Source organism: Micromonospora sp. ANENR4 (assembly GCF_015354395.1).
Lineage (GTDB): Bacteria > Actinomycetota > Actinomycetes > Mycobacteriales > Micromonosporaceae > Micromonospora > Micromonospora aurantiaca.
In genome coordinates this window covers 55,680-112,541 of the sequence record NZ_JADKYQ010000009.1, presented here as the reverse complement: position 1 = coordinate 112,541, position 56,862 = coordinate 55,680, and the positions used below count along the sequence as shown (strand labels likewise).

Genomic DNA, 56,862 nt, shown 5'->3' with positions numbered 1-56,862 from the left:
GCCGAGTTCGTGAAGATCGACGACAGCGGGCACGTGGTGATGCTGGAGCACGCCGACGAGGTGAACGCGGCGCTGGAGAGGTTCCTGGATTCGCTATGACGGTGATCGTGGAGCTGAAGACGGTCGACGACACCCACGAGTTCGGGCGGCGGCTTGCCGGTGTGCTGCGCGCCGGCGACCTGCTGCTGCTCAGCGGCCCGCTCGGGGCCGGCAAGACCGCGCTGACCCAGGGCATCGGCGCCGGCCTCGGCGTACGCGGGGACATCACCTCGCCCACCTTCGTCATCGCCCGGGTGCACCGGCCCGACCCGGCGCGGGGCGGCCGGGTGACGCTCGTGCACGCCGACGCGTACCGCCTGGGTGAGGCCGCCGACCCGCGCGCGGAGATCGACGACCTCGACCTGGACGCCTCGGTGGACGAGGCGGTCACCGTGGTGGAGTGGGGTGAGGGGATGGTCGAGCAGCTGGTCGACGCGCACCTGCGGGTACGCATCGACCGCCGCGACGACGACACCCGGGCGGTCACGCTGGAGCCGGTCGGCGGCGACTGGGCCGCCCGGGTCGCCGAACTGTCCTAGGGCTGGAGGGGCATCGTCCAGCAGTTGGAGTAGGCGGTGCGCCCGGCGAGCCGGTCGGTCAGCCAGGCCACCGCGTCGCCCTGATCGGTGATGAGTGGCGCCAGGTGGTTGGTGAGGAGCTTGTCACCGAGGTTGGGCAGGCTGACGGCCTGGTAGGTCACGTCGGCGCCCTTGCGGCACCAGTCGACCGCCAGTTGGCGGGCCTGCCGGTGCGGCACGATGTCGTCCTGGACGCCTGTTGCCACGCGTACCGGGCCGGCGGGCTTGAGCGTGCCGATGCGCTGCCGGTCGAGGACGGCGGCCGCCTCGGGCGAGGCGGCGATGACAGTGGTGAGGGACCGGCCGCCGGTGATCCACCTGCTGCTCTTGGTGAACGCGTACCGGAGGATCGCGTCACCGACGCACATGGTCGAGGTGTCGGCGAGCGCCGCCCGGCCGGCGTCGTTGATGTTCGCCTCGATGACGTCCCGCACCGCCGGGTCGGACTGGGCGAAGCCGTTGAGCGACCAGCCCAGCGCCCCGGCCAGCGCGCTGCCGTCGATGCCGCCGATGACGGCGGTCAGGTCGGCCGGCGGCGCGCCGACGTAGGTGCCGGCGAGCGGCACGTCCGGCGCGTAGGTGGGCTGGAGTTCGGCGGCCGCCGCGCTGGCGCCGCCGCCCTGGCTGTAGCCGTACAGGCCGACGCGGGACCGGTCGGTGACCGATGCTCCCGGCACCGCGCGGGCGGCGCGGGCCGCGTCGAGCAGGGCGCGGCCCTCGTCGAGGCGGTTGACGTACGTGTGCAGCCGGTCGGTCGCGCCCAGCCCGACGTAGTCGGTGACGACCACCGCGGCGCCGGTGGCGAGCAGGCGGTAGATCGCCAGGGCCTCGTAGCCGACGGACAGGGTGTCGCCGGTGAGGGTGAGCGGGTGTTGCAGGGCGAACGAGGGTGCGCACTGGTCGCCCTGCCCCATGGTGCCGGAGGCGACGGCGACCAGTGGGCGTGGCCCGGTGCCCCGCCACGCCGCCGACGGCTCGATGTAGGCGCCGGTCACACCGACGGGCCGGCCGTTGGAGTCGGTGGACCGGTACATCAGGCGGGTGGCGGTGCCGGGCATCGGGCGGCCGTCGAGCCCGGGGATGCTGAGCCCGAGCGGCAGCGGCTCGGTACGGATCAGCGTGCCGTTGGTGGCGGGCAGGTCGGCGGGCGGGTGGTAGAAGGCGGGGATCGTCACGCCGCGGGAGACCACCGGCGTGGTGCCGTCTGCGGCTGCGGCTGCGCCTGATCCGGCCAGGTAGGTGGCTGCCGCCGCGGCGACGGCCAGCATCCGGAGGCCGAGCGCGCGGCGGGGGGAGATAGCGGCGGCGGGCGTGCGGGGACGGGTGTTTCTCCTGCTCACGGGCACTCCTAGCGAGCATCGATGGTGGTGGATGCAAGCTAGCAGTGGCGGTGTGGCGTAAGTAACTTGCCGGTAGGTTACGCTCCGGTAACTTTTCTCGTCCAGTACCGGCCCCGGCGCCGACCGGGAGTGTCGGTCGTGGCTGGTAAGAAGGTGGCGACCGACGAGGAGAGGTTGCCGATGCCCGACGCCCCCACCCTGGACCTGCCGGCGCTGCTGCCGGAGGCCTGGCGTGCCGTGCTCACCCCCCACCTGGACCCGGCCCGCACCGCGGCGCTGGCCGAGTTCGTCACCCGGGAGTACGCGACCGCCACTGTCTTCCCGCCGCTGGAGGACCTCTTCTCCGCCTACCGGCTGTGCGGGCCGGCCGACACCCGGGTGCTGATCCTCGGGCAGGACCCGTACCACAAGGCGGGCCAGGCGCACGGGCTGAGCTTCAGCGTGCGCGAGGGGGTGGCGGTGCCGCCGTCGCTGCGCAACGTCTTCAAGGAGCTGGGCGAGGACCTGGGCGTGCCGAAGCCGCGCAGCGGCAACCTCGACGGCTGGGCCGCGCAGGGCGTCCTGCTGCTCAACTCGGTGCTGACGGTCCGGCAGGCCACGCCCGGTTCGCACGCCAACAAGGGCTGGGAGGAGTTCACCGACGCCACGATCCGGGCGCTCGACGCGCTCGACCAGCGCGTGGTGTTCCTGCTCTGGGGCGGCTACGCGCGCAAGAAGGCGGCGCTGGTGACCAACCCGCAGCACGTGGTGCTGGAGGCCGGGCACCCGAGCCCGATGAACCCGCGCGGTTTCCTCGGCAGCCGCCCGTTCAGCGCCGCGAACAAGGCGCTGGCCGACGCGGGGCTGCCCACCATCGATTGGGAGCGCTCAGCCGGCTGACCCGCCCGGCGCCTCGCCCGACGCTGCGGCGAGGCGCCGGCGGTACCGGGACAGCAGCTCGGCCGTGCGCCGGTCGGTCACCTCCACCTCGACCAGCGGCTCGACCGGGTACGTGCGGTCACCGAGGCGGACCTCGATGGGCTCGGGCAGGTCGTCGCACATCCGGGCCCGTAGTTCGCCGTAGCGGGTCAGCCAACGGTGCTCGCCCGGCTCCTCGGGCTCCGTGTGGATGCCGCCCCACTCCTGCCATCGGGCGTTCCAACGCTGCGCGTGGATCCGCTCGAGGAGCGCGCTGAACTGCGGCGAGTCCCGCCAGCGCACCGCGATCTCGACCGCGTCCACCGGCAGCGGCGCGCCCTGCAGCAGTGCCGCCATGCCGCCCGACAGCACGTACGGCAGGTCGCCCAAGGCGTCCATGAGCCGGTCCAGCCGGAGATCTTCGATCCGCTCGGCAAGCACCGTCCCGGCCATCTCGTCCAGCGCGGCGTCCAGGTGACTGTCCAGCGGCTCGACCGCGATCCGCAGTTGCCGGCCGAGCGCGGCGAGCAGGCGTTCCGCGGTGGTCAGGCTCGGCAGCCGGTCGCCGCGTTCGATCCGGGCGATGGCCGCCTGACTGAGCCCGGACCGAGCGGCCAGCGCCTGCTGGGTGAGGCCTGCTTGTTCGCGTTCACGTCGCAGGGTGCTGGCGATCTCTCGAACGAGGCGACTCTCCGTCATCTCCGGAGAATGGCAGTCCTCTTCTAAGTCTTATGCCTCTGAGTCATATTTATGACCCAGAGGCATAAGGCACTCACCTCTTCTCCTTAGTCCGGGCGCTACGCACCGTGAGTGGGCGAGCGGTGAGGGCGTGCCGGGCACGGGCGGGGCGGACGGCTAGGCTGGCTTACCGTGCTCGTACTCGTGGTGGACTCCTCGACGCCCGCGGTGACCGCGGCCCTTGCCGAGGTCTCGGCGGACGGCGTCGCGGTCCGCGCGTCCCGGCGCACAGTCGATGCCCGCGCCCACGGCGAGCTGCTCGCGCCGCAGGTCGACGCCGTGCTGGCGGATGTCGGCGCGCGTCCCGCCGACCTGGCCGCGATCGTCGCCGGCCTCGGCCCGGGCCCGTTCACCGGGCTGCGCGTCGGGCTGGTCACCGCCGCCACCGTGGGTCAGGTGCTCGGCGTACCCACGTACGGCGTCTGCTCGCTGGACGGGCTCGGCCACCCGGCGGCCGCCGGCGAGCCGGTGCTGGCGGCGAGCGACGCGCGGCGCCGGGAGATCTACTGGGCCGTCTACGACGGCGCCGGACAGCGCCTGGCCGGGCCGGAGGTGGCGGCCCCGGCGGTGGTCGCGGAGCGGGCGCGCGACCTCGCGGTCACCGTCGCGGTGGGCGACGGCGCGCACCGGTACGCGGACGTGCTGGGGCTGCCGGTACGCGACGAGCCGCGCTACCCGGACCCGCTGGCGCTGGCCCGTCTCGCCGCGCCGCGGATCCGCGCGGGCGCGCCCGGCGAGACGCTGACCCCGCTCTACCTGCGCCGGCCGGACGCGGTCGCGGCCACCGGCCACAAGCCGGTCCTGCCATGAGGCTGGGCCGGTTCCGCTGGTGGCACATCGACGAGGTGCTGCCCATCGAGGCGGACCTGTTCGGCGCCGAGCAGTGGTCGGCGGCGATGTTCTGGAACGAACTCGCCAACGGGCACTTCTACCTGGTCGCCACCGACGACGACGGCGCTGTGCTCGGCTACGCCGGGCTGGCCGTGTCCCCGCCCGACGAGGCGTGGGTGCAGAACGTCGCGGTCCGCCGGGACGCCCAGCGCCGGGGGATCGGCCGGCTGCTGCTGGAGGCGCTGCTCGCCGAGGCGGCCCGGCGCGGCGTCCGCAGCACGCTGCTGGAGGTCGCCGCGGACAACGCGCCCGCGCAACGGCTCTACGCCGGCTACGGGTTCGAGCCGATCGGCGTACGGCGCGGCTACTACCAACCGAGCAACACCGACGCGCTGGTCATGCAGCGCAACGAGGACTGACGCGCATGGCTGACGAACCCCTGATCCTCGGCATCGAGACCTCCTGCGACGAGACCGGCGTGGGCATCGTGCGCGGGCACACGCTGCTCGCCGACGCGCTCGCCTCCAGCGTCGAGGAGCACGCCCGGTTCGGCGGCGTGGTGCCCGAGGTGGCCAGCCGCGCCCACCTGGAGGCCATCGTGCCGACCATGGACCGGGCGCTGCGCGAAGCGGGCGTCACCATCGCCGACATCGACGCCATCGCCGTGACCTCCGGGCCGGGCCTGGCCGGCGCGCTGCTCGTCGGGGTCGCCGCCGCCAAGGGGTACGCGGTGGCGGCGGAGAAGCCGGTGTACGGCGTGAACCACCTCGCCGCGCACGTCGCTGTGGACACGCTCGAACACGGACCACTGCCCGAGCCCGCGATCGCGCTGCTGGTCTCCGGCGGGCACTCCTCGCTGCTGCGCGTCGACGACCTCGCACGCGACGTCGTACCGCTCGGCGCCACCATCGACGACGCGGCCGGCGAGGCGTTCGACAAGGTGGCCCGGCTGCTCGGGCTGCCGTTCCCCGGCGGGCCGTACATCGACCGCGAGGCGCGGGCCGGTGACCCGGCGGCGATCGCCTTCCCGCGCGGGCTGACCGCCGCGAAGGACCTGGTCGGGCACCGGTACGACTTCTCCTTCTCCGGCCTGAAGACGGCGGTGGCCCGCTGGGTGGAGGCGCGGCAGCGGGCCGGTGAGCCGGTGCCGGTCGCCGACGTGGCCGCGTCCTTCCAGGAGGCGGTCTGCGACGTGCTGGTCGGCAAGGCGATCGACGCCTGCCGCACCAGCGGCATCGACACGCTTGTCATCGGCGGCGGTGTGGCGGCCAACTCCCGGCTGCGGGTGATGGCCGAGCAGCGGGCCGGCAGGCACGGCATCCGGGTGCGTACGCCCCGGCCGAAGCTCTGCACGGACAACGGCGCGATGGTGGCCGCGCTCGGCTCCCACCTGGTGGCCGCAGGCGTCGCGCCGAGCCGGCTGGACCTGCCGGCCGACTCGGCGATGCCGCTGACAGTGGTCAGCGTGTGAGCGGGGAGGAGACCGACATGATCGTCCGGATGTGGGAGGCCAAGGCCGAGCCGTACGGCTTCGCCGACCTGATCACCTGGGTCTGCGAGACCGCGCTGCCCGAGTTCGAGCACGACCCGATGCACGTCTCCAGTGAGGTGTTCTCCTCCACCGACCACCGGCTCGTGGTCATCTCCAAGTGGCGCAACAACCCCCGGGAACTGCCCGAGCCGCCCGCACGCCTGATCGCCCGCCCGCCGCACAGCTGGGACTTCACCCAGGTCGACCGCTGACGCGAGGGCCGTCACGGCGGCCGGAATTGGTTGGCGCCCGGATCACCCCGGCACCTAGCGTCGGTGGGTCATGCGCTTCTCACCGGCCGGCGACCCCGGCACCCCTGACGCGCGGTCGGCCACCCGATACCTGGTGTGGCTCGCCGGGCGGCACCCCGTCATCTTCGGTGCCGGTCTCACGCTCGGCGTGATCTGGATGCTGGCCCAGGCACTGGTGCCGGCCGTGCTCGGCCGCGCCGTGGAAGCCGGCCTGGCCCAACGCGACCCGGACGCGCTGGTGCGCTGGAGTCTGGCCCTGCTCGGGCTGGGTCTGGTGCAGGCCGTCGCCGGGATCCTGCGCCACCGCTGCGCCGTACACAACTGGCTCGGCGCCGCCTACCGCACCGTGCAGGTCACCGTGGATGCCACCAACCGGCTCGGCGCCGCGCTGCCCCGGCGGGTCGCGGCGGGCGAGGTGGTGAGCATCGGCACCGCCGACATCGAGCACATCGGCAGTGCCGTCGACATCACCGCCCGCGGCGCCGGCTCGGTGGTCGGCATCGTCACCGTCGCGGTGATCCTGCTCAACGCCTCCCAGCCGCTCGGCCTCGTCGTGGTGCTCGGGGTGCCGCTGCTGATGGCGCTCGTGGCGCTGCTGATCCGCCCGCTGCACCGGCAGCAGGCCGCGTACCGGGACTCGACCGGCCGGCTCACCGCCCGGGCCGCAGACATCGTCTCCGGCCTGCGGGTGCTGCGCGGAGTCGGCGGCGAGCCGGTGCTGTCCGAGCGCTACCGGCAACGGTCGCAGGCGCTGCGCGCGGACGGGCTGCGGGTGGCCCGGGTCGAGTCGCTGTTGCAGGCCGCGCAGATCCTGCTGCCCGGCGTCTTCGTGGTGCTGGTGACCTGGCTCGGCGCCCGGTTCGCGCTGCGCGGCGAGATCAGCGCCGGCGAGCTGGTCTCGTTCTACGGCTACACCGCGTTCCTGGTCAGCCCGCTGCGCAACCTCACCGAGGCGGCCGACAAGCTGACCCGGGGACACGTCGCGGCCCGCCGGGTGGTCCGGTTGCTGCGGCTCGCGCCGGAGTTCACCGACCCGGCCACCCCGGTGCCGGTGCCGGCCGGGCCGGGCGAGCTGACGGACGCACGCTCCGGACTCGTCCTGCGACCGGGCCGGCTCACCGCGCTGGCCACCGCCACCCCGCAGGACGCCACCGAGATCGCCGACCGGCTCGGCCGGTACGCCGACGGGGACGTCACGCTGCACGGCGTACCGCTGCGGGACGTGGCGCTGGCGACGGTGCGGGAGCGGATCCTGGTGGCCGACAACGACGCGCAGCTGTTCAGCGGCGTGCTGCGCACGGAGCTGGACCCGCACGACCGGGCCGAGCCCGGCGCCGTCGAGGGGGCACTGGCCGCGGCGAGCGCCACCGACATCGTCGAGGCGCTGCCCGGCGGCCTGGACGGCGAGGTCGCCGAACGCGGCCGGGAGTTCTCCGGCGGGCAGCGGCAACGGCTGCGGCTGGCCCGCGCGCTCGTCGCCGACCCGGAGACGTTGATCCTGGTCGAGCCGACCAGCGCGGTGGACACGCACACCGAGGCGCGCATCGCCGAACGGCTCGGCCCGGCCCGCCACGGCCGGACCACGCTCGTCTGCACCACGAGCCCGCTGGTGCTCGGCCACGCCGACCACGTGGTCTTCGTCGAGGACGGCAAGGTCGTCGCCGAGGGCCGGCACGAGGAACTGCTCGCCGCCGAGCCGCGCTACGCCGCCACGGTGAGCCGGGAGGAGGACCGATGAGCAACGCGCTGCCCGTCGCCGACGCCGCCCAGGTCCGCCGGTACGTGCGCGAGCTGATCCGCCGTCACCCGCGTGGCCTGGCCGCCGCGCTCGGTCTGCACGCGCTCGCCGCCGGCGCCGGGCTCGTCGCCCCGCGCCTGCTCGGTGACCTGGTGGAGGGGATCTCCCAGGGCATCGCCGCGACGACCGTGGACCGGGTCGTCGCGGCCATCGCCGCGTTCGTGGTGGTGCAGGCGGTGCTGGTCCGTTTCGCGCACCTGGCCTCGGCCCGGCTCGGTGAGCGGGTGCTCGCCGAGCTGCGGGAGGAGTTCGTCGACCGAGTGCTCGCGCTGCCGCTCGCCACAGTGGAGCGGGCCGGCACCGGCGACCTGCTCACCCGTACCTCGCGGGACGTCGCCGCGCTGTCCCGTACGGTCCGGTTCGCCGGGCCGGAGACGCTCATCGCGGCGCTGACCGTGCTGCTGATCCTCGGCGCGCTGGTGCTGACCGGCCCGCTGCTGGCGCTGCCCAGCCTGCTGGCGGTGCCGGTGCTGTGGGCCGGCACCCGCTGGTACCTGCGCCGCGCGCCGCAGGGCTACCTGCGGGAGAACGCCGCCTACTCGGACATCACCGACGGGATCAGCGAGACGGTCGAGGGGGCGCGGACCACCGAGGCGCTGCGGCAGGCGGCTCGCCGCCGGGCGCGCGGCGACGCCGACATCCGCCGGTCGTACGCGGCCGAGCGCTACACGCTCCACCTGCGTACCGTGTTCTGGCCGGTGGCCGAGTTCGGCTACCTGGTGCCGATGGTGGCGACCCTGCTCATCGGCGGCTGGTTCCACCTGAAGGGCTGGGCCAGCCTCGGCCAGGTCACCGCCGCCACGCTCTACGCCCAGCAGCTCACCGACCCGATCGAGCGGCTGCTCGGCTGGCTGGACGAGTTCCAGGTCGGCGGCGCCTCGCTGGCCCGGCTGCTCGGGGTGGCCGCCGAACCGGATGAGCGCGCCAAGGCATCCGCCACGCCGGACGAGCGCGCTGCCGCCCCGGGCGGTGAGGGCCGGCTCGCCGCGCACGACGTCCGGTACGCGTACCGCCCGGGACACGACGTGCTGCACGGCGTGACGCTGGAACCCCGGCCGGGGGAGCGGCTCGCGATGGTCGGCCCGTCCGGGGCGGGCAAGTCGACGCTGGGCCGGCTGCTGGCCGGCGTGCACGCGCCGCGCGCCGGCACGGTGACGGTGGACGGCCGTCCACTCGCCGGAATGCCCCTGGCCGAGCTGCGTACCCACGTCGCGCTCGTCAGTCAGGAGCACCACGTGTTCATCGGCACGCTCGCCGACAACGTGGCGATGGTCCGGCCGGACGCCGACCCGGCGCGGGTACGCGCGGCGCTGGCCGCCGTCGACGCGCTGGACTGGGCGCTGGCCCTGCCGGACGGGCTCGACACGGCGGTCGGCGCGGGCGGCCACCCGCTCACCCCCGCGCAGGCGCAGCAGCTCGCGCTGGCCCGGCTGGTGCTCGCCGACCCGCACACGCTGGTGCTGGACGAGGCCACCTCGCTGATCGACCCGCGAGCGGCCCGGGCCCTGGAACGGTCGCTGGCGGCGGTGCTGCACGGCCGTACCGTCATCGCCATCGCGCACCGGCTCTTCTCCGCGCACGACGCGGACCGTGTGGCGGTGGTCGCCGACGGCCGGATCACCGAGCTGGGGTCGCACGACGAGCTGGTCGCGACCGGTGGCTCGTACGCCGCGCTGTGGCGTTCCTGGCACGGCTGAGAACGCGCGACGGGCCCCGGCAGACGTGCCGGGGCCCGCTCGACGGCCGGGGGTCACGAGCGGCGGGTCAGCCGCCAGGTCGCGTACCCGCCGGTGCCGAGCGCGATCAGGAACACCGCCCACACCACGCCGGTGCCCACCTGGAGTCCACCGCCGCTGCCCACGTTGGCCTGGGCGGCGGCGACGAGCGAGTCGCTCTGCGCGGGCGGCAGCGCGGCCGGCGGCAACTGCTGCCAGCGCACCAGCCCGGTGCTCTCCAGCATGGTCATGTGGTCGTTGACGAACGTGTTGGCATCCTCGGCCAGCTTGCGCACGATCGGGTCGCGGGTGCTGGCCCGGACCGCGCCGATCACCGGGAAGATCTTGCCGTGGGCGACCCGCAGCCGGGTGACGAAGATCTGGTCGAACCGGGCGCCGGTGGCGTTCTGCATCTCGGTCAGCCACCCCTTCTGCTCGGCCGTCGGATCCGTCGGCAGGGTGGCGCCCAGCTTGTTCGCCGCCTCGACCACCAACTGGTCCAGCTCCGCGTGCTGCTTGGCGATCTCCGCGCCGACCTCGCGTACCCGGGCGGACTGGCCCTTCTCGGCCGCCATCTGCCCGGCCGGCATCTCCCACAGCCCGGCCAGCCGTACACCGTTGAGCAGCGTCATGTCGGCGGCGTTCATCTGCACGCCGGGGTTGGGTGCGGCCTGCGCCGTCCCGGGAACGACGCCGATCCCCGCGCCCAGCGCGGCGAGCAGCAGTACCACCCGGTGCGCCAGCTTGCGGCGTGCGGATTCCAGCGATGCCATGGTTGCGGTGCCTCCTCGGTCCGGACCGGTACGCGGGGTCGTGGACGGCCGCGCAAGCCGGCCGCCCGTCCGCACACTGGTACGGATCGGCGGGCCGATCAGTTCAGCGGGTCGGCGAGGAGTCGTTCGAACGCCAGCTCGGCGGCGCCGATCAGCGCCGCGTCGTCACCGAGCTTCGGGGTACGCAGCCGCACGTGCTCCAGGCACGCGGGCAGCCCGTTGGAGTTGAGCCGGCTGCGCACCTGCGCCGCCGCGGCCAGATAGAGGTCGCGCATGGTGCCGCCGAAGATGACCATCTCCGGGTTGAAGATGTTCACCAGGTTCGCGACGCCGAAGCCGAGCCAGTCGCCGGCCTGCCGTACCGCGGTCTGGGCGCGGGCGTCACCACGGTCGGCGGCGTCGAAGACGGCGAGCAGCGCGTCCCGGCCGCGCGCCTCGGACCGGCCGGCGGCGCGCAGCAGCCCGTGCTCGCCGATCTCGGTCTCCCAGCAGCCGCGCCGGCCGCAGTCGCAGCGCACCCCGTCGCGGACCACCACCATGTGGCCGACCTCGCCGCCGTAGCCGCCGTGCCCTCTCAGCCGCCGCCCTCCGGCGATGATGCCCGCGCCCACGCCGACGTCGCCGTAGATGTAGATGACGTTGTCGCAGCCGACTGCCGCGCCCCGGGCGTGCTCGGCGTACGCGGCCACGTCGGCCACGTTGCCCACCGTGATCGGTACGTCTATCCCCAGCTCGACGGCGAGCGCCGCACCGATCGGCTCGTCCACCCAGCCGGTGGTGGGGCTGAGCCGGACCAGTCCGTCCTCCCGGCGGACCATGCCGCACACCGCCACCCCGGCGCCGACGCAGATCGCGTCCGGCGGCACCGACTGGTGCATCTCCTTGACCGCGCCGGCGAGCAGCGGGGCGGCCTCCCCGGCGACCAGGTTGCGCGGCCGGTCCATCTCCCGGCGGTCGAGCACCTCACCGCCGAGCCCGACCCGCGCGGCCCGCAGCCGGTCCACCTCGACGCTGTACGCGTACGCGTAGACCCGACCCGACTCGGGCCGGACGACGAGTGACGGTCGTCCGGCCCGGCCGGTCTCCTTCGGCGTCCCCTCGCTGACCAGACCGGCGCCGGCCAGGTCCGCGGTCAGCGCGCCGATGGTGCTGCGGTTGAGGCCGAGCGCGGTGGTCAGCTCGGCGCGGGTGGTGGCGCCGTGCACGTGTACGTAGCGGAGCAATGCGCCCAGGTTCTGCCGACGGATCTCGTCCTGACTGGGGCCCGCGCGCATTGCCACTGCCATCGTGTTTCCGTGCCCCTGCTCAGCGGTTGCCGGTGGCGGCGGCCCGCCGACGCGACAGCGCGTCGATGGTCGCCGCGGCGAGCAGCACCACGCCGGTGACCACGTACTTGACGCCCGAGCTGTATCCCATCAGTCCCATACCGTTGTCGATGACCGCGACCACCGCGCCACCGAGCACGGCGTCGAGGACCCGGCCCTTGCCGCCGAAGAGGCTGGTGCCGCCGATCACCGCCGCGCCGACGGCGTAGAGCAGTACGTTACTGCCACCGGTGTTGGGGTCGACGGAGTTGCCCCTGCTGGCGGCCACGATGCCGCCGATGGCGGCCATCGAGGAGCAGATGACGAAGACGGAGATGCGGATCCGGTCGACGTTGATGCCGGCCCGGCGGGCCGCCTCGGCGTTGCCGCCGACCGCGTAGATGTGCCGTCCGTAGCTGGTGCGCTGGAGCACGAACGTCCAGACGATCAGCAGCACCGCGATGATCGGCACCACGATCGGCACGCCCTTGAGCGAGGTGATCAGCACGTTGCGGCTGCGCTCCAGGTTGAGCACGTAGACCGCCACGCCGAGGATCACGGCCAGGCCGCCGATCCGCGCGCCGACCACCGTGAGCGGGTCGGTGAGCAGGCCACGGGCGGCCCGGTTGCGGTATCGCAGCAACTGCACTGCCGCGTACCCGGCGACGGCCACCGCGGCGAGCGCCCAGCCCAGCGCGGGGGTGAGGTTGCGGTTGGCGATCGCGACGAGCACGTCGTCGCGGATCGCGATGTTGGCGCCCTCGTCCATCAGCGTCAGCACGACGCCCTGGAAGGCGAGGAACCCGGCGAGCGTGACCACGAAGGACGGGATGCCGACCTTGGCGACCAGCAGACCCAGCACGGTGCCGATCACCACACCGGTGACGACGGCGGCGAGGACCGCCACGTACCAGGGGTAGCCGAGCACGGTGACGACGTTGGCCAGGATCGCGGCGCAGACGCCGCTGGCGAAGCCGGCGGAGAGGTCGATCTCGCCGAGCAGCAGGACGAAGACCAGGCCCATGGCGATGAGCGTGACCGCCGCGCCCTGGGTGAACAGGTTCGCCAGGTTGCCGGCGGTGAAGAACGACGGGCGGGCGATCGAGAAGCCCACCGCCAGCGCCACGAGCATGACCACAGCGGGGAGCGCGCCGATGTCGCCGCCGCGTACGCGGCGCCAGTAGTTGTTCACGTGGCTGTTCAGGGTCGGTGTCGGCGCGACGCCGGCCGGGCCTTCCTTCTTCACGACGATGGCGGTCATCGGACGGCTCCTGGGGTGGTGTCGGCGGGCGCGGCGCCGTTGCCGCCCGGCTCGCCGGTGAGGCCGAGGCTGCCGGATCGGCCGGCGGTGATCAGCTCGACCACCTGCGAGTGGGTGATGTCTGTGGTCTTCACCTGGGCGACCATCTGGCCGAGGTAGAGCGCGGCGATCCGGTCGGAGACGGCGAAGACGTCGTTCATGTTGTGCGAGATGAGCACCACGGCCAGGCCGTTGTCGGCCAGCCGGCGCACCAGCTCCAGCACCTGGGCGGTCTGCGCGACGCCGAGCGCTGCGGTCGGCTCGTCCAGGATGACCAGCCGGCTGTTCCAGAGCACGGCCTTGGCGATGGCGACTGTCTGCCGCTGGCCGCCGGAGAGGCTGGCGACGTGCTGGCGCAGCGACTTCACGGTGCGCACGCTCAGGCCGGCGAGCGTCTCGGCGGCCATCTGCTCCATTGTCGGCTCGTCGAGCACGATGCCGCTGCGCTTCTCCCGGCCGAGGAACATGTTCTGCACGATGTCGAGGTTGTCGCAGAGCGCGAGGTCCTGGTAGACGACCTCGATCCCGAGCGCGGCGGCGTCCCGGGGGCTGTTGATGGTCACCGGCCGCCCGTCGAAGAGGAACTCGCCGGCGTCGGTGGGGTGGATGCCGCTGATGCACTTGACCAGGGTCGACTTGCCGGCGCCGTTGTCGCCGACGAGCGCGGTCACCTCGCCGGGGTGCGCGGCGAAGGCGACGTCGCGCAGCACCTGGACGGGACCGAAGCTCTTGTCGATCCCGCGTAGCTCCAGCAGGGGGGTTGCGGACACGGGGTTCTCCTTTGGGCGGAGGGAGGTCTCGGATCCCGTCCGGCGCGGGCGCCGCCCGGCACGGGTCTCCCGTGCCGGGCGGCGCCGCCTGAGGCGGGTGGGTCAGCTCACGCCGGCGTCGGTGCAGAGCTTCGCGAAGGCACCGGTGCAGAGCTCTTCCTTGGTGACGTAGCCGTCGGCCACCACGTCCTTGACGTTGTCCTTGTAGATGGCCTTGGGCTCCAGCAGCACGGCCGGCACGTCCCGGTTGCCCTCCGGGTCCTTGACCGTCTGGCCGGTGTCCTTCCTCTCGCCCTTGGCGAGCGCGATGGCCAGCTCGGCGGCGGCGTCCGCCTCCTTCTTGACCGCCTTGTAGACGGTCATGCACTGGTCGCCGGCGAGGATGTTCTGCAGGCCCTCCTTGGTGGCGTCCTGACCGGTCACCGGGACCTTGCCGTTGAGCTTGTTCTTCTTCAGCACCGAGATGGCCGCGTTGCCGAGACCGTCGTTGGCGGCGAGCACGCCGTCGATCTTGCCGCCGGCCTTGGTCATCTGCTGCTCGAAGATGGTGGCGGCCTGCGCGTTGTCCCACGCGGGTACCGGGTCGTCGGCGACCTTGGTGTATTCCTTCGAGTCGAACTTCGGCTTGAGTACCGAGTCGTACCCGTTCTTGAACAGGGTGGCGTTGTTGTCGGTCGGCGAGCCGTTGAGGTACGCGATCGACGGGTTCTTGACGCCCTTGTCGGTCAGGCACTTGCTCAGGCCCTCGCCCTGGAGCTTGCCGACCGCCTCGTTGTCGAAGCTGACGTAGTACTGGGCGGAGCCGCCCAGGGTCAGCCGGTCGTAGTCGATGGTCGCGACGCCCTGCGACTTGGCCTTGTCGAGCACGGCCTTGCCGGTGCCGGAGTCCAGGTTGACGATCATCAGGACGTTGACGCCGCTGGTGATCATCTGGTCGGCGATGGTCTGGAACGCGGTCTTGTCGTTCTGCGCGTTCTGGATGTCGGACTCGACGCCGGCCGCGTCGAACGCCGCCTTCAGGTACTTGCGGTCCGCGCCCTCCCAGCGGGCGGAGGACTTGCTGTCCGGCAGGATCACGCCGATCTTCGGCTTCTTGGCGTTGGAGCCGCCGGCCTCGTCGGAAGAACCGCCGTTGTCACCGCAGGCGGCCATGCTGCCGGTCGCGAGGAGACCGACGGCCGCGAAGGTGAGGAAGCCCTTGCGCATGTGCAGGGTCCTTTCGGAGGTGGGGGAGTGGTGATGTTTTGTTGTGCCCGGCAACGTATTCCCCGCTTCCCATGCACCGCAAGACTGCCGAGGTCAGAAGTTTGTTGGCGGCGGTAACAATTCAGCAACGCGGTTGTCACCCGCGGGACACCGCCTGGAGAGCGCGCTCCGGGAACGCTCCCACACGTACCGTCACGAGCCCGCTCAGGCGGCGGCGATCGATGCCGTCGTCGCCCCGGTGAGCGCCACCAGATCGGTCGGCGCGAGCTGCACCTGCAACCCTCGGCGGCCCGCCGAGACGTACACGGTCGGGTGTGTCAGCGCGGAGGCGTCGATGACTGTCGGTAGCCGCTTGCGTTGCCCCAGCGGGCTGATGCCGCCGCGGACGTATCCGGTCGCCCGCTCGGCCGTCGTACGGTCCGCCATCGTCGCCCGCTTGCCGCCGGCCGCAGCGGCGAGCGCCTTCAGGTCCAGCTCGCCGGTCACCGGCACCACCGCCACCGTCAGCCCGCCGTCGACCTCGGTGACGAGCGACTTGAACACGCGCTCCGGTGCCACCCCGAGCGCGGTCGCGACGAGCGCGCCGTAGTTCGGCGCGTCCGGCGAGACGTCGTAGGTGTGGGTGCTGTGGGCGATCTTCCGCTTGCTCAGCAACGCGATCGCCGGAGTGCCAGGGCCCGCCACCGGATCAAGCTAGCCCGGTCGCCGGCCCGCCGCGAGCCGAAACCGCGCGCCGCGGGTCAGCCGCCCGCCGGAACCGGCCGGCAGACGAGCACCGTGGGGCCGCCGGCGACCCGGGTCAGCACCAGGTCGGCCGCCGCCTCGCCGGAGAGCCGCAGGTCACGGCGTAGCTTCTCCGGCTCCAGCGCCGACCCGCGCTTGCGGATCTCGACCCGGCCGACCCGCCGCTCCCGCAGCAGCGCGCGCAGCCGCTTCAGCGAGAACGGCAGCACGTCGGTGATCTCCAGGCAGCGGGCGAACGGGGTGGGCCGGGCCTCGTCGGCGTACAGGTAGGCGATCGACGGGTCGGCGAGCGTCGCGTCGAGGTCGGTGGCCAGCTCGGCGACCAGGTGCGCCCGGACCACCGCCGGATCCGGGTCGTAGAGGAACCGCCGGACCGGTCCCACCGGCGCCTCCTGCCCGCCCGTGCCGGTGAGGAGCGACACCGCGTCGTCGCGCTCGCGCAGCACTGTGGCGCGGCGCGGGACCTCGGCCAGGTCACCGCACCAGAGCGCCGCCTCGACCAGGTCGCCGTCCACGCTCACCCATTCCGCCTCGGCGCCCGCCGGGATCAGCGCGTGGTCGAGCCCCGGCGCCACCTTCACCACGGTCCGCGGCACCCGCGCGGCCAGGCCGGTGACGAAGTCCCACGGCGGGGAGTAGGCGTTCGGGTCGAAGACGCGCCGCCCGGTGCCGGCCCGCCGCCGCGCCGGATCGCAGAACACCGCGTCGACAGGGCGCACGTCGAACGCTGTGGCGTCACCGCAGGAGACGGTCACCAGGTCGGCGAGCCCGGCCGCCTCGGCGTTGGCGGCGGCCATCGCGGCGGTGAGCGGGTCGGCCTCCACCGCGTACACCCGGATGCCGGCGCGGCCCGCGGCGAGCGCGTCGGCGCCCAGCCCGCACCCCAGGTCGGCCAGCGTGGTCACGCCCGCGGCGCGCAGCCGCGCGGCGCGCCGGTCCGCGACCGCGCGCCGGGTGGCCTGCTCCAGCCCGGCCCGGGTGAGGAACATCCCGGCCGCGACCGGGCCGAACTTGCCGGCCGCCCGGCGGCGCAGCTCCGCCTGGGTCAGTGCCGCCGCCGCGAGCCCGCCGGGGATGCCGGCCGAGCGCAGCGCGGCCGCCGCCGCCAGCGGGTCGCCGCCGGCCACCCGCTCGGCCGCGGCGAGCGCCGACGACCCCTCGGGGGTACGCAGCGCGGCGAGCTGGTCGAGATCCACGCGCTCATTCTCCCGGCCCGGTTCCGGCGCGACACGGAGGGCGACGCGTTGGCACTCTCCTTGACGGAGTGCTAGCCGAGGAATAACCTGCGATTAGCACTCTCACCCTGAGGGTGCCAACGCCCGAGCCTCGTGCCCGGGGGTTGAGCGCCAGGCGGACCGGCACCCGCGACGACGGCCCCGCCCGGTGGCATGTGGCAGATTGACGCTGGTCGGCGTGCCGGCCGGCAACGACACCAAGTACCCGGGAGGGTATGCCCGTGACTACCGCGACCAAGGTTGCGATCAAGCCGCTCGAGGACCGCATCGTGGTCCAGGCGAACGAGGCCGAGACCACCACCGCCTCGGGCATCGTGATCCCCGACACCGCCAAGGAGAAGCCGCAGGAGGGCACCGTCCTCGCTGTCGGCCCGGGCCGGATCGACGACAAGGGCAACCGCGTGCCGATCGACGTGAAGGTCGGCGACACCGTCCTCTACTCGAAGTACGGCGGCACCGAGGTCAAGTACGCCGGCGAGGAGTACCTGGTGCTCTCCGCCCGCGACGTCCTCGCGGTCATCGAGAAGTAAGCAACCGATCAGTGTCGTTGCCCCGGTCCGGCTCGCCGGGCCGGGGCAACGTCGCTTCGAAGGGATACTGATGGCGAAGATCCTCAGCTTCTCGGACGACGCCCGGCACCTGCTGGAGCACGGTGTCAACGCCCTCGCGGACGCGGTGAAGGTCACCCTCGGCCCGCGCGGGCGCAACGTCGTCCTGGACAAGAAGTTCGGTGCGCCCACGATCACCAACGACGGCGTGACCATCGCCAAGGAGATCGAGCTCACCAACCCGTACGAGAACCTCGGCGCGCAGCTGGTCAAGGAGGTGGCGACCAAGACCAACGACGTCGCCGGCGACGGGACCACCACCGCCACCGTGCTGGCCCAGGCGATGGTCCGTGAGGGCCTGCGCAATGTGGCCGCCGGCACCAACCCGACCGGCCTGAAGCGGGGCATCGACGCGGCGGCCGCCAAGGTCTCCGAGGCGCTGCTCGGCAAGGCCGTCGAGGTCTCCAGCAAGGAGTCGATCGCGCACGTCGCGACCGTCTCCGCGCAGGACGCCGCGATCGGCGAGCTGATCGCCGAGGCGATGGAGAAGGTCGGCCGCGACGGCGTCATCACCGTCGAGGAGGGCTCCGCGCTCACCACCGAGCTGGAGGTGACCGAGGGTCTCCAGTTCGACAAGGGCTTCATCTCCCCGAACTTCGTCACCGACCTGGAGGCGCAGGAGGCGGTCCTGGAGGACCCGTACATCCTGATCACCACCCAGAAGATCTCGGCGATCGAGGAGCTGCTGCCGCTGCTGGAGAAGGTCCTCCAGAACAACAAGCCGCTGCTCATCGTCGCCGAGGACGTCGAGGGCCAGGCCCTGTCGACGCTCGTGGTGAACGCGCTGCGCAAGACCGTCAAGGTCTGCGCGGTCAAGGCCCCCGGCTTCGGCGACCGCCGCAAGGCGATGCTCCAGGACATGGCGATCCTCACCGGTGCCGAGCTGGTCGCCCCGGAGCTGGGCTACAAGCTCGACCAGGTCGGCCTGGAGGTGCTGGGCACCGCCCGCCGCGTCGTGGTCGACAAGGAGAACACCACTGTCGTCGACGGTGGCGGCCAGTCCGCCGAGGTCGCCGACCGGGTCGCGCAGATCCGCAAGGAGATCGAGGCCTCCGACTCCGAGTGGGACCGGGAGAAGCTGGCCGAGCGGCTGGCGAAGCTCTCCGGCGGCATCGCTGTGATCAAGGTCGGCGCGGCCACCGAGGTCGAGATGAAGGAGCGCAAGCACCGCATCGAGGACGCCATCGCCGCGACCAAGGCCGCGGTCGAGGAGGGTACGGTCCCGGGTGGCGGCGCCGCCCTGGCCCAGATCCTGCCGGCGCTCGACGACGACCTGGGCTTCACCGGTGACGAGAAGGTCGGCGTCTCGATCGTGCGCAAGTCGCTCGTCGAGCCGCTGCGCTGGATCGCCCAGAACGCCGGCCACGACGGCTACGTGGTGGTGCAGAAGGTCGTCGGCCAGGACTGGGGCCACGGCCTCGACGCCGCCACCGGCGAGTACGTCGACCTGGCCAAGTCCGGCATCATCGACCCGGTGAAGGTGACCCGCAACGCGGTCAGCAACGCCGCCTCGATCGCCGGCCTGCTGCTCACCACCGAGAGCCTCGTGGTGGAGAAGCCGGCCGAGCCGGAGCCGGCCGCCGGTGGGCACGGCCACTCGCACGGCCACGGCCACCAGCACGGCCCGGGTTTCTGACCCGAGCAGTACGGCCCGACGTCAGGGCACACCGCCGACCCGGTGGTGTGCCCTGACGCGTATGTCCTTACGGAACGCTGACGGGATTGGCAGCCGGACCGGCGGGTCGATCAGACTGGGTGCCGTGAGCACCCTCTCCCGCCGCCGCGCGGCGCTGGCCGGTGTCGTCGCCGCAGTGGTGGCACTCGGCACCGCCGAACCCGTGGCGGTCCTGACCGGTCCCCGGTCCGCGCCGCTCGTCGCCGTCGGCGGACTCGTCGTCGACCTGGTGCCCGAGCCGCTCAAGCAGTTCGCCATCGACGTCTTCGGCACGTACGACAAGATCGCCCTGCTGGCCGGGACGGCGCTGCTGCTGGCCGCCTTCGGGGCGCTGCTCGGCCTGGCGGCGGCCCGGCGGCTGGTGATCGGCCTGGCCGGCGTCGCCGCGTTCACGGTGCTCGGCGTCGCTGCCGCGCTGACCCGGGCCGGCGCGGACGCGTTCGACGCGCTGCCCTCGCTGGTCGGCGGCGGACTGGGCGCGCTGACGCTCTGGGCGTTCGTGGCCGGACCACTGGGGCCCGGCCGGGGCGCGGCCGCGCAGCCGGCACCGCCTCCGGCGGTCGCCGCGCTCGCGGGGGAGGAGAAGACCCCGGGTGGCTGGGAGCCGGTCCGGCACGACGACGACGCGGAGTCGCGGCGGCGTTTCCTGCGCGGCGCCGGGCTGCTCACCGGTGCGGCGGCGGTGGCCGGGCTGGGCGGGCACTGGCTGGCGGGCCGGCGCGGCGTGTCGGCGGCCCGGGAGGCGGTGACGTTGCCCGCCCCGGTGGCGCCCGCCCCGCAGGTGCCGGCCGGAGCGGACCTGTCACTGCCCCGGCTGGCGCCGTACGTCACGCCGAACCGGGAGTTCTACCGGATCGACACCGCGCTGGTGGTGCCGCAGGTGGACCCGGTCACCTGGCGGCTGCGGATCCACGGGCGGGTGCGCAACCCCATCGAGCTGAGCTTCGACGACCTGCTGGCCCGCCCGATGGTCGAGCGGTACGTGACGCTCGCCTGCGTCTCCAACGAGGTGGGCGGCGACCTGATCGGCAACGCGCGCTGGCTCGGCGTACCGATCAAGGAACTGCTCGACGAGGCCGGCCCGGCCGACGGCGCGGACCAGGTGGTCGGCCGCGCGGTCGACGGCTGGACCTGTGGCACGCCCACCTCGGTGCTGCGCGACGGCCGGGACGCGCTGCTCGCGGTCGGCATGAACGGCGAGCCGCTGCCGATCCAGCACGGCTTCCCGGTGCGGATGGTGGTGCCGGGGCTCTACGGGTACGTGTCGGCCTGCAAGTGGCTCACCGAGCTGGAGCTGACCAGCTTCGCCGACTTCGACGCGTACTGGGTGCCGCGTGGCTGGTCCGCGCAGGGACCGATCAAGACGCAGTCCCGGATCGACACGCCCCGGCCCCGCAGCCGCCCGGAGGCCGGCCCGGTGACGGTGGCCGGTGTGGCGTGGGCGCAGCACCTCGGCATCAGCCGCGTCGAGGTACGCGTGGACGCTGGCCCCTGGCAGGAGGCGACACTGGCGCCTGCCGTGTCGGCGGACACCTGGGTGCAGTGGTCTTGGCGGTGGGACGCGACGCCGGGCGAGCACTCGCTCCAGGTGCGGGCGACCGACACGACTGGCGAGACGCAGACGGAACAGCGTGCCCCGGTAGCCCCCGACGGCGCGACGGGATGGCACACAGTCAGGGTCACCGTCGCCTGACCCACCGACTCCGCGTCCCCGCTCCTCGGCGCCCCGCAATAGGGGCGCAAAGCTTCCAAGATCTACGCGTGGGGTGCCACGACACGACGCCGCGCCCCGTAACTCGGGGCGCGGCATCGGGGGTCGTGGAACCGGGTCAGGCGACCTTGCGCTGGTCCGGCACGGCGGTGTTGTGCGGCCGGCCGAGGCGCGCCTCCAGTCGGGCGATGTCCACCTTGGTCTGCCGGCGGTCGGCCAGGTCCTCCCAGCCGAGGGCGAGCAGCCGCAGCCGCTCCGACTCGCTGAACCCGCCCCAGACGCCGTACGGCTCGCGTACGGAGAGCGCGTGGGCGGCGCATTCGGCGCGCACCGGGCAGGCGCGGCAGACCGACTTGGCGCCGGTCTCGCGGCGCAGCCGGGAGGAGCCGCGCTCGCCGTCCGGGTGGAAGAACTGCGCGCTGTCGCGGCCACGGCAGGCTCCGAGCCGCTGCCAGTCCCAGAGCTCGTCGATCGGTCCAGGCAGCCTACGTACGTTCGACATCAGCACCCCTCCTCCCGCGCGGCACCGCGGAGAATGTTCGTTGCCAGCTACCGGGCGGCGGTCCGCGCGGGATGCCGGTTCCGGATGAACCCCTCGGTACCCGAGCGGTCCGCGCCTCACACATCTGTGATCGAAAACGTCGGACACTCGGCGGCATATGCCCCATCTGTCGGAAAAGTTCGGATGATTGCCCGGAACCCCCTCCCGACCCCACCTCCGCATGGTCTGCTCTGAGTCGGAGAGGAGACCACTGTGCGTAGTGTTCTTGTGTGCGTTCGGACACCATTGGCGGCCCAGCATCTGACCTCCGCGGCGGCGCGGCTCGGGCTGTCCGGCGTCGTCCGGACGGCCGTCTCCGATCCGGAGGTGATGTTGCGGCTCGCCGAGCGTCCGGTGGACGTGGTGCTCGCCGACACCGCGCTGACCCGGCCGGACAGCGCCGGCTTCGTCCGGCGGGTGCTGGCCCGCGCCCCGCAGGCGGCGGTGCTGCTGCTCGGCGCCGAGGAGTCGGAGTCGGCGGCGGCCACCATCAGCGCCGGAGCGCGGGGCCTGATCCAGAACGCCGACCACGACCTGACCAGCGCGGTGGCCAAGGCGCTACTGCTGCTGTCCGCCCCCGGGCGGAGCAACAGGAACCGGGTGGCGGACACCGCCCGGGACGCGGCGGCGGTGGGCGGGCCGACCCGGCCGGCGGCGCCGGGGCGTACCCAGGGCGGTCCCGGCTGGCCGGCGACGGCCCCGGTGGACGCCGCGGGCCTGCCCACCGTGGTGCCCGTGCAGCGGGGTGAGGACCCGGACGACCCGGCGGCGGCCGACGGCGCGGAGGCGCCCCGGGCGGGTGCGGTCCAGCGGCCCGCGCGGACGCCGCGCAGCGCGATCGGGCTGACCGAGCGGGAGCTTCAGGTGCTGCTCGGCATGGCCGAGGGCAAGAGCAACGCGGAGATCGGGCGGGAGCTGTTCGTCTCCGAGGACACGGTCAAGACACACGCCCGGCGGCTGTTCCGCAAACTCGGCGCGCGCGATCGGGCACACGCCGTGGCGGCCGGGTTCCGGGCGGGCCTGGTCGCCTGACCCGCGCGGGGATCACTCCTGCGCGGAGTCGTCGGTGCCCTCGGTGAGGGTGTCGTGCACGCCGTCGGCGTACCCGCGGGCGTAGTCCCAGCTCACGTAGTGGTCCGGGTCCGGGTCGTAGGCCGGCTCGTGCACCCGGGGACGCCCCGAGTTGAGCAGGTGGCGCAGGTTGCCGCGGAGCAGGTCCCAGTCGAAGTAGTGCGGCTCGCGGCAGTCCTCGCACTCGATCACCAGGCCGCGCACGCCGATCGGCTGGAGCAACGCCTGGTAGATCTCCAGATCGGCGAGATCCTCCAGGACGTCCTGGCGCTCGACCTCGGTCAGCGGGTCGAGCGCGTCGTCGTCGCCGGGATCGTGCAGGCCGGCAGCCGGATCGGCCGGGTCGCCGTTGAACGGGTCGATGGGCTCGTCGTGCACCCCCTCACCGTAGACCCCGAGCCGCCGGAAAGCCCGCCCCAGCCCGTGCTGTGGCCCTGCCTACCCTTGGCCCGCCGCTGCCCGGGCGCGGACGGGTAGGTGGGTACGATGAGGCGACGCGCCGTCACCCGGCGCCTGCCGGTGCCCCCGCGCGCCGCCTCGCTGCAGCCCGTTCGACCAGCTCAGGGGAGCAATCGTGGAGAATTCGCCCAGCACCGAGATCCCGGCCGGCGCCGACGGCGGGGAGCTGGGTGGCCATCTGCCCGAGCTGCCTGCGGGTTCGGCCCGCGTGGTGCCGCTCGGGCTGACCTTCGACGACGTCCTGCTGCAGCCGGGCGAGTCGGACGTCGTCCCCAGCCGTGTCAACACCCGCACCCGCCTCACCCGCAACATCGAACTGACCGTGCCGCTGCTGTCCAGCGCGATGGACACCGTCACCGAGGCGCGGATGGCGATCGCCATGGCCCGCCAGGGCGGCATCGGCGTGCTGCACCGCAACCTCTCCGTCGAGGACCAGGCGCTTCAGGTCGACCTGGTGAAGCGCTCCGAGTCCGGCATGATCACCAACCCGGTGACCGCCAGCCCGGACGACACGCTTCGCGAGGTGGACGCGCTCTGCGGGCGCTACCGCATCTCCGGCGTACCGGTGGTGGACGGGCAGGGCCAGTTGGTCGGCATCGTCACCAACCGCGACATGCGGTTCGTCTCCGACCCGGCCACGCCGGTGCGCGAGATCATGACCCGCACCCCGCTGATCACCGCGCCGGTCGGCGTGAGCAAGGACGACGCGCTCGGCCTGCTGCGCCAGCACAAGATCGAGAAGCTGCCGATCGTGGACGCGGGCGGCAAGCTGCGCGGCCTGATCACGGTGAAGGACTTCACCAAGAGCGAGCAGTACCCGAACGCCACCAAGGACGACGCGGGCCGGCTCCGGGTCGCCGCCGCGGTCGGCGTGGGCGAGGACGGCTACAAGCGGGCCCGCGCGCTCGTCGACGCCGGCGTGGACGTCGTCATCGTGGACACCGCGCACGGCCACCAGCGCGCCGTGCTGGAGATGGTCACCCGGCTCAAGCGGGACGTCACCATCGACATCGTGGGCGGCAACATCGCCACGTACGCGGGCGCGAAGGCGCTCGTCGAGGCCGGCGCGGACGGCGTCAAGGTGGGCGTCGGCCCGGGCGCCATCTGCACCACCCGGATCGTGGCCGGAGTCGGCGTACCGCAGATCACCGCGATCATGGAGGCGGCCCGTGCCGCCCGCCCGGCCGGCGTGCCGGTGATCGGTGACGGCGGCATCCAATACTCCGGCGACATCGCCAAGGCGCTCGTCGCCGGCGCCGACACGGTGATGCTCGGCAGCCTGCTGGCCGGATGCGAGGAGAGCCCCGGCGAGCTGATCTTCATCAACGGCAAGCAGTACAAGGCGTACCGGGGGATGGGCTCGCTCGGCGCGATGCAGTCGCGCGGCCAGGGCAAGTCCTACTCCAAGGACCGCTACTTCCAGCAGGACGTGCTCGCCGAGGACAAGCTGGTCCCGGAGGGCGTCGAGGGTCAGGTGCCCTACCGGGGGCCGCTGTCCGCTGTCGCCCACCAGCTCACCGGCGGGCTGCGCGCCGCCATGGGGTACGTGGGCGCGGAGAGCATCCCGGAGCTGCACCGGCGTGGCCAGCTCATCCGGATCACCGCGGCCGGGCTCAAGGAGAGCCACCCGCACGACATCCAGATGACAGTCGAGGCGCCCAACTACCACTCCCGCTGACCCACCACCCCCAACCACCTGGAGTCCCTCATGCGTGACGTGGTCGAGATCGGGCTGGGCAAGACCGCGCAGCGCGGCTACCACCTGGACGACATCGCCATCGTGCCGAGCCGCCGCACCCGGGACGTCGACGACGTCTCCACCGCGTGGCAGCTCGACGCGTACCAGTTCGGCATCCCGTGCGTCGCGCATCCCTCCGACGCGACCATGAGCCCGGCCTCGGCGGTCCGGCTCGGCCAGCTCGGCGGGCTTGGCGTGCTCAACGTCGAGGGCCTCTGGACCCGGTACGAGAACCCGGCCAAGATCCTGGAGGAGCTGGCCGGTCTCGGCGAGGACGCGCGGGCGACCAAGCGCCTCCAGGAGGTCTACGCCGAGCCGATCCGGCCCGACCTGATCGCCGAGCGGGTCCGCGAGCTGCGTGAGGGCGGCGGCACGGTGGCGGTGCGGGTCTCCCCGCAGCACACCCTGGCGTTGGCCCCGGTGATCCTCGACGCCGGCGTGGACATCCTGGTCATCCAGGGCACGCTCGTCTCGGCCGAGCACGTCTCGACCACCGACGAGCCGCTGAACCTCAAGGAGTTCATCGCCGACCTGGACCTGCCCGTCGTCGTCGGCGGCTGCACCGACTACAAGACCGCGCTGCACCTGATGCGTACCGGCGCGGCCGGCGTGATCGTGGGCATCGGCGGCGACGACTGGTCGACCACCGAGTCGGTGCTCGGCATCCGGGTGCCGATGGCCACCGCCATCGCCGACGCCGCCGCGGCCCGCCGCGACTACCTGGACGAGACCGGCGGCCGGTACGTGCACCTGATCGCCGACGGCGACATGCAGACCTCCGGCGACATCGCCAAGGCGCTCGGCTGCGGCGCGGACGCGGTGATGCTCGGCGAGCCGCTGTCGCTGTGCGAGGAGGCCCCGGCCGGCGGTGCCTGGTGGCACTCCGCGGCCAGCCACCCGTCGCTGCCCCGTGGCGCGTTCGAGGTGGCCGGCGAGCCGCTCGGCTCGATGGAGAAGCTGCTGTTCGGCCCGGCCGACGAGCCGGACGGCCAGCTCAACCTCTTCGGCGGCCTGCGCCGCGCGATGGCCAAGTGCGGCTACCGCGACCTGAAGGAGTTCCAGAAGGTCGGGCTCGTCCTCGACCGCTGAGCACCGCTGAGCACCGGCTGAGCACCGCGTGACGGCGCGGGCGGCGGCGCGGACGTGTTCCGGCCCCGCCCGCGCCGTCGCGCGTCTAGGCTCGCCGGGTGAGACGGGGGCGGGTCTGGGCGGCAGGGCTGGTGGCGGCGGCGCTCGCGCTGGGCGGCTGCACCGGCGGTGACGACAACGGGTTCCGGCCGGGTGCGGCGGACGCCGGTGACCCGTACGTGCCAGGCGCCGGCAACGGCGGCTACGACGTGGGCCACTACGCGCTGGACGCGCGCTACGACCCGGCGAGCGACCGGCTCACCGGCACCGCCACGCTGACCGTCACCGCCACCCGGGCGCTGTCCCGCTTCCAGCTCGACCTGGCCGGGCTGGACGTCGAGCAGGTGCGGGTGGACGCGGAGACGGCGAAGCACCGCCACGACGGCGCCGAGCTGATCGTCACCCCGCCGCGCGGGCTGCCGTCGGGAAAGCGGTTCACCGTCGAGGTGACGTACGGCGGGGTGCCGCAGCCGCTGCCCAACGCCGAGCTCGGCGACGGCGGATTCCACGCCACGCCGGACGGTGCGATAGCGCTCGGCCAGCCCGAGTCGGCGAGCACGTGGTACCCGGTGAACGACCACCCGTCGGACAAGGCGACATACGACCTCGCGGTCACCGTGCCGGACGGCCTCGCCGCGCTGTCCAACGGCGTGCCGGAGGGCCGGACGTCGAACGGCGGCTGGACCACCTGGCGCTGGTCCGAGCGCGCGCCGATGGCCAGCTACCTGAGCACGCTGGTGATCGGCGACTACCGGGTCAGCAGCGGCACCCACGCCGGCAAGCCCATCGTCACCGCCGTCGCCGCGGCGCTGCCGCCGGACGGTCCGGCCGCCGCGTCGGTGGCCCGCACCGGCGAGGTCGCGGACTTCCTGGCCGGGCACTTCGGGCCGTACCCGTTTGAGGCGTACGGGGGCGTGGTGGTCGCCGACGAGCGCATCCGGTACGCGCTGGAGACGCAGAGCCGCCCGGTCTACGGGCCGGCGTTCTTCCGCGACGGCCTGCCGAACACCGAGGTGGTCGCGCACGAGCTGGCCCACCAGTGGTTCGGCGACAGCGTCTCGGTGGCCCGGTGGAGCGACATCTGGCTCAACGAGGGCTTCGCCACGTACGCCGAATGGCTCTGGGCCGAGCACGACGGCGGGCGCACAGTGGCGCAGACAGTCGCGCAACGGTACGCGGACACCGACTGGTCGAAGCCCACAGTCGACCCGGGCCGGGCCGGGATGTTCGGCGACGCGGTCTACCAGCGGGGCGCGCTCGCGGTGCACGCGCTGCGCCGCGCGCTCGGCGACGAGACGTTCTACCGCGTGCTGCGCGGCTGGCTGGCGCAGCACCGCGACGGCAACGTCACCACCGCCGACTTCGTCGGGTACGCCGAACGCACGTCCGGACGTCCGCTGCGGGCGCTGCTGGACGCCTGGCTGGTAGGTGGCACGCCGCCGGGACTGCCGTGACGAACGCGTGACCGCCGCTGGGTAGGCTGCCGCGGTCGGAGCGGCCCGTGGGCGGGGCCGCCGAACGGGCCCGGGAGGATCGAGGCGATGACGCGGCGCGGCGCACGACGACGGATCGGCTTGCTGACCTGCGGCACGCTGCTGGTCGCGGGCTGCGGTTCGGCCGAGCTGGACCCCGGCCCGACGTCCCCGGCCACCCCCGCGCCGGCGGCCTCGCGCAGCTTCGCGCCGGGCGCGGACGGCGCCGGTGACGCGTACTTCCCGAGCTACGGCAACGGCGGGTACGACGTCGCGCACTACACCGTGAAGGTGCGCTACGACCCGGAGACGGACAAGCTCAGCGGCACCACCACACTGCGGGCCACCGCCACCGCCGACCTGTCCGCGTTCAACCTGGACCTGGCCGGGTTGACCGTCCGCTCGGTGACAGTGGACGGCACCGCCGCCCGGCACAGCCGGTCCGAGGACGAGCTGGTGATCACCCCGGCGATCGGGCTGACCTCCGGCAACGGGTTCACCGCCGAGATCCGGTACGACGGCCGGCCGGAGCCGCTGCGTACCGAGTCGCTGGGCGAGGGCGGCTGGCTGCACACCGTCGACGGGGCGATCGCGCTCGGTCAGCCGGAGTCGGCCAGCACCTGGTTCCCGGTCAACGACCACCCCTCGGACAAGGCCACCTACGACATGGAGATCACCGTTCCGAAGGGACTGACGGCGGTCTCCAACGGCGTGCCGAAGGGGAAGACGACAAGCGGCGCCTGGACCACCTGGAAGTGGTCGGAGACCGCGCCGGCGGCCAGCTACCTGACCACGGTGGCGATCGGGAAGTTCCGGGTCACCACCGGGGAGCACAAGGGACGGCCGGTCTACAACGCGGTCACCACGCAGGTGGCGGAGGGCGCGCCGGACCGGTCCCTCGCGCGCACTATCGAGGTCGCCGACTACCTGGAGAGCGTCTTCGGTCCGTACCCGTTCGACTCGTACGGCGGCGTGGTGATCGCCGACGATCGCATCCGGTACGCGCTGGAGACGCAGAGCCGGCCGGTCTACTCGGCGAGCTTCTTCCGGCAGGGCGACAACACCGGCGTGGTCGCGCACGAGCTGGCCCACCAGTGGTACGGCAACAGCGTGTCGATCCAGCGCTGGCAGGACATCTGGCTCAACGAGGGGCTGGCCACGTACGCCGAGTGGCTGTGGGCCGAGCACACCGGCTCGACCACGGTGCAGCGCACGTTCGAGCAGAAGTACGCGAACGCCGGCGGGCAGGTGTGGCGTACGCCGCCGGGCAAGCCGGGCGTCGCGAACCTGTTCAGCCGCTCGGTCTACGACCGGGGCGGGATGACCGTGCACGCGCTGCGGGTGGCGGTGGGGGACACCGCGTTCTTCGCGATCCTGCGCACCTGGGCCGCGGAGCGGAAGAACGGCAACGCCACCACCGCCGACTTCGTGGCGCTGGCCGAGCGGATCACCGGCAGGAAGCTGGCGAAGGTCTTCGACCCGTGGCTGTACGGCACCGAGCGCCCGCCGGCCCCGAAACCGCTGTAGGCGTCAGTTCTTGACGCGCAGCGACGGGTGGGCGGCCAGGAACGCGTCGGCCCGCCCACCGCGCAGTGCGCTGAGGAAGTCACGGCCGAGCGGCTTGAGCTGCTCACCCCGGTACGCGCCGCCGCTGCTCACCCCGGCGCCGGGCAGCACGACGAGCGTGAGCCGGTCGGCCGGCAGGCCACCCAGGACGTACGCGTAGTCGATCAGCTTCCGGCCGCCCCCGGCGTACACCAGGGTCCTGCCCAGCGCGGCCACCACCTGCTCGACCCGCTGCGGGTCGCGGGCCGTGCCCTGGTCGAGGATCTTGCGGGCCAGCGCCCGGAGCAGTTGCTGCTGGTGCCGCTGCCGGGTGTAGTCGCCGCCCGCGGTGTAGCGCTGCCGCGCGTAGTCCAGCGCCTGCCAGCCGGTCAGGTGCCGGGTGCCCTTCTGGTAGACCATCTGCGGCCCGGTGTAGCCGCCGCCGGTCAGCGTCCGCATGGTGCCGTCCGGGCGGCGGTGCCGGGACTCGACCCGCTGGTCGACGTAGAGGTCCACCCCGCCGAGCGTGTCCACCAGCTTGTCGAAGCCGCCGAACGTGATCACCGCGCCGGCGTCGATGCGCAGACCGGTGTAGCGGGAGACGGTGGTGCGCAGCAGCTCGTACCCCTGGGCGGTGCTGGGGTTGCGCTTGTCGCCCGGCACCCGGCTGCCGTAGCTCATCGCGTGGGTGAGCTTGGTGCGGCCGCCCGGGTAGCGGGCCTTCGGGTAGGCGGGGATGTCCACGACCAGGTCGCGGGGGAGCGAGAACAGGTACGCCCGGTCCAGCCCGGCCGGTACGTGCAGCAGCAGCACCGCGTCGGCGTGCGGCTCCCAGCCGGGGATGCTGACCCGGGTGTCCACGCCGACGAGCAGCAGGTTGAGCGGGCCCTTCAGGTCGGCGCCGGGCGGGGGTGTCGGGCTGGCGGTGGTCGGGGCGGGCGTCGGTGAGGGCGGCGGCGCGGTGCTCGGGCCGGCGACCGGGGCGGCCGGGCGGTTCGCCACCAGCCGGGTGGTCACCACCGCTCCGGTGGCCACCAGCAGCGCCGCGACCAGTGCGGCCAGGCCCAGCAGGCGTCGTCTCGTCACGTTCGTTCCTCCCCGTGGTGTTCGACGCGCCGGGAGCCGCCGGAGGTTGCAGCGGCGGGAATCCCGGCGAATCGAGCGCTCTGCATGATCTGCGAAAAACACTCGCTGGCGCCATAGCTACCGGTCGGTAATGATGCGTTCATGCGTTACGACGTGCTCGTCATCGGTTCGGGCTTCGGCGGCAGCGTCACCGCGCTCCGGCTGGCCGAGAAGGGCTACACGGTGGGCGTCCTGGAGGCGGGGCGGCGCTTCGCCGACGACGAGTTCCCGCGTACGTCCTGGCGGGCGCGACGGTTCCTCTGGGCGCCCCGGCTCGGCTGCTTCGGGCTCCAGCGGATTACGCTGCTGCGCTCGGCCGACCGCAAGGCCGGCGGCGGCGTGCTGGTGCTCTCCGGCGCCGGTGTGGGCGGCGGCTCGCTCGTCTACGCGAACACGCTCTACGAGCCGCTCGACGCGTTCTACGCCGACCCGCAGTGGCGGGACATCACCGACTGGCGCGACGAGCTGGCCCGCCACTACGACCAGGCGAAGCGGATGCTCGGCGTCACCACGTACCCGATCGACACCCGCGCGGACCAGGCCGTCCGCGCGGTGGCCGAGCGGATGGGGGTGGCGCACACCTACCACCCGACGCCGGTCGGGGTGCACATCGGGCGGCCCGGCGAGCGGGTGGCCGACCCGTACTTCGGCGGGGCCGGACCGGACCGCACCGGGTGCAGCCACTGCGGATCGTGCATGACCGGCTGCCGGCACGGCGCCAAGAACACGCTGGTGAAGAACTACCTCTGGCTGGCCGAGCGGCTCGGCGTGCAGGTGCACCCGCTGACCACCGTGACCGCCGTCCGCCCGGACCCGGCCGGCGGGTACGCGGTGCACACCGAACGCACCGGCGCCTGGCTGCGCAAGCGGCGCGAGGTGATCCACGCCGACCAGGTGGTCTTCGCGGCCGGCGCGCTCGGCACCCAGCGGCTGCTGCACGAGATGAAGGCGACCGGCGCGCTGCCGGCGCTCTCGCCCCGGCTGGGCGAGCTGACCCGCACCAACTCCGAGGCCATCCTCGGCGCCTCGGTGGCGCCCGGCGCGGCCCGGAAGCGCGGCCTCGACTTCACCGAGGGGGTGGCGATCACCAGCTCGTTCCACCCCGACCCGCAGACCCACATCGAGCCGGTCCGGTACGGCAAGGGCTCCAACGCGATGGGCCTGCTCCAGTCACTGCTCGTCGACGGCGGTCCCCGCCGCGCCCGGCGCTGGCTGGGCAGCATCGTCCGGCAGCCCGTGCTGGCGGCGCGGATGCTGTCGGTACGCCGGTGGTCCGAGCGCACCGTGATCGCGCTCGTCATGCAGTCGGTCGACAACTCGCTGACCACCCGCTACCGCCGGGGGCGGCTGGTCTCCGGCCCCGGCCACGGCGCGCCCAACCCGACCTGGATCCCGGCCGGCAACACCGCGGCCCGGCTGCTCGCCGAGGAGATCGGCGGCACCCCGGGCGGGGCGGTCACCGAGCCGTTCAACATCCCGGTGACCGCGCACATCCTCGGCGGCGCGGTCATCGGCGCCACCCCGGACGAGGGCGTGATCGACCCCTGGCACCGGGTGTACGGCCACCCGGGGCTGCACGTGGTGGACGGCGCGGCGGTCTCGGCGAACCTGGGCGTCAACCCGTCGCTGACGATCACCGCGCAGGCCGAGCGGGCCATGTCGTACTGGCCGAACAAGGACGAGGTGGACCCGCGTCCGGCGCTCGGGTCGGCGTACACCCGGGTGGAGCCGGTCCCGCCGCGGCGGCCCGCCGTCCCCGCGCACGCCCCCGCCGCCCTGCGCTGAGGAGGCCGTCGCAAGGTTCACCCCGCCACACCGCCGGGGCGCGTCCGCGCGGCCGGTGACTGTCGGTAGGCTTTGCGCACATGAGCACGCCTCGCCCCGTCCTCGTGGTGGACTTCGGAGCCCAGTACGCCCAGCTCATCGCGCGCCGTGTCCGCGAGGCGAAGGTCTACTCGGAGATCGTCCCGCATTCCATGCCGGTGTCCGAGATGCTGGTGAAGAACCCGGCCGCGATCATCCTGTCCGGTGGCCCGTCCAGCGTCTACGCACCGGGCGCCCCGCAGATCGACGCCGGCATGTTCGAGACCGGCGTACCGGTCTTCGGCATCTGCTACGGCTTCCAGGCCATGGCCCAGGCGCTCGGCGGCACCGTCGCGCGCACCGGCAACCGCGAGTACGGCGGCACCCCGCTGCGCCCGCGCCTGACCGAGCCGGGCGTGCTGCTGCGCGACCTGCCGGCCGACCTGCCGGTCTGGATGAGCCACGGCGACTGCGTCACCGAGGCGCCGGAGGGCTTCACCGTCACCGCCGAGTCGGCGGGCGCCCCGGTCGCCGCGTTCGAGGACCTGGCCGGCCGCCGCGCCGGCGTGCAGTTCCACCCCGAGGTCGGGCACACCGCGCACGGCCAGGAGATGCTCACCCGCTTCCTCTACGACATCGCCGGCATCGCGCCCACCTGGACGCCGTCGAACATCATCGACGAGCAGGTCGCCCGGATCCGCGAGCAGGTGGGCGACAAGGAGGTCATCTGCGGCCTCTCCGGCGGCGTCGACTCGGCGGTCGCCGCGGCGCTCGTCCACCGCGCCGTGGGTGACCAGCTCACCTGCGTGTTCGTGGACCACGGTCTGCTGCGGGCCGGTGAGGCCGAGCAGGTCGAGAAGGACTACGTCGCGGCGACCGGCATCAAGCTCAAGGTGGTCGACGCGCGGGAGCGGTTCCTGAGCGCGCTCGCCGGGGTGACCGACCCGGAGCAGAAGCGCAAGATCATCGGCCGGGAGTTCATCCGCGTCTTCGAGGCCGCCGCGCGGGAGATCGCCGCGCACGGCGACGTGGAATTCCTCGTGCAGGGCACGCTCTACCCGGACGTGGTGGAGTCCGGCGGCGGCACCGGCACCGCGAACATCAAGAGCCACCACAACGTCGGCGGCCTGCCCGAGGACCTGAAGTTCTCCCTGGTCGAGCCGCTGCGCACGCTGTTCAAGGACGAGGTCCGCACGATCGGCCTGGAGCTGGGACTGCCAGAGGCGATGGTCTGGCGGCACCCGTTCCCCGGCCCCGGCCTGGCCATCCGGATCATCGGCGCGGTCGACGAGGAGCGCCTCGCCGTGCTCCGCAAGGCCGACCTGATCGCCCGGCAGGAGCTGACCGCGGCCGGTCTGGACCGGGGCGTCTGGCAGTTCCCGGTGGTGCTGCTGGCCGACGTCCGCAGCGTCGGGGTGCAGGGCGACGGGCGCACCTACGGTCACCCGGTGGTGCTGCGCCCGGTCTCCAGCGAGGACGCGATGACCGCCGACTGGTCCCGGCTGCCCTACGACGTGGTGGCCCGGATCTCCACCCGGATCACCAACGAGGTCGCCGAGGTCAACCGCGTGGTCCTGGACGTGACGAGCAAGCCGCCGGGCACCATCGAGTGGGAGTGACGCGGCTCAGGCCGCCGGCGGCGTCTGCGGTCCGGTCTGCGGCCCGCCCGGCGTCCGCGGCTCGGTCGGCGTAGCCGGCGGGACCGGCGGCCAGCCGGGCGCGGTCCCCGGCGGGTGCGGCCAGGCGGGCGCGCCGGCCGGCTCCTCGGGCATCAGGAACCACATGATCGGGTACGCGAGCGCGGCGAGCCCGCCGGTGAGCACCGTGGCGGTCGCGAAGATCACCCGGATCAGCGTGGGGTCGGCGGCGAAGTAGCGGCCGAGGCCGCTCGCCACACCGGCGATCATGCGGTCGCTGACCGGTCGGCGGAGCTGCTTGTACGGGGCCTGGGAGGGGTTCGGGAAGGTCATGTGTCAACGGTCCCGCGCGCTGCGGCGGCCGACCTCGGTGACCGCCCGGACGCTTACCCTGAACCGTCCCTGAGACGCCAGCGGAGAGTCAGGAATCTGACTCTTTTCGATGTCGGTAACCCGCTCCGGGGAGAATTTGCTCCCGTGACCACCTCGCTGGAGCCGCTCCGCAGGATCGCGGCATACGCAGTTTGTGCTGATTCAAACGGCCGAGTGTTGCTGGTCCGCGCATCGGAGCGCTCCGGCACCCCCGGCACCTGGTCGCTCCCCGGAGGCGCGGTCGACCACGGTGAGGACCCCAAACACACAGTCGTCCGGGAGACCGCGGCCGAGACCGGGCTCTCGGTGGCGGTCGCCGGCCTCCAGGACGTGCTCGCCGACATGCGGGCGCTGCCCGAGCGGCGCATCACGATCCACACCGACCGGCTGCTCTACACCGTGTCGGTCCGCGGCGGGACGCTCACCGAGCGGGTCGACCGCCCGACCGACCTGGCCCGCTGGTTCACCCTCGACGAGGCCCGGGAGCTTCCGCTGCGGTCGTTCACCGCACGTGCCCTGGGCCTGCCCACCTCCACCGACGACATCGTGCCGGAGGAGGTGCCCGAGTTCCCCTCGTTCTACGCCGTCCCCGGCCCGGACGGGCTGCACCGGGCGCAGCGCTTCGCCGCGTACGCGGTGGTGACCGACCCGGAGGAGCGCGTACTGCTGACCCGGGTGTCCGACGGCTACCCGGGTGCCGGCTGCTGGCACCTGCCCGGCGGCGGCACCGACTACGGCGAGCAGCCGGGCGCGGCGCTGATCCGCGAACTGGTCGAGGAGACCGGTCAGACCGGCCGCCTGGTCGAGCTGCTCGGGGTGGCCAGCCACCGGGACGCCGCCTCGCTCGGCCCGGAGGGCTACCCGATCGACTGGCACGGCGTACGCGCCTTCTACCGGGTGGTGGTCGACCAGCCCGCCCCGCCCACCGTGGCCGACATCGGCGGCTCCACCTGCGAGGCCCGCTGGTTCCGCCGCGAGGAACTCGGCGCCCTCCCCACCGACCGCCTCACCGAGGTGACGGCCGAAGCAGTCCAGGCCGCCCACCTTCTCTAGCCCCGCCCCGGCCCCTCACCCGGGCCCCACCCCGGCCCTCACCCCGGCGATCATGAAGTTGACGGCGCGAAATGTCCGCCTCGGTACCGCTAACCTCATGATCGACGGAGTGGGTCGCTCGGGTGCGGGGGAGTGGTGCGGGTGGAACAGCTGCGGCGGGTCGGGGCCTACGGGGTGCTGCGGGACTCCGAGGGGCGGGTGTTGCTGGCGCGTGGCTCGGCGCGGTGCCCGTACCCGGGGGTGTGGCAGCTGCCCGGTGGCAGCGTCGAGCACGCGGAGCACCCGGCCGACACCGTGGTACGCGAGTTCGCCGAGGAGACCGGCCTGACCGTGGCGCCCGGCACGATCCGGGCCGCGGTGGCCGACGTGGCCGCGTTCGCCGACCTGGGGATCGCGCTGCACACCGATCGGCTGATCTTCGAGGTGGAGGCGCGCGGCGGACGGCTGCGGCCCGAGCCGGCCGGCGGCAGCGACGAGGTCGGCTGGTTCGCCCCCGAGGAGGCCGCCACCCGGGCGCTGATGCCGTTCACCGCCGAGCTGCTCGGCCTGCCGGTGACTCCGCTGCCGACCGGCCTGCCCCGGGCGCTGCCCGGCGGACCGGCCGGGCCGTCCGTCGACCGCCGGCAGCGCTTCGCCGCGTACGGGCTGGTCACCGACCCGGCCGACCGGGTGCTGCTCACCATGATCGCCGACGGGTATCCGGGCGCGGGTCGCTGGCACCTGCCCGGGGGCGGCACCGACCACGGCGAGCAACCGGCCGCCGGGCTGCTGCGCGAGCTGGTCGAGGAGGCCGGGCAGCTGGGCCGGGTGGTCGACCTGATCGCCGTGGACAACCTGCACAATCCGGCCGCGCTCGGGCCGGAGGGCCGCCCGCTGGACTGGCACGGCGTCCGGGTGATCTACCGGGTACGGGTGGACGCGCCGACCGACGCGGTGGTGACCGAGCTGGCCGGCGGCTCGACCGCGCGGGCCGCCTGGTTCGACAGGGAGCAGGTCACCGGTCTGTCGATGACCGACGTGGCGGCCCGGGCCACCGGGCAGCGGGTGAGCTGAATCGCTCGCCGAGCCGCCCTGGGTGACCTCCGGTACAGTCGGAAGTACGGCTGACCGACGAAAACGGGCGTTGAGGCCCGAGATGGGAATGAGTGGGCGGTTCGCGCGGTTAAGGGAGATATAAGTACCGCCGGCAGCTATCGCCAAGCCCCTGTCCCCTGTGCAATGGTGTACTCCGCAAAAGGGCTGCCGGACCCGAAAGGTCCGGCACGAGACAGCCGGACACCCGCCCCACCGTGGGCGGCCAGCCGATCCGGTGATGGAGGAAACGTGCCGAGAGCCCCATGGCGCCGGCGTCGTACGACTGACAGTCCGCGCCCCGCAGGGCGTCGCTGGGCGGGCAGGTTGCGCCGCAGCAGCACGTTCGCCCGCCAGGTGCTGCTGGTCCGGGTGGGCCGCCGGGACGGCGCGGCCGTCTCGGGGACCGACCTGGTCACCCCCGACCACCGTTACTCCGACCGCCAGCGCATCCGCTACGGCCGGCTCGACACCGACATCGAAGCGGTACGCCCGGTGAGCCCGGCGCTCGCCCCGGCCACCCCGGTCGACGACGAGTCCCCGGCGATGTCGATCCCGCTCCTGCCGGGTGAGCGCACCGCCGCCCGCCGGGCCAAGTTCGCGCTCGTCAACGCGTGCACGCTGAGCAGCCTCATGCTCGGCATGCTGGCCATCTTCCTGGCCATGCGCGGTGACGTGCAGCTCGCCGCGATCTGCCTGATCGCGTGCGTCGCGTTCGACGGCCTCGACGGCGCGCTGGCCCGCAAGCTCGGGGTGGCCAGCCCGTTCGGCGCGCAGATGGACTCGCTCGCCGACATGTGCTCGTTCGGCCTCGCCGCGCCGGTAGTGGTCTACGCCTCGCTGGCCGGTTCGGTGCCCCCGGCGGCCGCCGCGGTCTCCTGCGCGCTCGTCGCCGCCTGCGCGGCGATCCGTCTCGCCCGGTTCAACGTCTCGCCGAAGGACGGCCGCTTCTTCTGCGGCGTGCCGACCACCATGGCGGCGGCGGTGCTCGCCCTGACCGTGGCGATCGGCGTGCCGGTCCCCGGCCTGGTCATGGTGGCCGGCGTGGCGCTGCTCGCCTTCGCCATGGTGTCCAGCTTCCCGTACGCGAAGCTCGCCCGGCTGCTGAAGCTGCCGCCGTGGCTCTGGCTGGCCCCGGTGATCGGCGCGCTCGTCGACATCCGGCTCACCTTCGCGTTCGTGGTGGTGGGCTACCTGGTCAGCGGGCCGCTGCTCTGGCTGCATCAGCGCCGTACCGCCTGATCCGAGAACGCAAGAAGGGGCGCCGCTGCAGCGGCGCCCCTTCTTCGTGTCCGGCGCTCAGCGCCAGCGGGCGATCACCGTCGCACCGCCGACCACCTTGTCGCCCGGACCGACCAGCGGGTCCGCGGCGTCGGCCGGCAGGTAGACGTCGGTACGCGAGCCGAACCGGATCAGGCCGAAGCGCTCACCCCGGGCCAGCAGCGAGCCGACGGGCGCCCGCTGCACGATCCGGCGGGCGATCAGCCCGGTGCGCTGCGCCACCACGACGGTGCCGTGGTCGGTGTCCAGCACCGTGTACGCCGCCACGTTGTGCTCGGCATCAGGCTTCATGGCGTTGACGAACCCGCCGTCGGCGACGAAGTAGTCGACCACCTTGCCGGCCACCGGGGAGCGGTTGACGTGCACGTCCAGCACCGACAGGAACACCGCGATCCGCAGCCACTCGCCGTCACCGAAGCGCTCGTCCTGCAGGCGCTGCACGGACAGCACCTGACCGTCCGCCGAGGCGACGACCGCCGACGGGTCCTCCGGCACGTCCCGCTCCGGGTCCCGGAAGAACGCGGCCACCGGCGCGGCGGCCAGCGCCGGCAGCAGCCAGAGCTTCGACTTCGGCCGCGCGGCCCGGGCCAGGGCGGCCAGGCCGAGCGTGATGCCCGCCGCGGCCACGCCGTTGGAGTCGATGTGCATGCCCCGGGTCAGCGGCACGCTCGACGGCCGGTACGCCGGGGACAGCGAGGCCGCGAGCGCCACCGGTGCCGGGGTGAACCGCAGGTGGTGCACGCGTACCGGCGGGGTGTTGCGCAGCACCAGGTCGCTGCGTACGCCGTGGAGCACGCCCTGCCGGTCCAGCTCGCCGTCGGCGCCCTCGGTGCGGAACAGCGGCGCGGCGACGCTCAGCACCGCGCCCTCGGCCAGGTATTTCGCCAGCCCGTCGATCGCGACGCGCGCCTCGTCCGCGCTGCCGGTGAACGGCTCGGCGACGACCACCACCGCGGCGGCGTCCGCCTCGGCGAGGGTGTCGACCACGCGTACCCGGTCGGCGACCCAGCGGCCCTGCGCGGTGACGTGGTCGCGCAGCGCGGCCGCCGCGGCGCCCTCCGCCGGCACCACGGTGAGCCGGTCGCCGGGCAGCAGTGCCTCGACCGCGGCGGCCAGCACCGCGGACTCCGGGGTCGCGCCGACCAGCAGGCCGGCCTTCGGGTCGTTACGCCGGGCGAACTCGCTGACGAGCGTGCGGGCGGCGCGCTCGCCGATGCGGACCGCACCGGTGGGACCGGTGACACGCACGGCGGGGGACTGGGTCATGTCGGACGGGCTCCTGACGAGATAGCGAACGGACGGGGCGGCTCCGGCGACCCGACCGGCGGCTCCGGCATGGTCGGGGGCGGGGCCGGCCGGCGGAGGCGAGATCTCCGCCGACCAGCATAGGCCGCGTCCGAAGGGCGCCGCAGTGGCGCGGTCAGGCCGGATCCCCCGGCGTACGGCGTTGGGGAGCCGCCTCGTCGGCCGGTGGATCGAGCGCCGGCAGTTCGCGGGTGGCCGGTTCCGCGGAGTCCGTGGTGGCCTCGATGGCCCACTCGTCGGCGCCGTCGGGCGTCCCCGGGCCGGCGGCCGTCTCCGGGCCGGCGGCGGGGGAGCCGTACGGCGCCGAGACCGTGACGTCCGGCGTGGGCGGCGTCGCGGGTTGCTCCGGTGCGCGACCCGAGCGCAGCGCGCCGATCAGTCCGAGGAGGCCGATCAGCACCAGCCCACCGGCCAGGAACCAGCCGACCGGCGGTACGGAGAGACCGAGGATCCGGGCCAGCAGCCACCAGACGGACAGGCCGAGGAAGACGAGTCCGAAAGCGAACGACACCACGTCGGTACGGTGTGCCTTCACCGGGTCACCTCCAGCTTGCCGGCGTTCACGTGGACGAAGAGGCGCAGCTTGCCCCCACCGGGACCGTCGGCGCCGACATCGGTGGTCTCCCACTGACGACCGCCGAGCCCGCCGCTGCTCCGGCCGAAGACGGTGGCGTCGCCGGCGTTCACGTCGGCCACCGTGGTGACGTCGACGTCCGGCGGTACGACCACTGTCGCGTTGCCGAGGTTCACGTCGACCGTCACCTGTACGTCCTGCTTGTCGAAGTCGATCCCGCGCAGGTCGAGCGTGGCGTCACCGAGGTTGTTCTCGTACCGGTTCGCCAGGTCGCGCAGGTCGGTCGGGGCCCAGGTGACGTTGCCGTCGATGCCGCGTACCCGGTCGTAGGACTCGGCGACCGTGGCGATGCCGAGCGCCGCCGCGGTCACCAGGCCCAGGGCGATCAGCCACCGCGCCCGGCCGAACCAGGTGCCGACGAGCAGGCCGAGGCCGATGGTCGCGAGCACCGCGGCGAAGTAGCCGGCGGCGCCGACCGGAAAGACGTCGAGCAGGTCGAGCATCGCCACCACGCCGAGCGCCAGGAAGATCAGCGAGAACGTGATCGCGCCGAGCGGCGAGCGCTCCTTGGGCCGCTTCGGCGGTCGCGGCGGCCGTACCGGTGGCGTGACTGGCGGCGATCCGGCGTAGGGGCCGTGCGGGGCGAACGGCGGCCGGTACCCGCCGGGCGGCAGCGGTGCGCCGACCGGCGCGGGCGGCGGCACGGCGACCGGCTCGTCCAGCCGGGCACCGGCGTCGCGTGCGCCCGGGTTCACGCCGTACGCGGGCCAGGCGGCGGTGTCGGCGACCGGCCCGGTCACGTGCCGCATCCCTACCGTCGTCGGCTCGGACGGGCCCGGCCGGGTCCCTGCCGCGGCGGGCCAGCCCGGCGCCGGCAGCGTCGGGTAGCCGGTAGCGGGCCCGGAGGGGCCCGGCTCGCGCTCCGCCTCGGACGTGACCGGGTGCCCCGGCTCGGAACCGGGCTCGGGGGAGGACGCCGGCGGGTAGCCCCGCTCGGCGGAGGGCGCCGGGGAGGCGGGCACCGGGGGATAGCCCGGCTCGGGCCGGCCGGCCGGCGGGTAGCCGGGCTCGACGGGCAGGCCGCCGGACGGCGCCGCGCCGGGGTGTGCCGGTCCGGCGGGCGTGCCGGTCCACGGGGCCGCGGGGGGAGCCGCGGTCCACGTACCCGGCGCCGGGGCCGGCGGCGCGGGCCAGGCCACCGGCGGCACCGGACCCGGCGGGGGACCGTGCGGCGGCACCGGCTGAGCCGGCCGCTGCGCCGGGCCGCGCTGCTCGCGGTTGAGCAGGAGCGCGCCGCCGATCAGGATCACCGCACCGAGCAGGATCGCCCGGAACCCGTCCGTGACCACGTAGGCGAAGCCGAGCGCCACCACGATGCCGAGCACGATCACCGTGATCGGCGACATGCTGGACCGGCCCCGGCCGAGCATGGCCTCCACCGGGGAGGCGGTGTCGCCCTCGCCAGGGATGATCAGCCAGCCTGCGACGTACACGATGATGCCGATGCCGCCGAAGAAGCCGAGCACGGCCAGCAGCACGCGCCACAGCACCGGATCGGTGTTCGTGGCCCGGCCGATGGCGGCGCACACCCCGGCCAGGTAGCGGCCCTCGCGGGGGCGTACCAGGCCGTACCGGGTGGTGAAGCCGGCGGCGCCGGGCGGTGGGGCGTACCCACCGGGTGGTGGACCGGCGAACGGCGTGCCGCCGGGCGGCGGGCTCGCCTGGTCGGTGGTGGGCGCCGCTCCCGGCGGGGGCGGCGGCGGGGCGTCCTGTGCTGCCGCCCAGGGGCGGGGCGGACGGGCAGCGTCCTCGTTCATGCCTTCGATACTGCTGCCCCGGCCGCCCGAGCAGCCTCCGGACCCGACCCTGACCCCACCCTGAGATCCACCGCCGGTGAAACTCCGGGGCGTCCCCGTGGTCCGCGGCCTCGCAACCGTGTGACGATCTGAGCGTCGGCGCGCCGCCGGCACATCCGCCTCGACCTGGGAGCCTCCGATCAGCAGCACCCCCGCCCCGCACGCCCCGCGCCTCTACCGGGCCACCGAGCACCGGCTGGCCGCCGGCGTGGCCGCGGGCATCGCCGAGCACCTGGGCATCCCGGTGCTGCGGGTACGCGTGGCGTTCATGGTGCTGCTCGGGCTGAGCGGGCTCGGGCTGCTGCTCTACGCCGCCTTCTGGGCAGTGGTCCCGCCCCGCCCCGGCGACACCGCCGTCCCGCCCCGCCGTGACCCGGCCCAGCTGCTGCCGTTCGTGGTGATCGGGCTCGGCGTGCTGCTGCTCCAGGTGGTGGCGTTCAACTCGGTGGGCGCGGCCGGCACCGCCGGCTGGCTGGTGGCGATCATCGCGGTCGGCGCGGGCGTCATCTGGCACCAGGCCGCCCCGGAGCGCCGCCGGCAGTGGGGCGACTCGGCGGTGCCCTGGCTGGGCGCGGTGGTGGAGGAGAGCGACAGGCGCGCGTTCGTGCTGCGCTTCATCGGCGGCGGCGTGCTCGTCGCGGTCGGCATCATCGGCGTGGCCGCCGTCTACTCGCCGGCGCAGAACTTCGACGCGGTGCTCAACGGCGTGATCTTCGCGCTGGTCGGGCTGGCCGGCGTGGGTGTGGTCACCGGTCCGGTGCTCTGGCGCACCTGGAACCAGCTCCGCTCCGAGCGGGAGGGCCGCATCCGGGAGCAGGAGCGCGCCGAACTGGCCGCGATGGTGCACGACCAGGTGCTGCACACGCTGGCCCTGATCCAGCGCAACGCCAGCGACGTCAAGACGGTGCAGCGGCTGGCCCGCGGTCAGGAGCGCTCGCTGCGCAACTGGCTCTACAAACCGACCGCGTCGCCCACCGAGCGCTTCGCGGCCGCGCTGGAGCAGGCCGCCGCCGAGGTGGAGGACACGTTCGCCATCACCGTCGAGGTGGTGGTGGTCGGCGACCGGGAGACCGACGAGAAGGTGGGCGCGATCGTGGCCGCCGCCCGGGAGGCCCTGGTCAACGCGGCCCGGCACGCCGGCGTGCAGACCGTCTCGCTGTACGCCGAGGTGGAGCCGGAGCAGGTGAGCGTGTTCGTCCGGGACCGGGGCAAGGGCTTCGACCCGGATACGGTGGAGAATCACCGGCACGGCGTCCGGGGCTCGATCATCGGACGGATGAAGCGGCACGGCGGCCGGGCGGAGATCCGGTCCGAGCCGGGTGAAGGGACCGAGGTCCGGCTGATCCTGCCGATCAGCGGCTCCGGCTCCACGGCGGAAAGGGACAAGTGACATGTCCGAGCAGGAACCGGTCGAGGGTACGGCTCCGCGCGGGCCGCTGCGGGTGTTCCTCGTCGACGACCACGCGATGTTCCGGGCCGGCGTCCGCGCCGAGCTGGGGGCGCGGGTGGAGGTGGTCGGCGAGGCCAGCTCGGTGGCCGAGGCGGTGACCCGGATCGCGGCCACCGCGCCGGACGTGGTGCTGCTCGACGTGCACATGCCCGACGGCGGCGGCCGCGCGGTGCTGGAGGCGATGCGGCGTACCCACCCGCTGGTGCGGTTCCTGGCGCTGAGCGTCTCCGACGCCGCCGAGGACGTGATCGGCCTGATCCGCGCCGGCGCGCGGGGGTACGTCACGAAGACGATCTCGCCGGAGGAGCTGACCGACGCGATCCGGCGGGTGGCCGACGGCGACGCCGTGTTCAGCCCGCGGCTGGCCGGGTTCGTGCTCGACGCGTTCGCCTCCCGGCCGGACGCGCCGGTGGCCGATCCCGAGCTGGACCAGCTCACCAACCGCGAGCGCGAGGTGCTGCGGCTGCTCGCCCGGGGCTACGCGTACAAGGAGATCGCCAAGGAGCTGTACATCTCGATCAAGACGGTCGAGACGCACGTCTCCAACGTGTTGCGCAAGCTCCAGATGTCGAACCGGTACGAGCTGTCCCGCTGGGCCGCCGACCGCCGGCTGGTCTAGGAATCCCGCGTCCGCCGGGGGCGGGGCCTCGGCGGCCTCGTACCCCTGGGTGACGCTGTCGCCCGCTCAGTCGGCGTGGCATCATCCGGACGGACAGAAAACGCGACAGTCGCCTGCCCGTGGGAGGCGCCGAGACCGGCGCGGTGAACGTCACAACCTCCCTGGCGCAGGGATGCTTGTCGACCCTTCTATGCCCGTCTTGCCTGTTCAGGGCCCTATCGTCCGTGCGCTTTGTGATCTTTTCTCAAGTATCGGCAACGTGGCGACCAACTAACGGCTTGATAACGGCACCTTCACGGAAAGGGCCGGTTGGTGTCACAGTGGCAGCACCTCACCCCCCGGTGTGAGGCACCTCGTCGGGCCCGTCGACCACGTGACGCCGTCTTTCGCGCCGCTGCGTGGCCGCCGACCCTGCGCGGTGCCTCGTCCAGGGTGTGGCGCCCGGCGGATCGGTACCCCTGGGGTGTCCCGAATTCCTCTGCGGTAAACCGGTGTCCTGCGGTTCGGGTCGCCGGTGGTGTCACCCCCAAAGACGTGCGTGAAACTCACGACGGAACCAGGTTAGAAAGAGGAGGCCCCTCGGAATGAGAGTCTCGAAGCGGGCGAGCGGCGCGCTCGCGGTGGGCGCGGCATTCGCGCTCGTCGCGTCCGGCTGCTCCAGCGGGAACAACGACGGTGGCGACGCCGGCGCCAGCAAGGACGGCGCGATCGTCATCGACGGCACCCAGCCGGAGAACCCCCTGGTTCCGGCGAACACCACCGAGACCGGTGGCGGCAAGGTCGTCGACTGGCTGTGGAGCGGCCTGGTCGAGTACCCCAACAACGGTGGGGCGCCGCAGAACCTGCTCGCCGAGTCGATCGACACGAGCGACTCGAAGGTCTTCAAGATCAAGATCAAGCAGAACACCAAGTTCCACGACGGCACCACCGTCAAGGCCGAGAGCTTCGTCAAGGCCTGGAACTGGGCTGCGTACGGCCCGAACGGCGCGCAGAACGCCTCCTTCTTCTCCGACATCCAGGGCTTCGACGAGGTCTTCACCGAGGACCCGGACGGCCCGGACGGCCCGCAGAAGGCCCCGGAGCCGAAGGCCAAGGAGATGTCCGGCCTGAAGGTCGTCGACGACTGGAACTTCGAGGTCACGCTCTCCGCGCCGACCGCCGTGTTCCCGACCAAGCTGGGCTACAGCGCCTTCATGCCGCTGCCGGACGCGTTCTTCTCGTCCACCCCGGCCGACTTCGGCAAGAAGCCGATCGGTAACGGCCCGGTGAGCCTCGTCTCCTGGCAGGACGACGTCGAGATCAAGCTGACCCGCTTCGACGACTACAGCCTGCGCGACAAGATGAAGATCAAGGACGTCACCGTCAAGATCTACCAGGACGACACGGCGGCGTACAACGACCTGCTCGCCGGCAACCTGGACTTCCAGCAGCAGGTTCCGGTCTCCGCGCTGGCCGGTGAGAAGTGGAAGACCGACCTGGGCGACCGGGCCATGGCCTCGACCACCCCGTCGACCGGCATCATCGCCTTCCCGATCTACGACAAGCGCTTCCAGAACCCGAAGCTGCGCAAGGCGATCTCGCTGTCCATCGACCGGCAGTCGATCACCGACAAGATCTTCTTCGGTAACCGCAAGCCGGCCGACAGCTGGGCCAACCCGCTGACCCCGGGCGCCGAGCCGGGCAACTGCACCGCCTGCAAGTTCGACGTGGCCCAGGCCAAGCAGCTCCTCCAGGAGGCCGGTGGCTTCCAGGGCAAGCTGACCCTGTCGTACAACGCGGACGCCAGCCACAAGGAGTGGATGGAGGCCGTCGCGCAGCAGATCAAGACCAACCTGAACATCGACGCGGTTGCCGTCGGCGTGCCGACCTTCGCGGTCTTCCGCGCCAACATCAACGCCTACAAGATGACCGGTGCCTACCGGGCCGGTTGGCAGCAGGACTACCCGGACGTCGAGAACTGGATCAACCCGCTCTACGTCACCGGTGGTTCCTCGAACGACGGCAAGTACAGCAACCCGCAGGTGGACGCCCTCGCCAAGGAGGCCTCCGCGGCCCCCAGCCTCGAGGAGGCCCACAAGAAGTTCGCTGAGGCCGTCAAGCTGATCGACCAGGACGTCCCCTCCATGCCGATCTACTTCGGTGGCCAGCAGTCCGGCCACTCGGAGAAGATCAAGAAGCTGGAGCTGTCCAACGTCGGTGAGCTCGACATCACCTCGGTCGAGCTCTGATCCGAACGGTCTGACCCCGGGTCGGGCTCGCCTACCGGTGAGCCCGACCCGGGGCCGTTCCGCGAGGGGGTGTACAACGAACCCCTCGCAACGTTGTCGCCGCCGCGCCGGCCCGCCCCGGCGCTCCCTGTCTGGAGGACCACCCCATGGGCCGTTATCTCTTGAGACGGCTGCTGCAACTCGTGCCGGTGTTCATCGGTACGACGTTCCTGATCTACTGGCTCGTCTGGTCCGTGCCCGGTGACCCCTTCGCCGGTAAGTGCGGCGACCGCGGTTGCCCGCCCAACTACCGGGCCATGATGACCGAGAAGTACAACCTCGACGAGTCGATCTGGGTGCAGTACGCGAGCTACATGAAGAACCTCGTGCAGGGGGACTTCGGGATCACGTTCGGCGGTCGCGAGATCAGCGACATCATCGCCACGTCGTACCCGAACACCCTGAAGCTGGCGGTGGTAGCCCTCGCCATCGAGGCCGTGATCGGTCTCGGCGCGGGCATTCTCACCGGCCTGCGGCGCAACGGCTTCCTGGACAACCTGGTCCTGGTCTCCACCCTCTTCCTGATCGCCCTGCCCGTCTTCGTCATCGGCTTCGTGCTGCAGTGGCTGCTCGGTGTGAAGTGGGGCATCATCAACCCGACCGTGTCCAACGAGATGCGGTTCAGTGAACTGATCGTGCCGGGCTTCGTGCTCGGAAGCGCATCGATGGCGTACATCGCCCGGGTGGCGCGTACGAGCATCGCCGAGAACCGGCGTGCCGACTACGTGCGTACCGCGATCGCCAAGGGCCTGCCCATGCGCCGCGTGGTCGGCGTGCACCTGCTGCGCAACTCGCTCATCCCGGTCGTCACCCTGCTCGGCACCGACCTCGGCGCCCTGATGGGCGGCGCGATCGTGACGGAGGGCATCTTCGGTATCAACGGCATCGGCCGCCAGGTGCTCCGCTCGATCGTGACGAAGGAGAGCGCTACCGTTGTCGGCATCGTGGTGGTGCTGGTGCTCGTCTATCTCATCATGAACCTGGTGGTCGACCTGCTCTACGCCGCCCTCGACCCGAGGATCCGCTATGAGTGACCGTCGCAGCGAACGATTCTTCCCAGCAGTCTGCGCGGGCAACCACGCCCGCGCCGAGCGCAGCGAGGTGCGGGCATGAGTGACCCGAGTACCGCGTCGATCGTGTCGACGCCGCCCGCGACCATGCCCACCGAGGCCGGTTCGGGCGCTCCCACAAACGCCGGCCTGCCGGAGAGCGCGAAGCAGCAGAAGCCCCGTGGCCTGCTCGGCGACGCCTGGATCGACCTGCGCCGCAAGCCGCTGTTCTGGATCTCGGCGACCTTCATCGTGCTGTTCCTCGTGATGGCGGCCTTCCCGTTCCTGTTCACCTCCGGCGACGCCGTGAACGGCACGCTGGAGCGCAGCCGGGTCGAGCCCTCGTCCTCCGCCTGGTTCGGTTACGACGTGCAGGGCCGTGACGTCTACGCCCGGGTCATCTACGGCGCCCGTGCCTCGATCGTGGTCGCGGTGGTCTCCACCGTCCTGACGCTTTTCGTCGGTGGCGCGATGGGCATCATCGCCGGCTACCGCGGCGGCTGGGTGGACGCGCTGCTGTCCCGCGTGGCGGACATCTTCTTCGGCCTGCCGTTCGTGCTCGGATCGATCGTCATCCTGACCACGTTCAACGGGTCCGGCAGCGACAACGGCGAGTGGACGATCATGGGCCTGGTCATCCTGTCCCTGAGCGTGCTGAGCTGGCCGGTCGTGATGCGGCTGATGCGCTCCTCGGTGCTCGCCACCAAGGAGGCCGACTACATCGTCGCGGCCCGCGCGCTCGGCGCCGGCACCGGCCGGATCATCCTCAAGCACCTGCTGCCGAACTGCCTGGCCCCGCTGCTGGTCTACGGCACGATCATGGTCGGCTCGTTCATCGGCGCCGAGGCCACGCTCTCGTTCCTGGGCATCGGCCTGAAGAGCCCGGTGGTCTCCTGGGGCATCATGATCAGCGAGGCGCAGAACTACATCCGGGTCTCGCCGTTCCTGCTGTTCTTCCCCTCCGCGTTCCTCGTCACCGCAGTGCTGAGCTTCGTCATGCTCGGCGAGGCGGTCCGCGAGGCCCTCGACCCGAAGCTCCGATAGGGGAACTGAGTTGTCCGACATTCTCGTGTCCGAGCAGTCCTCGCCGGGCGCCGACGGATCCGGCCGCCCCTCGGGCCGCCTGCTCGAGGTCGACGACCTTCGGGTGGAGTTCCGCACCCGGGACGGCGTCGCCAAGGTCATCAACGGAGTCACGTACCACGTCGACGCGGGGGAGACCCTCGCCGTGCTCGGCGAGTCCGGCTCCGGCAAGAGCGTCACCGCGCAGACCATCATGGGCATCCTGGACACCCCGCCCGGCTTCGTCACCGGCGGCAAGGTCCGCTTCCACGGCAAGGACATGCTCACCATGTCCCCCGAGCAGCGGCGGCGGATCCGTGGCGAGGGCATCGCCATGATCTTCCAGGACTCGCTCTCGGCCCTCAACCCGGTTTTCACTGTCGGCTTCCAGATCGCCGAGCAGTTCCGCATCCGGCGCGGCATGAGCCGCTCGGACGCCAAGAAGCGCGCGATCGAGATGCTCGACCAGGTGAAGATCCCCAACGCCAAGGGCCGGTTCAGCAACTACCCGCACCAGTTCTCCGGCGGTATGCGGCAGCGCGCCATGATCGCCATGTCGCTGGCGCTTGACCCCGAGGTGCTGATCGCCGACGAGCCGACCACCGCGCTGGACGTGACGGTGCAGGCCCAGATCATGGACCTGCTGGGCGAACTCCAGCGGGAACGGCAGATGGGCATGATCCTGATCACCCACGACCTCGGCGTGGTCGCCGACGTCGCGGACCGGATCGCGGTCATGTACGCCGGCCGGATCGTCGAGGAAGCCGACGTCTACGACCTGTACCGCAAGCCGGGACACCCGTACACGCTCGGCCTGCTCAACTCGATCCCGCGGATGGACGAGAAGGGGCAGGAGCTCCGCACCATCAAGGGCCTCCCGCCGAACCTGATGAACATCCCGACGGGCTGCGCGTTCAACCCGCGCTGCCCGATGGCGCAGCCGGTGTGCCGGGAGAAGGTCCCGCCGCTGCTGCAACTGGGCAACGGCCGGGCCAGCGCCTGCCACTTCGCCGAGGAACTGGTGAACCGTGACTGAACACATCATCGAGGTCCGCGACCTGGTCAAGCACTACCCCGTGACCCGGGGCGTGGTGTTCAAGAAGACCATCGGCCAGGTCAAGGCGGTCGACGGCGTCTCCTTCGACCTCAAGGCCGGCGAGACGCTCGGCGTGGTCGGCGAGTCGGGCTGCGGCAAGTCGACGCTCGCCCGCGTGCTGATGAACCTGGAGAAGCCGACCTCCGGTCAGGTGCTCTACAAGGGCCAGGACATCTCCAAGCTCTCCGGTGGCGCGCTGCGGCGGCTGCGCCGGCAGATCCAGCTGGTGATGCAGGACCCGTACACCTCGCTGAACCCCCGGATGACTGTGGGTGACCTGATCGGCGAGCCGTTCGAGATCCACCCCGAGGTGGCTCCGCGCGGCAGCCGGCGCGGCAAGGTCAAGGAGCTGCTCGACCTGGTCGGCCTCAACCCGGAGCACATCAACCGGTACCCGCACCAGTTCTCCGGCGGCCAGCGGCAGCGCATCGGCATCGCCCGGGCGCTGGCGCTGCGGCCCGAGGTGATCGTCTGCGACGAGCCGGTGTCGGCCCTGGACGTCTCGATCCAGGCCCAGGTGATGAACCTGCTGGAGAAGCTCCAGGCCGAGTTCGGGCTGTCGTACGTCTTCATCGCCCACGACCTGTCCGTGGTGCGGCACCTCTCCGACCGGGTCGCCGTGATGTACCTGGGCAAGATGGTGGAGATCGGCACCGAGGACGAGATCTACGAGCGGCCGACCCACCCGTACACCCAGGCGCTGCTGTCGGCGGTGCCGGTGCCGGACCCGACCGTGCGCGAGAGCAAGGCGATCATCCGGCTCCAGGGCGACGTGCCGTCGCCGGTAAGCCCGCCCTCGGGCTGCCGGTTCCGCACCCGGTGCTGGAAGGCGCAGGACGTCTGCGCCCAGGAGGTGCCGCTGCTCCAGATCCGGTCGGGCTCGGACCACCCGAGCGCCTGCCACTTCGCGGAGAAGCGGGAGATCGTCGTCACCCACGAGGTGGCCTGATCCGTTCCGGACCGCCTGCCGGCGTCAGCTCGACGCCGGCAGGCGGTTCGTCGTATCCGGGGACGTCACCGCGTCACAGCGGGCCGCGACCGGCGCGCAGCAGCAGGAGCGCGAGCTGCGTGCCGTCGGCGCCGAGCTCGGCGCGGAACCGTTCCAGGATCTCCCGCTCGCGGGAGAGCACCAGCCGGGTGCCGCCGGAGGCCATCCGGGTCGCGCCGACCTCCTGGGAGAGCGCGGCCCGCTCCTGCCAGAGCGCGATGAGGGTGCGGTCGATCTCGTCGATGCGCCGCCGGATCTCACCGATCCGCTCCGCCGCCGCCGCGTCGTCGGTGCCGGTCCGGGCCGCCGCGGCACCGGTCGGGTCGCCGCCGGCCGGCCGGCCGTCGCGCGCCAGGCTGCCGTCCACCACGTCAGTCATCATCGTCGTCCCTCTCGGGGCTCGGGCCCGGTACCCGGATCCCGGAACGAAAACGCCCCGGGCTCTGGGGAGCCCGGGGCGGTTCGTAGGTCTGTGATCAGGCGCGACCCACGGCTGCCGGACTCCCGGTGCCGTAGTAAAAGTAGGAGCGCTGATCGAACACGTCGTCGAGTATGCCGACCACCTGGGCGGGCGCGCAAGAAGACGCACCAACAGGTGAGACGTCGAGCGGTGGCGCGGGCGGGGAAGTGTCCGCCCGGCGGCATAGACTCGGGCTGCGATGCATCCTCTCTTCGACATTCCCACATCCCCGCCCGCGCCGGAGTCCCGGCCCACCCCGGCCCGCCGCTCCGCGGGCGCCGGGTCGGACCCGCAGGCCCTCCTCGACGGCCTGAACGGCCCCCAGCGGGACGCGGTGACCCACGCCGGCTCCCCGCTGCTGATCGTGGCCGGTGCCGGCTCCGGCAAGACCCGGGTGCTGACCAACCGGATCGCCTACCTGCTCGCCGCCCGCGACGTGCACCCCGGCGAGATCATCGCGATCACGTTCACCAACAAGGCCGCCGGCGAGATGAAGGAGCGGGTGGCCGCGCTGGTCGGCCCGCGCGCCCGGCTCATGTGGGTCTCCACGTTCCACTCCGCCTGCGTACGCATCCTGCGGGCCGAGCACGAGCACGCCGGCCTTAAGTCGACGTTCTCGATCTACGACGCGGACGACTCGCGCCGGTTGATGCAGATGGTCGCCCGCGAGCTGGACCTGGACCCGAAGCGCTACCCGGCCCGGGGCCTTGCCGCCCAGGTGTCGAACCTGAAGAACGAGCTGGTCGACCCGGAGGAGTTCGCCGGCCGCGCCAAGGGGCCGAACGAGCGCGCGCTGGCCGAGGCGTACACGCTCTACCAGCGGCGGCTGCGCGAGGCGCACGCGCTGGACTTCGACGACCTGATCATGACGACGGTGCACCTGCTCCAGTCGCACCCGCACGTGGCGGAGAGCTACCGGCGCCGGTTCCGGCACGTGCTCGTCGACGAATACCAGGACACCAACCACGCCCAGTACGTGCTGATCAAGGAGCTGGTCTCCGGCACCGAGGGGATCCCGCCGGCCGAGCTGTGCGTGGTCGGTGACGCCGACCAGTCGATCTACGCGTTCCGTGGCGCGACCATCCGCAACATCCTGGAGTTCGAGCGGGACTTCACCGACGCCCGCACGATCCTGCTGGAGCAGAACTACCGCTCGACCCAGACCATCCTCAACGCGGCAAACGCGGTGATCGACCGCAACACCTCGCGCAAGCCGAAGCGGCTGTGGAGCGACGCCGGGTCCGGCGAGCAGATCGTCGGGTACGTCGCCGACACCGAGCACGCCGAGGCCGACTGGGTGGCCCGGGAGATCGACCGGCTGGTCGACGACGGCGAGACCCGCCCGGGTGACGTGGCGGTGTTCTACCGCACAAACGCCATGTCCCGCGTGTTCGAGGAGGTGTTCATCCGGGTCGGCCTGCCCTACAAGGTGGTCGGCGGGGTGCGCTTCTACGAGCGCAAGGAGGTCCGCGACGCGCTCGCGTACCTGCGCGCGGTGGTGAACGACGACGACACGGTGAGCCTGCGCCGGGTCCTCAACACCCCGCGCCGGGGGATCGGCGAGCGGGCCGAGGCGTGCGTGGAGGCGCTGAGTGCCCGGGACCGCATCTCCTTCGGCGCCGCGCTGCGCCGGGCCAAGGACGCGCCGGGCATCTCGACCCGGGCGGCGAACGGCATCGCCGAGTTCGTCGCGCTGCTCGACGCGGCGCGGGAGCTGGCCGACACCGGCACCCCGGAGGAGGTGCTGGAGGCGGTGCTGACCCGCTCGGGCTACCTCGCCGAGCTGGAGGAGAGCCTCGACCCGCAGGACGCCGGCCGGGTGGACAACCTCCAGGAACTGGTGAGCGTCGCCCGGGAGTACACCGAGCGGATCGAGGCGCTCGGCGCCGACGACGAGCGGGCCACGCTGGCCGGATTCCTGGAGCAGGTGGCGCTGGTCGCCGACGCCGACCAGATCCCCTCCGACGACCCGGACCACCAAGGCGTGGTCACCCTGATGACGCTGCACACCGCCAAGGGCCTGGAGTTCCCGGTGGTCTTCCTGACCGGCCTGGAGGACGGCGTCTTCCCGCACCTGCGCTCGCTCGGCGACACCCGCGAGCTGGAGGAGGAGCGGCGGCTGGCGTACGTGGGCATCACCCGGGCCCGCCAGCGCCTCTACCTGTCCCGCGCGGTGACCCGGTCCGCCTGGGGCGCGCCCGCCTACAACCCGCCGTCGCGGTTCCTGGAGGAGCTGCCGCCGGAGCTGGTCCGCTGGGAGCGCACCGAAGGGTCGTACACCTCGTGGGGTGGCGGGGGCGGTGGTGTCGGTGGCCGGGCGGACCGGCTGGGCCGCGGCGGCTTCGCCGGCGGCACGCCCAAGGCGACCGAGCTGGCGAAGCGGCTGGGCGTGGACGCCAGCCGCCTGGCCACCGCGAGCGAGCTGAAGCAGGCCCCGAAGGTCTCGGCCGGGGACCGGGTCAACCACCAGCGGTACGGCCTGGGCCGGGTGCTGGCGGTGGAGGGTGCCGGACCTGGTGCCCGGGTCCAGATCGACTTCGGCGACCAGACCATGTGGCTGGTGCTGCGGCACGCCCCGATCGACAAGCTCTGAGCGCCGGGCGGTCATAACCAGGCGACACTCAACCCCCGGCGGCACCGGTCGCGTCTTCCTCTGCATCCGCTCGTGGACGCGAGACGGATGCGACCTGGAGGTGGCGTGAGCCGCGACGAGGACGACGAGCAGTTCCGGCTGTTCGTCCAACGACAGTGGGCAAGGCTGCTCCGCACGGCCTACCTGCTGACCGGCGACCGGGGGACGGCCGAGGACCTGGTGCAGTCGGCGCTGGAGAAGACCCATCGGCGCTGGGGGAGGGTGCTGCGCCGGGACGCGCCCGAGGTCTACGTACGCCGGGCGATGGTCAACACGGCCATCTCCTGGCGGCGCCGGCGGCGGCCGCTGGAGGTGCCGCTGCTGACCTCCGACAACGCGCCGGTGCCTGACGCGTACGCGCAGGTGGAGCAGCGGCGACTGCTGCTCACCGCGCTGCGCCGGTTACCGCCCAGAACCCAGGCCGTTCTGGTGCTGCGCTACTTCGAGGATCTCAGCGAGGCGGACACCGCCCGGGTCCTCGGCTGCTCCGTCGGCTCGGTGAAGAGCCAGGCGTCGCGCGGGCTGGCCCGGCTGCGGGCCGAGTTCGCCGCACCCGCCCCCGCGTCCCCGGTACGGCTTCAGGAGGATCCGGCATGACCGAGAGCTTCGTCCGTTCGACGCTCGGTCCCGCGCTGCGGCAGGCCGCGCACGGTGTCGGCGTACCCGATGATCCGTGGCCGGGGTTCGCCAGGCGCGAGCGACGGCACCGGCGCAACCGGCTGATCCGGGCGGCGGTGGCGGCGGTCGTGGCCGCGCTCGTCGGGGTCCAGGCGAACCTGGTGCCCCTCCCGGGCTGGGCGCCCGGCATCGCTGTCGCCGCCGCCCCGGCGGCGCTGCTGGACGCGCCGCCCCGGGGCGCGCTGGCCGGCGATCGGGCCTGGCTGGACGCGCTACGGGAGCGGATCAGCGCCGATCCGGCGATGGGCACCCCCACCGTACTGGGTGGCTCGAAGCCGGACGGCTTCTGGAAGGTCGGCGATCGCGACCGGATCCGTCTGCTCTACGGCAGTGACCGGCCGGGCCGCCGGGTCGCGCTGGTGGCGGTGCCGCTGCGGTTCGGCCTGCTCACCAAGGCGGCGCTGGTCTGGTACGTGGGCCCGGCCGGGGCCGGCGCCGGGCAGATGCGCTACGCCGGTCACAGCGAGGGCGTCGACGACCCGGTCATGACTCTGATGCAGGCCGGTCCGGACGGGGGCGGATTCGCTGTCGTCGTCGGGCCCGTGGAGTCCGCTGTCACGATCAGTGGCGACCCTCGGTACACGCCGAGGGGAACGCTGGAGTACGAGGACATCGCCAGGGCGGACGGCAGCGGGGTCGGGTTCGCCGTCCTGCCTCCCGGGCCGCTGCGGCGCGAACCCGTCGTCCGGGTGAGCCGCGACAACAACGTGCTCTTCCAGGGCGGCCTGGGCGGCGGCCCGTACGCCGGGATCGACCCGACCGCGCGGGAGATGGACGTCCTGCTCACCGCTGCCCGGCGGGGTGCCCGAGGCGCGCCGCTGGCCGACGCCGACCTGCGCGAAGTCGTCGGATGGGCACTCCTCGACAGTCGCCTGCCGGCGGCCGGGACGACGGTACGGGTGCGCTGGTCGGGCAGCGAGGGCGGCCGGCCCGCCGTGCTGCTCACCGTGCAGCCCGCGGGCGGCGGGGTGATCGCGTACGCCACGCACGGCGACCACCGCACCGGCTGGGGGACCGACCTGCGGCTGCTGCTGCCGGCCGAGGGCGCCGACCGGAGGCCGATCGGCTGGCGGATCCGGGCCGACGACGGCACCCGTCCGCCCACCGACCAGGTGCGGGTGATCGCCCCGCCGGACGCGGCCCGCGTCACGGTCACGGTCGGCGGTGAACCCCCGGCCACCGTCACGCTCGACGCGTCGAACGCCGGCACCACCCGGGTGCCGCCGGACCAGCCGGCCACGCTCACCGCGTACGCCACCGACGGCAGCGTCCTCGGCGCCACTCCGGTGCCGCCGGTCGAGGCGGACATGTCGGGCCTGCCCGGCGACAGCCCGGCCACCCGGGTGACCCCCTGACGAAATGGAGGCGTGGCCGAGCCGGAGACGGCTCGGCCACGCCGACGGATCGCCCGCGTCAGCAGGCCACGTCGATGCCCCGGGCACGCAGGAACGGCGCCGGATCGATCTGGTTCCACATCGTGCCCTGGTGCACCTCGAAGTGCAGGTGCGGGCCGGTGGAGTCGCCGGTGGAGCCCTCGTACCCGATGACCTGACCGGCCTTGACCGTGTCGCCCACGGCGACTGCGAGCCGGCTCTGGTGGGCGTAGTGGGTCAGGTAGCCGTTGTGGTGGTCGATGAAGACCGAGATGCCGTAGCCGTCGCCCACGTCACCGGCCTTGACCACGGTGCCCGCCGCGGCGGCGCGGATCGGCGTGCCGGCCGGCATGGCGAAGTCGATGCCGGCGTGCTGGGTGCCCCAGCGGGGCCCGTAGCAGGACGTGATGTCGGCGCCCTTCATCGGGACGACCCAGCTGGGCTTCTTCGCCACAGTCGTCTTCTTGGGCTTCGGCTGGGGCTTCGCGGTCGCCGTCTTCTTCGGCGCCGGGGTGGTCGTGCTCGCGCTCGGGCTCGGCGACGGGCTGGCCGGTACGGCGGACGGGGTGACCGGCTCACGGGCCGAGCGGTCGGCGCGGGCGGCGTCGTCGGCGCGGGCCGCCACGCCGAGGTCGACGGCGGCCGGGGTGGGGTCGGACGGGGCGGTGGTGACGACCACGCCACCGATGCCGAGGCCGAGCACTGCCACCGCGCCGGTGACCACGTAGACGGCGCGCCGGGCTCGGCGCGGGCGCCGGTGCCGGGCGGGAGCGTTGTCCGGGGTGGGGCTGCTGTGCTGCACGGAATCCTTCATCGGTTTCGAGGGGCACGTGACCTCGAAATACTGGTGTCGGTGCAGGTCGCAGCGGGTATGGGGGTGCGGAGGCGGTGGCGCGTGGCCGTCGCGGCACGTCCGGTTTTCCACCGGCCGGCCGGTTCGGCCGAAGAGACGATCTTCGGTGGTTGTGCTCCCGCTCACACTCGTCGGTGTGACGTGGCAGACATCGGCACAGACGAAACCGCCCGGACCGTGCGGTCCGGGCGGTTAAGAGGCGTTACGGAGCGTCAGGATGCGGCTGCGTCGCTGTAAACCGCCTCGACTTCGAGCTGAATGTCCACTCCGCGATCCTTGAGGAACGCCACCGGGTCCTGCGGCTGGCCCTTGACATGGATCTCGAGGTGCAGGTGGGAGCCGTAGGAGTGGCCGGTGTTGCCGACCAGGCCGAGCTGGTCGCCAGCCTTCACCTCCTGGCCCTCCTTGACCGTCACCGCGGAGGAGTGGCCGTAGATGGCCTCGCTGCCGTCGGAGTGCTGGACGATGACGGCGTAGCCGTAGCCGCCGAACCAGCCGGCCTTGGTGACGGTGCCGGCGTGGACCGCCTTGTAGGGCGTGCCCTCCGGGGCGACCAGGTCGATGCCGGTGTGCAGCTTGCCCCAGCGCATGCCGTAGGGGGACTTGAAGTCGTAGCCGTGCAGCGGCAGGAGCCACGGGTCCTGCTCGGCGGCCTTGCGGTCGGAGCGGTCGGAACGGGAGGGGACGTCCGCGCTGTCGGCGCGGGCGGCGGCGTCCTGGCTGGCGACCGAGGCTTGCCGGAGCTCGTCCAGGACCGACGGGTTGACGCTCTTGGCGTCGGGAAGGGCGTTCGCGCCGATGGCGACGATGCCGGCGCCGACGAACGCGGTGGTGACCACCGCGGCGTAGCGGCTCCGCGGGGGGGTGGGTACGCGGCGGCGGCCGCGATAGCGATCGGGCTCAGACGACAGGCGCTGGCGCACGCACACCCTCCGTTGTCGGGGATCCGATGCGACTCCGGACCGTTCGGTGAAGCTCTGTCGAACCTCCGGTGTCGCGTCGTCACCCGTCCGTGGACCTGATGACAACCGTGGACACGTTAGCCAACAGCCACTCCTGTCACAAGCCGAAGCGCCGAAATGCCGATTCGTTATGTCCAATTCCATCCGGCCTTGTCATATCTCGTGCCGCCAGTCGGATGGCCCGTCGACTGCCCATTCGTCGCGGACAGTGACCGAACGGCGGAGGTGTCCGGCTTTCCGCGTACCCGGGTGGGCGGTAGGGGGGCGGCTCGTATGTGGGAAGGTCCGGCCCCGCTTC

General features: G+C 72.8%; 51 protein-coding genes (1 of these 51 cut by a window edge). 32 read left to right on the top strand and 19 right to left on the bottom strand.

Annotation, left to right across the window (positions count from 1 at the left end; genetic code table 11):
* Positions 1-99, top strand: the final stretch of a protein-coding gene (locus IRY44_RS17310; protein ID WP_194801391.1) for an alpha/beta fold hydrolase. The gene continues 987 nt to the left of window position 1, outside the view; 99 of the gene's 1,086 nt are visible here — the last part of the coding sequence; its start codon lies beyond the left edge, outside the window; it ends in the stop codon at positions 97-99.
* Positions 96-578: a tRNA (adenosine(37)-N6)-threonylcarbamoyltransferase complex ATPase subunit type 1 TsaE gene (gene tsaE, locus IRY44_RS17305; protein ID WP_194801390.1), complete on the top strand. Its 483-nt coding sequence runs from the start codon at positions 96-98 to the stop codon at positions 576-578. The genes IRY44_RS17310 and tsaE overlap by 4 nt, the downstream gene beginning before the upstream one ends.
* On the opposite strand, the gene IRY44_RS17300 is transcribed toward tsaE, so the two are convergent.
* Positions 575-1,957, bottom strand: coding sequence for a lipase family protein (locus tag IRY44_RS17300; RefSeq protein WP_194801389.1), 1,383 nt, complete (start codon positions 1,955-1,957; stop codon positions 575-577). The genes tsaE and IRY44_RS17300 overlap by 4 nt on opposite strands.
* Positions 1,958-2,137: 180 nt before the next feature.
* Between IRY44_RS17300 and ung the strand changes: the two genes are divergently transcribed.
* Positions 2,138-2,836 (top strand): uracil-DNA glycosylase, encoded by a 699-nt coding sequence (ung, locus tag IRY44_RS17295; protein WP_194801536.1) that lies wholly within the window; start codon positions 2,138-2,140, stop codon positions 2,834-2,836.
* Here the strand turns inward: ung and IRY44_RS17290 are convergent.
* Positions 2,825-3,553, bottom strand: coding sequence for a helix-turn-helix domain-containing protein (locus IRY44_RS17290; RefSeq protein WP_194801388.1), 729 nt, complete (start codon positions 3,551-3,553; stop codon positions 2,825-2,827). The two genes, ung and IRY44_RS17290, sit on opposite strands and share 12 nt — an antisense overlap.
* Positions 3,554-3,724: 171 nt before the next feature.
* Between IRY44_RS17290 and tsaB the strand changes: the two genes are divergently transcribed.
* The 6 genes from tsaB (at position 3,725) to IRY44_RS17260 (ending at position 9,700) form a co-directional block, all read left to right on the top strand.
* Entirely contained in the window at positions 3,725-4,402 is a 678-nt protein-coding gene (gene tsaB, locus IRY44_RS17285; RefSeq protein WP_194801387.1) for a tRNA (adenosine(37)-N6)-threonylcarbamoyltransferase complex dimerization subunit type 1 TsaB, read from the top strand.
* Positions 4,399-4,842 (top strand): ribosomal protein S18-alanine N-acetyltransferase, encoded by a 444-nt coding sequence (gene rimI, locus IRY44_RS17280; protein WP_194801386.1) that lies wholly within the window; start codon positions 4,399-4,401, stop codon positions 4,840-4,842. Before tsaB ends, rimI begins: the two co-directional genes overlap by 4 nt.
* 5 nt (positions 4,843-4,847) lie before the next feature.
* A complete protein-coding gene (gene tsaD, locus IRY44_RS17275; RefSeq protein ID WP_194801385.1) occupies positions 4,848-5,894 on the top strand; it encodes a tRNA (adenosine(37)-N6)-threonylcarbamoyltransferase complex transferase subunit TsaD in 1,047 nt (348 codons plus the stop codon).
* A 17-nt stretch (positions 5,895-5,911) separates the two neighbouring features.
* Positions 5,912-6,166: a hypothetical protein gene (locus tag IRY44_RS17270; RefSeq protein ID WP_091426737.1), complete on the top strand. Its 255-nt coding sequence runs from the start codon at positions 5,912-5,914 to the stop codon at positions 6,164-6,166.
* Between the two features lie 70 nt (positions 6,167-6,236).
* Entirely contained in the window at positions 6,237-7,943 is a 1,707-nt protein-coding gene (locus IRY44_RS17265; RefSeq protein ID WP_194801384.1) for an ABC transporter ATP-binding protein, read from the top strand.
* Positions 7,940-9,700, top strand: coding sequence for an ABC transporter ATP-binding protein (locus IRY44_RS17260; protein ID WP_194801383.1), 1,761 nt, complete (start codon positions 7,940-7,942; stop codon positions 9,698-9,700). The genes IRY44_RS17265 and IRY44_RS17260 overlap by 4 nt, the downstream gene beginning before the upstream one ends.
* Positions 9,701-9,753: 53 nt before the next feature.
* Here the strand turns inward: IRY44_RS17260 and IRY44_RS17255 are convergent, their stop codons facing one another.
* From IRY44_RS17255 to IRY44_RS17225, 7 genes are all read right to left on the bottom strand, one after another.
* Positions 9,754-10,491, bottom strand: coding sequence for a DUF4142 domain-containing protein (locus IRY44_RS17255; RefSeq protein WP_194801382.1), 738 nt, complete (start codon positions 10,489-10,491; stop codon positions 9,754-9,756).
* A gap of 98 nt (positions 10,492-10,589) precedes the next feature.
* Positions 10,590-11,765, bottom strand: a complete 1,176-nt coding sequence (locus IRY44_RS17250; protein WP_194801535.1) for an ROK family protein — start codon at positions 11,763-11,765, stop codon at positions 10,590-10,592.
* 31 nt (positions 11,766-11,796) lie between these two features.
* A complete protein-coding gene (locus IRY44_RS17245) occupies positions 11,797-13,056 on the bottom strand; it encodes a sugar ABC transporter permease (protein ID WP_194801381.1) in 1,260 nt (419 codons plus the stop codon).
* Positions 13,053-13,865, bottom strand: coding sequence for an ATP-binding cassette domain-containing protein (locus tag IRY44_RS17240; RefSeq protein WP_120573138.1), 813 nt, complete (start codon positions 13,863-13,865; stop codon positions 13,053-13,055). The genes IRY44_RS17245 and IRY44_RS17240 overlap by 4 nt, the downstream gene beginning before the upstream one ends.
* A 102-nt stretch (positions 13,866-13,967) precedes the next feature.
* Positions 13,968-15,071: a sugar ABC transporter substrate-binding protein gene (locus IRY44_RS17235; protein WP_120573139.1), complete on the bottom strand. Its 1,104-nt coding sequence runs from the start codon at positions 15,069-15,071 to the stop codon at positions 13,968-13,970.
* Positions 15,072-15,275: 204 nt separating this feature from the next.
* On the bottom strand, positions 15,276-15,755 hold the full coding sequence (ybaK, locus tag IRY44_RS17230; RefSeq protein WP_194801380.1) for a Cys-tRNA(Pro) deacylase: 480 nt from the start codon (positions 15,753-15,755) through the stop codon (positions 15,276-15,278).
* A gap of 56 nt (positions 15,756-15,811) precedes the next feature.
* Positions 15,812-17,011, bottom strand: coding sequence for a class I SAM-dependent methyltransferase (locus IRY44_RS17225; RefSeq protein ID WP_194801379.1), 1,200 nt, complete (start codon positions 17,009-17,011; stop codon positions 15,812-15,814).
* A 254-nt stretch (positions 17,012-17,265) separates the two neighbouring features.
* Here IRY44_RS17225 and groES point away from each other — a divergent pair, with 254 nt between their 5' ends.
* The 3 genes from groES (at position 17,266) to IRY44_RS17210 (ending at position 21,026) form a co-directional block, all read left to right on the top strand.
* Positions 17,266-17,580 (top strand): co-chaperone GroES, encoded by a 315-nt coding sequence (gene groES, locus IRY44_RS17220; RefSeq protein WP_018222648.1) that lies wholly within the window; start codon positions 17,266-17,268, stop codon positions 17,578-17,580.
* Between the two features lie 70 nt (positions 17,581-17,650).
* Positions 17,651-19,294 (top strand): chaperonin GroEL, encoded by a 1,644-nt coding sequence (gene groL, locus IRY44_RS17215; RefSeq protein ID WP_194801378.1) that lies wholly within the window; start codon positions 17,651-17,653, stop codon positions 19,292-19,294.
* A 61-nt stretch (positions 19,295-19,355) separates the two neighbouring features.
* Positions 19,356-21,026 carry a sulfite oxidase gene (locus IRY44_RS17210; RefSeq protein ID WP_228532301.1) on the top strand — a complete coding sequence of 557 codons (1,671 nt, stop codon included), beginning with the start codon at positions 19,356-19,358 and terminating at the stop codon, positions 21,024-21,026.
* 136 nt (positions 21,027-21,162) lie between these two features.
* On the opposite strand, the gene IRY44_RS17205 is transcribed toward IRY44_RS17210, so the two are convergent.
* Positions 21,163-21,546: a WhiB family transcriptional regulator gene (locus tag IRY44_RS17205; protein ID WP_194801376.1), complete on the bottom strand. Its 384-nt coding sequence runs from the start codon at positions 21,544-21,546 to the stop codon at positions 21,163-21,165.
* A 252-nt stretch (positions 21,547-21,798) separates the two neighbouring features.
* Here IRY44_RS17205 and IRY44_RS17200 point away from each other — a divergent pair, with 252 nt between their 5' ends.
* Positions 21,799-22,617 carry a response regulator transcription factor gene (locus tag IRY44_RS17200; protein WP_194801375.1) on the top strand — a complete coding sequence of 273 codons (819 nt, stop codon included), beginning with the start codon at positions 21,799-21,801 and terminating at the stop codon, positions 22,615-22,617.
* 12 nt (positions 22,618-22,629) lie between these two features.
* Here the strand turns inward: IRY44_RS17200 and IRY44_RS17195 are convergent, their stop codons facing one another.
* Positions 22,630-23,034, bottom strand: a complete 405-nt coding sequence (locus IRY44_RS17195) for a DUF5319 domain-containing protein (protein ID WP_194801374.1) — start codon at positions 23,032-23,034, stop codon at positions 22,630-22,632.
* A 196-nt stretch (positions 23,035-23,230) separates the two neighbouring features.
* On the opposite strand from IRY44_RS17195, the gene guaB reads away from it, so the two are divergent.
* From guaB to IRY44_RS17175, 4 genes are all read left to right on the top strand, one after another.
* The gene (gene guaB / locus IRY44_RS17190; RefSeq protein WP_194801373.1) at positions 23,231-24,793 is read left to right on the top strand and encodes an IMP dehydrogenase; all 1,563 of its coding nucleotides are present in this window, start codon (positions 23,231-23,233) and stop codon (positions 24,791-24,793) included.
* 30 nt (positions 24,794-24,823) lie between these two features.
* Entirely contained in the window at positions 24,824-25,942 is a 1,119-nt protein-coding gene (locus IRY44_RS17185) for a GuaB3 family IMP dehydrogenase-related protein (protein WP_013288539.1), read from the top strand.
* A gap of 98 nt (positions 25,943-26,040) precedes the next feature.
* Positions 26,041-27,435 carry a M1 family metallopeptidase gene (locus IRY44_RS17180; RefSeq protein WP_194801372.1) on the top strand — a complete coding sequence of 465 codons (1,395 nt, stop codon included), beginning with the start codon at positions 26,041-26,043 and terminating at the stop codon, positions 27,433-27,435.
* Between the two features lie 87 nt (positions 27,436-27,522).
* Positions 27,523-28,980: a M1 family metallopeptidase gene (locus IRY44_RS17175; RefSeq protein ID WP_194801371.1), complete on the top strand. Its 1,458-nt coding sequence runs from the start codon at positions 27,523-27,525 to the stop codon at positions 28,978-28,980.
* A gap of 3 nt (positions 28,981-28,983) precedes the next feature.
* On the opposite strand, the gene IRY44_RS17170 is transcribed toward IRY44_RS17175, so the two are convergent.
* On the bottom strand, positions 28,984-30,084 hold the full coding sequence (locus IRY44_RS17170; RefSeq protein ID WP_194801370.1) for an LCP family protein: 1,101 nt from the start codon (positions 30,082-30,084) through the stop codon (positions 28,984-28,986).
* 141 nt (positions 30,085-30,225) lie between these two features.
* Here IRY44_RS17170 and IRY44_RS17165 point away from each other — a divergent pair, with 141 nt between their 5' ends.
* Both IRY44_RS17165 and guaA read left to right on the top strand, forming a co-directional pair.
* The gene (locus IRY44_RS17165) at positions 30,226-31,908 is read left to right on the top strand and encodes an FAD-dependent oxidoreductase (RefSeq protein ID WP_194801369.1); all 1,683 of its coding nucleotides are present in this window, start codon (positions 30,226-30,228) and stop codon (positions 31,906-31,908) included.
* 80 nt (positions 31,909-31,988) lie between these two features.
* Entirely contained in the window at positions 31,989-33,545 is a 1,557-nt protein-coding gene (guaA, locus tag IRY44_RS17160) for a glutamine-hydrolyzing GMP synthase (protein ID WP_194801368.1), read from the top strand.
* Positions 33,546-33,551: 6 nt separating this feature from the next.
* Here guaA and IRY44_RS17155 read toward each other — a convergent pair whose 3' ends face one another.
* Positions 33,552-33,896, bottom strand: coding sequence for a PspC domain-containing protein (locus tag IRY44_RS17155; protein ID WP_194801367.1), 345 nt, complete (start codon positions 33,894-33,896; stop codon positions 33,552-33,554).
* 144 nt (positions 33,897-34,040) lie between these two features.
* On the opposite strand from IRY44_RS17155, the gene IRY44_RS17150 reads away from it, so the two are divergent.
* The 3 genes from IRY44_RS17150 (at position 34,041) to IRY44_RS17140 (ending at position 37,301) form a co-directional block, all read left to right on the top strand.
* Positions 34,041-34,988: an NUDIX hydrolase gene (locus tag IRY44_RS17150; protein ID WP_120573154.1), complete on the top strand. Its 948-nt coding sequence runs from the start codon at positions 34,041-34,043 to the stop codon at positions 34,986-34,988.
* Between the two features lie 141 nt (positions 34,989-35,129).
* A complete protein-coding gene (locus tag IRY44_RS17145) occupies positions 35,130-36,041 on the top strand; it encodes an NUDIX hydrolase (protein WP_194801366.1) in 912 nt (303 codons plus the stop codon).
* A 345-nt stretch (positions 36,042-36,386) separates the two neighbouring features.
* Complete coding sequence (locus IRY44_RS17140) at positions 36,387-37,301, top strand: phosphatidylcholine/phosphatidylserine synthase (protein ID WP_194801365.1); 915 nt, start codon at positions 36,387-36,389, stop codon at positions 37,299-37,301.
* Between the two features lie 57 nt (positions 37,302-37,358).
* Here IRY44_RS17140 and IRY44_RS17135 read toward each other — a convergent pair whose 3' ends face one another.
* The 3 genes from IRY44_RS17135 to IRY44_RS17125 form a co-directional block, all read right to left on the bottom strand.
* Entirely contained in the window at positions 37,359-38,606 is a 1,248-nt protein-coding gene (locus tag IRY44_RS17135) for a phosphatidylserine decarboxylase (protein ID WP_194801364.1), read from the bottom strand.
* A gap of 154 nt (positions 38,607-38,760) precedes the next feature.
* Positions 38,761-39,180 carry a hypothetical protein gene (locus IRY44_RS17130; RefSeq protein WP_194801363.1) on the bottom strand — a complete coding sequence of 140 codons (420 nt, stop codon included), beginning with the start codon at positions 39,178-39,180 and terminating at the stop codon, positions 38,761-38,763.
* The gene (locus tag IRY44_RS17125; protein WP_194801362.1) at positions 39,177-41,036 is read right to left on the bottom strand and encodes a PspC domain-containing protein; all 1,860 of its coding nucleotides are present in this window, start codon (positions 41,034-41,036) and stop codon (positions 39,177-39,179) included. Before IRY44_RS17125 ends, IRY44_RS17130 begins: the two co-directional genes overlap by 4 nt.
* Positions 41,037-41,214: 178 nt before the next feature.
* Here IRY44_RS17125 and IRY44_RS17120 point away from each other — a divergent pair, with 178 nt between their 5' ends.
* The 7 genes from IRY44_RS17120 to IRY44_RS17090 all read left to right on the top strand — a co-directional run bounded on the left by IRY44_RS17120 (position 41,215) and on the right by IRY44_RS17090 (position 49,567).
* On the top strand, positions 41,215-42,465 hold the full coding sequence (locus IRY44_RS17120; protein ID WP_194801534.1) for an ATP-binding protein: 1,251 nt from the start codon (positions 41,215-41,217) through the stop codon (positions 42,463-42,465).
* Position 42,466: 1 nt separating this feature from the next.
* Entirely contained in the window at positions 42,467-43,144 is a 678-nt protein-coding gene (locus IRY44_RS17115) for a response regulator transcription factor (RefSeq protein WP_194801361.1), read from the top strand.
* A 584-nt stretch (positions 43,145-43,728) separates the two neighbouring features.
* Positions 43,729-45,372: an ABC transporter substrate-binding protein gene (locus IRY44_RS17110; protein WP_194801360.1), complete on the top strand. Its 1,644-nt coding sequence runs from the start codon at positions 43,729-43,731 to the stop codon at positions 45,370-45,372.
* A 146-nt stretch (positions 45,373-45,518) separates the two neighbouring features.
* Positions 45,519-46,445 (top strand): ABC transporter permease, encoded by a 927-nt coding sequence (locus IRY44_RS17105; RefSeq protein WP_194801359.1) that lies wholly within the window; start codon positions 45,519-45,521, stop codon positions 46,443-46,445.
* Positions 46,446-46,520: 75 nt separating this feature from the next.
* Positions 46,521-47,504: an ABC transporter permease gene (locus IRY44_RS17100; RefSeq protein ID WP_194801358.1), complete on the top strand. Its 984-nt coding sequence runs from the start codon at positions 46,521-46,523 to the stop codon at positions 47,502-47,504.
* 25 nt (positions 47,505-47,529) lie between these two features.
* Complete coding sequence (locus IRY44_RS17095; RefSeq protein ID WP_194801533.1) at positions 47,530-48,558, top strand: ABC transporter ATP-binding protein; 1,029 nt, start codon at positions 47,530-47,532, stop codon at positions 48,556-48,558.
* Complete coding sequence (locus IRY44_RS17090) at positions 48,551-49,567, top strand: ABC transporter ATP-binding protein (protein ID WP_194801357.1); 1,017 nt, start codon at positions 48,551-48,553, stop codon at positions 49,565-49,567. The genes IRY44_RS17095 and IRY44_RS17090 overlap by 8 nt, the downstream gene beginning before the upstream one ends.
* A 73-nt stretch (positions 49,568-49,640) precedes the next feature.
* Here the strand turns inward: IRY44_RS17090 and IRY44_RS17085 are convergent, their stop codons facing one another.
* Positions 49,641-49,988 carry a chorismate mutase gene (locus IRY44_RS17085; RefSeq protein ID WP_194801356.1) on the bottom strand — a complete coding sequence of 116 codons (348 nt, stop codon included), beginning with the start codon at positions 49,986-49,988 and terminating at the stop codon, positions 49,641-49,643.
* Positions 49,989-50,265: 277 nt separating this feature from the next.
* Between IRY44_RS17085 and pcrA the strand changes: the two genes are divergently transcribed.
* From pcrA to IRY44_RS17070, 3 genes are all read left to right on the top strand, one after another.
* The gene (pcrA, locus tag IRY44_RS17080; RefSeq protein ID WP_194801355.1) at positions 50,266-52,659 is read left to right on the top strand and encodes a DNA helicase PcrA; all 2,394 of its coding nucleotides are present in this window, start codon (positions 50,266-50,268) and stop codon (positions 52,657-52,659) included.
* A 105-nt stretch (positions 52,660-52,764) separates the two neighbouring features.
* Complete coding sequence (locus IRY44_RS17075; protein ID WP_269697639.1) at positions 52,765-53,295, top strand: SigE family RNA polymerase sigma factor; 531 nt, start codon at positions 52,765-52,767, stop codon at positions 53,293-53,295.
* A complete protein-coding gene (locus IRY44_RS17070; RefSeq protein WP_194801353.1) occupies positions 53,292-54,731 on the top strand; it encodes a hypothetical protein in 1,440 nt (479 codons plus the stop codon). The genes IRY44_RS17075 and IRY44_RS17070 overlap by 4 nt, the downstream gene beginning before the upstream one ends.
* Before the next feature lie 58 nt (positions 54,732-54,789).
* Here IRY44_RS17070 and IRY44_RS17065 read toward each other — a convergent pair whose 3' ends face one another.
* Together IRY44_RS17065 and IRY44_RS17060 are read right to left on the bottom strand one after the other, a co-directional pair.
* Positions 54,790-55,563: a M23 family metallopeptidase gene (locus IRY44_RS17065; protein WP_194801352.1), complete on the bottom strand. Its 774-nt coding sequence runs from the start codon at positions 55,561-55,563 to the stop codon at positions 54,790-54,792.
* A 251-nt stretch (positions 55,564-55,814) separates the two neighbouring features.
* Positions 55,815-56,525: a M23 family metallopeptidase gene (locus IRY44_RS17060; protein ID WP_194801351.1), complete on the bottom strand. Its 711-nt coding sequence runs from the start codon at positions 56,523-56,525 to the stop codon at positions 55,815-55,817.
* Between the last annotated feature and the right edge of the window lie 337 nt (positions 56,526-56,862).

What these genes read in the sequence shown, in the direction of transcription:
- tsaE (WP_194801390.1), top strand. Translation starts at nt 96, where the DNA reads ATGACGGTGATCGTGGAGCTGAAGACGGTCGACGACACCCACGAGTTC.
- ung (WP_194801536.1), top strand. Translation starts at nt 2,138, where the DNA reads ATGCCCGACGCCCCCACCCTGGACCTGCCGGCGCTGCTGCCGGAGGCC.
- IRY44_RS17290 (WP_194801388.1), bottom strand. Translation starts at nt 3,553, where the DNA reads ATGACGGAGAGTCGCCTCGTTCGAGAGATCGCCAGCACCCTGCGACGT.
- rimI (WP_194801386.1), top strand. Translation starts at nt 4,399, where the DNA reads ATGAGGCTGGGCCGGTTCCGCTGGTGGCACATCGACGAGGTGCTGCCC.
- tsaD (WP_194801385.1), top strand. Translation starts at nt 4,848, where the DNA reads ATGGCTGACGAACCCCTGATCCTCGGCATCGAGACCTCCTGCGACGAG.
- IRY44_RS17270 (WP_091426737.1), top strand. Translation starts at nt 5,912, where the DNA reads ATGATCGTCCGGATGTGGGAGGCCAAGGCCGAGCCGTACGGCTTCGCC.
- IRY44_RS17265 (WP_194801384.1), top strand. Translation starts at nt 6,237, where the DNA reads ATGCGCTTCTCACCGGCCGGCGACCCCGGCACCCCTGACGCGCGGTCG.
- IRY44_RS17260 (WP_194801383.1), top strand. Translation starts at nt 7,940, where the DNA reads ATGAGCAACGCGCTGCCCGTCGCCGACGCCGCCCAGGTCCGCCGGTAC.
- IRY44_RS17255 (WP_194801382.1), bottom strand. Translation starts at nt 10,491, where the DNA reads ATGGCATCGCTGGAATCCGCACGCCGCAAGCTGGCGCACCGGGTGGTA.
- IRY44_RS17250 (WP_194801535.1), bottom strand. Translation starts at nt 11,765, where the DNA reads ATGCGCGCGGGCCCCAGTCAGGACGAGATCCGTCGGCAGAACCTGGGC.
- IRY44_RS17245 (WP_194801381.1), bottom strand. Translation starts at nt 13,056, where the DNA reads ATGACCGCCATCGTCGTGAAGAAGGAAGGCCCGGCCGGCGTCGCGCCG.
- IRY44_RS17235 (WP_120573139.1), bottom strand. Translation starts at nt 15,071, where the DNA reads ATGCGCAAGGGCTTCCTCACCTTCGCGGCCGTCGGTCTCCTCGCGACC.
- groES (WP_018222648.1), top strand. Translation starts at nt 17,266, where the DNA reads ATGCCCGTGACTACCGCGACCAAGGTTGCGATCAAGCCGCTCGAGGAC.
- groL (WP_194801378.1), top strand. Translation starts at nt 17,651, where the DNA reads ATGGCGAAGATCCTCAGCTTCTCGGACGACGCCCGGCACCTGCTGGAG.
- IRY44_RS17210 (WP_228532301.1), top strand. Translation starts at nt 19,356, where the DNA reads ATGTCCTTACGGAACGCTGACGGGATTGGCAGCCGGACCGGCGGGTCG.
- IRY44_RS17205 (WP_194801376.1), bottom strand. Translation starts at nt 21,546, where the DNA reads ATGTCGAACGTACGTAGGCTGCCTGGACCGATCGACGAGCTCTGGGAC.
- IRY44_RS17185 (WP_013288539.1), top strand. Translation starts at nt 24,824, where the DNA reads ATGCGTGACGTGGTCGAGATCGGGCTGGGCAAGACCGCGCAGCGCGGC.
- IRY44_RS17175 (WP_194801371.1), top strand. Translation starts at nt 27,523, where the DNA reads ATGACGCGGCGCGGCGCACGACGACGGATCGGCTTGCTGACCTGCGGC.
- IRY44_RS17165 (WP_194801369.1), top strand. Translation starts at nt 30,226, where the DNA reads ATGCGTTACGACGTGCTCGTCATCGGTTCGGGCTTCGGCGGCAGCGTC.
- guaA (WP_194801368.1), top strand. Translation starts at nt 31,989, where the DNA reads ATGAGCACGCCTCGCCCCGTCCTCGTGGTGGACTTCGGAGCCCAGTAC.
- IRY44_RS17155 (WP_194801367.1), bottom strand. Translation starts at nt 33,896, where the DNA reads ATGACCTTCCCGAACCCCTCCCAGGCCCCGTACAAGCAGCTCCGCCGA.
- IRY44_RS17135 (WP_194801364.1), bottom strand. Translation starts at nt 38,606, where the DNA reads ATGACCCAGTCCCCCGCCGTGCGTGTCACCGGTCCCACCGGTGCGGTC.
- IRY44_RS17125 (WP_194801362.1), bottom strand. Translation starts at nt 41,036, where the DNA reads ATGAACGAGGACGCTGCCCGTCCGCCCCGCCCCTGGGCGGCAGCACAG.
- IRY44_RS17115 (WP_194801361.1), top strand. Translation starts at nt 42,467, where the DNA reads ATGTCCGAGCAGGAACCGGTCGAGGGTACGGCTCCGCGCGGGCCGCTG.
- IRY44_RS17110 (WP_194801360.1), top strand. Translation starts at nt 43,729, where the DNA reads ATGAGAGTCTCGAAGCGGGCGAGCGGCGCGCTCGCGGTGGGCGCGGCA.
- IRY44_RS17105 (WP_194801359.1), top strand. Translation starts at nt 45,519, where the DNA reads ATGGGCCGTTATCTCTTGAGACGGCTGCTGCAACTCGTGCCGGTGTTC.
- IRY44_RS17100 (WP_194801358.1), top strand. Translation starts at nt 46,521, where the DNA reads ATGAGTGACCCGAGTACCGCGTCGATCGTGTCGACGCCGCCCGCGACC.
- IRY44_RS17085 (WP_194801356.1), bottom strand. Translation starts at nt 49,988, where the DNA reads ATGATGACTGACGTGGTGGACGGCAGCCTGGCGCGCGACGGCCGGCCG.
- pcrA (WP_194801355.1), top strand. Translation starts at nt 50,266, where the DNA reads ATGCATCCTCTCTTCGACATTCCCACATCCCCGCCCGCGCCGGAGTCC.
- IRY44_RS17070 (WP_194801353.1), top strand. Translation starts at nt 53,292, where the DNA reads ATGACCGAGAGCTTCGTCCGTTCGACGCTCGGTCCCGCGCTGCGGCAG.
- IRY44_RS17065 (WP_194801352.1), bottom strand. Translation starts at nt 55,563, where the DNA reads ATGAAGGATTCCGTGCAGCACAGCAGCCCCACCCCGGACAACGCTCCC.